Annotated in this window: 57 protein-coding genes and 1 riboswitch (2 of these 58 cut by a window edge); of the genes, 29 read left to right on the forward strand and 28 right to left on the reverse strand. The window is 72.0% G+C overall.

Annotation, left to right across the window (positions count from 1 at the left end):
- On the reverse strand, positions 1-217 hold the start of the coding sequence (locus tag AB0B66_RS22400) for a sugar ABC transporter ATP-binding protein (RefSeq protein WP_360532966.1). It extends 1,283 nt beyond the left edge of the window; the window shows 217 of its 1,500 coding nt (coding positions 1-217); the start codon lies at positions 215-217; the stop codon falls past the left edge of the window.
- A 221-nt stretch (positions 218-438) separates the two neighbouring features.
- On the opposite strand from AB0B66_RS22400, the gene AB0B66_RS22405 reads away from it, so the two are divergent.
- The 4 genes from AB0B66_RS22405 to AB0B66_RS22420 are packed head-to-tail and all read left to right on the forward strand — an operon-like array spanning position 439 to position 4,313.
- Positions 439-1,179 carry a (Fe-S)-binding protein gene (locus AB0B66_RS22405; RefSeq protein WP_360532969.1) on the forward strand — a complete coding sequence of 247 codons (741 nt, stop codon included), beginning with the start codon at positions 439-441 and terminating at the stop codon, positions 1,177-1,179.
- Positions 1,176-2,645: a LutB/LldF family L-lactate oxidation iron-sulfur protein gene (locus tag AB0B66_RS22410; protein ID WP_360532972.1), complete on the forward strand. Its 1,470-nt coding sequence runs from the start codon at positions 1,176-1,178 to the stop codon at positions 2,643-2,645. The genes AB0B66_RS22405 and AB0B66_RS22410 overlap by 4 nt, the downstream gene beginning before the upstream one ends.
- A complete protein-coding gene (locus AB0B66_RS22415; protein WP_360532975.1) occupies positions 2,642-3,283 on the forward strand; it encodes an LUD domain-containing protein in 642 nt (213 codons plus the stop codon). The genes AB0B66_RS22410 and AB0B66_RS22415 overlap by 4 nt, the downstream gene beginning before the upstream one ends.
- 13 nt (positions 3,284-3,296) lie before the next feature.
- On the forward strand, positions 3,297-4,313 hold the full coding sequence (locus AB0B66_RS22420; RefSeq protein WP_360532978.1) for a LacI family DNA-binding transcriptional regulator: 1,017 nt from the start codon (positions 3,297-3,299) through the stop codon (positions 4,311-4,313).
- A gap of 5 nt (positions 4,314-4,318) precedes the next feature.
- On the opposite strand, the gene AB0B66_RS22425 is transcribed toward AB0B66_RS22420, so the two are convergent.
- The 9 genes from AB0B66_RS22425 to AB0B66_RS22465 all read right to left on the reverse strand — a co-directional run bounded on the left by AB0B66_RS22425 (position 4,319) and on the right by AB0B66_RS22465 (position 12,808).
- Positions 4,319-5,233 carry a hypothetical protein gene (locus tag AB0B66_RS22425; protein ID WP_360532981.1) on the reverse strand — a complete coding sequence of 305 codons (915 nt, stop codon included), beginning with the start codon at positions 5,231-5,233 and terminating at the stop codon, positions 4,319-4,321.
- Positions 5,234-5,327: 94 nt separating this feature from the next.
- Entirely contained in the window at positions 5,328-6,506 is a 1,179-nt protein-coding gene (locus tag AB0B66_RS22430; protein ID WP_360532984.1) for a serpin family protein, read from the reverse strand.
- Between the two features lie 9 nt (positions 6,507-6,515).
- On the reverse strand, positions 6,516-6,968 hold the full coding sequence (locus AB0B66_RS22435) for a DUF1707 domain-containing protein (protein WP_360532987.1): 453 nt from the start codon (positions 6,966-6,968) through the stop codon (positions 6,516-6,518).
- Between the two features lie 79 nt (positions 6,969-7,047).
- Positions 7,048-8,310 (reverse strand): hypothetical protein, encoded by a 1,263-nt coding sequence (locus AB0B66_RS22440; protein WP_360532990.1) that lies wholly within the window; start codon positions 8,308-8,310, stop codon positions 7,048-7,050.
- Between the two features lie 124 nt (positions 8,311-8,434).
- Positions 8,435-9,625, reverse strand: a complete 1,191-nt coding sequence (locus tag AB0B66_RS22445) for an ABC transporter permease (protein WP_360532993.1) — start codon at positions 9,623-9,625, stop codon at positions 8,435-8,437.
- Positions 9,594-10,277 (reverse strand): ABC transporter ATP-binding protein, encoded by a 684-nt coding sequence (locus AB0B66_RS22450; protein WP_360532996.1) that lies wholly within the window; start codon positions 10,275-10,277, stop codon positions 9,594-9,596. The genes AB0B66_RS22445 and AB0B66_RS22450 overlap by 32 nt, the downstream gene beginning before the upstream one ends.
- A complete protein-coding gene (locus AB0B66_RS22455) occupies positions 10,270-11,412 on the reverse strand; it encodes a hypothetical protein (protein WP_360532999.1) in 1,143 nt (380 codons plus the stop codon). Before AB0B66_RS22455 ends, AB0B66_RS22450 begins: the two co-directional genes overlap by 8 nt.
- A complete protein-coding gene (locus AB0B66_RS22460) occupies positions 11,409-12,311 on the reverse strand; it encodes a hypothetical protein (protein WP_360533002.1) in 903 nt (300 codons plus the stop codon). Before AB0B66_RS22460 ends, AB0B66_RS22455 begins: the two co-directional genes overlap by 4 nt.
- Before the next feature lie 119 nt (positions 12,312-12,430).
- Positions 12,431-12,808: a hypothetical protein gene (locus AB0B66_RS22465; protein ID WP_360533005.1), complete on the reverse strand. Its 378-nt coding sequence runs from the start codon at positions 12,806-12,808 to the stop codon at positions 12,431-12,433.
- Between the two features lie 626 nt (positions 12,809-13,434).
- Between AB0B66_RS22465 and AB0B66_RS22470 the strand changes: the two genes are divergently transcribed.
- From AB0B66_RS22470 to AB0B66_RS22490, 5 genes are all read left to right on the forward strand, one after another.
- Positions 13,435-13,920 (forward strand): hypothetical protein, encoded by a 486-nt coding sequence (locus AB0B66_RS22470; protein ID WP_360533008.1) that lies wholly within the window; start codon positions 13,435-13,437, stop codon positions 13,918-13,920.
- Positions 13,921-13,987: 67 nt separating this feature from the next.
- On the forward strand, positions 13,988-14,716 hold the full coding sequence (locus tag AB0B66_RS22475; RefSeq protein WP_360533011.1) for an ATP-binding cassette domain-containing protein: 729 nt from the start codon (positions 13,988-13,990) through the stop codon (positions 14,714-14,716).
- Positions 14,713-15,993: a hypothetical protein gene (locus AB0B66_RS22480; protein WP_360533014.1), complete on the forward strand. Its 1,281-nt coding sequence runs from the start codon at positions 14,713-14,715 to the stop codon at positions 15,991-15,993. The genes AB0B66_RS22475 and AB0B66_RS22480 overlap by 4 nt, the downstream gene beginning before the upstream one ends.
- Positions 15,990-16,619 (forward strand): hypothetical protein, encoded by a 630-nt coding sequence (locus tag AB0B66_RS22485; protein ID WP_360533017.1) that lies wholly within the window; start codon positions 15,990-15,992, stop codon positions 16,617-16,619. Before AB0B66_RS22480 ends, AB0B66_RS22485 begins: the two co-directional genes overlap by 4 nt.
- A 138-nt stretch (positions 16,620-16,757) precedes the next feature.
- On the forward strand, positions 16,758-17,399 hold the full coding sequence (locus AB0B66_RS22490) for an N-acetylmuramoyl-L-alanine amidase (protein WP_360533020.1): 642 nt from the start codon (positions 16,758-16,760) through the stop codon (positions 17,397-17,399).
- Positions 17,400-17,509: 110 nt separating this feature from the next.
- Here AB0B66_RS22490 and AB0B66_RS22495 read toward each other — a convergent pair whose 3' ends face one another.
- Positions 17,510-18,244, reverse strand: a complete 735-nt coding sequence (locus AB0B66_RS22495) for a methyltransferase domain-containing protein (RefSeq protein ID WP_360533023.1) — start codon at positions 18,242-18,244, stop codon at positions 17,510-17,512.
- A gap of 79 nt (positions 18,245-18,323) precedes the next feature.
- Between AB0B66_RS22495 and AB0B66_RS22500 the strand changes: the two genes are divergently transcribed.
- A complete protein-coding gene (locus tag AB0B66_RS22500) occupies positions 18,324-18,749 on the forward strand; it encodes a hypothetical protein (RefSeq protein ID WP_360533026.1) in 426 nt (141 codons plus the stop codon).
- 37 nt (positions 18,750-18,786) lie between these two features.
- Here AB0B66_RS22500 and AB0B66_RS22505 read toward each other — a convergent pair whose 3' ends face one another.
- Entirely contained in the window at positions 18,787-19,464 is a 678-nt protein-coding gene (locus AB0B66_RS22505) for a response regulator transcription factor (protein WP_360533029.1), read from the reverse strand.
- Positions 19,461-20,756: a histidine kinase gene (locus tag AB0B66_RS22510; protein ID WP_360533032.1), complete on the reverse strand. Its 1,296-nt coding sequence runs from the start codon at positions 20,754-20,756 to the stop codon at positions 19,461-19,463. Before AB0B66_RS22510 ends, AB0B66_RS22505 begins: the two co-directional genes overlap by 4 nt.
- Positions 20,757-20,929: 173 nt before the next feature.
- On the opposite strand from AB0B66_RS22510, the gene AB0B66_RS22515 reads away from it, so the two are divergent.
- Both AB0B66_RS22515 and AB0B66_RS22520 read left to right on the forward strand, forming a co-directional pair.
- Positions 20,930-21,610 (forward strand): ABC transporter ATP-binding protein, encoded by a 681-nt coding sequence (locus AB0B66_RS22515; RefSeq protein WP_360533035.1) that lies wholly within the window; start codon positions 20,930-20,932, stop codon positions 21,608-21,610.
- Positions 21,607-24,018 carry an FtsX-like permease family protein gene (locus AB0B66_RS22520; protein WP_360533038.1) on the forward strand — a complete coding sequence of 804 codons (2,412 nt, stop codon included), beginning with the start codon at positions 21,607-21,609 and terminating at the stop codon, positions 24,016-24,018. The genes AB0B66_RS22515 and AB0B66_RS22520 overlap by 4 nt, the downstream gene beginning before the upstream one ends.
- A 99-nt stretch (positions 24,019-24,117) precedes the next feature.
- Here AB0B66_RS22520 and AB0B66_RS22525 read toward each other — a convergent pair whose 3' ends face one another.
- Positions 24,118-24,687: an XRE family transcriptional regulator gene (locus tag AB0B66_RS22525; protein ID WP_360533041.1), complete on the reverse strand. Its 570-nt coding sequence runs from the start codon at positions 24,685-24,687 to the stop codon at positions 24,118-24,120.
- A gap of 48 nt (positions 24,688-24,735) precedes the next feature.
- Between AB0B66_RS22525 and AB0B66_RS22530 the strand changes: the two genes are divergently transcribed.
- A complete protein-coding gene (locus tag AB0B66_RS22530) occupies positions 24,736-25,275 on the forward strand; it encodes an arsinothricin resistance N-acetyltransferase ArsN1 family B (protein WP_360533044.1) in 540 nt (179 codons plus the stop codon).
- A gap of 17 nt (positions 25,276-25,292) precedes the next feature.
- Here the strand turns inward: AB0B66_RS22530 and AB0B66_RS22535 are convergent, their stop codons facing one another.
- The 5 genes from AB0B66_RS22535 to AB0B66_RS22555 all read right to left on the reverse strand — a co-directional run bounded on the left by AB0B66_RS22535 (position 25,293) and on the right by AB0B66_RS22555 (position 30,455).
- A complete protein-coding gene (locus tag AB0B66_RS22535) occupies positions 25,293-27,500 on the reverse strand; it encodes a molybdopterin cofactor-binding domain-containing protein (protein ID WP_360533047.1) in 2,208 nt (735 codons plus the stop codon).
- On the reverse strand, positions 27,497-27,970 hold the full coding sequence (locus AB0B66_RS22540) for a 2Fe-2S iron-sulfur cluster-binding protein (protein ID WP_360533050.1): 474 nt from the start codon (positions 27,968-27,970) through the stop codon (positions 27,497-27,499). Before AB0B66_RS22540 ends, AB0B66_RS22535 begins: the two co-directional genes overlap by 4 nt.
- 74 nt (positions 27,971-28,044) lie before the next feature.
- A complete protein-coding gene (locus AB0B66_RS22545) occupies positions 28,045-29,124 on the reverse strand; it encodes a winged helix DNA-binding domain-containing protein (protein ID WP_360533053.1) in 1,080 nt (359 codons plus the stop codon).
- Between the two features lie 10 nt (positions 29,125-29,134).
- Entirely contained in the window at positions 29,135-29,998 is an 864-nt protein-coding gene (locus AB0B66_RS22550; protein WP_360533056.1) for a pyridoxamine 5'-phosphate oxidase family protein, read from the reverse strand.
- Positions 29,999-30,005: 7 nt separating this feature from the next.
- On the reverse strand, positions 30,006-30,455 hold the full coding sequence (locus AB0B66_RS22555; RefSeq protein ID WP_360533059.1) for a VOC family protein: 450 nt from the start codon (positions 30,453-30,455) through the stop codon (positions 30,006-30,008).
- Positions 30,456-30,543: 88 nt separating this feature from the next.
- Between AB0B66_RS22555 and AB0B66_RS22560 the strand changes: the two genes are divergently transcribed.
- The 4 genes from AB0B66_RS22560 to AB0B66_RS22575 all read left to right on the forward strand — a co-directional run bounded on the left by AB0B66_RS22560 (position 30,544) and on the right by AB0B66_RS22575 (position 33,002).
- Complete coding sequence (locus AB0B66_RS22560; protein WP_360533062.1) at positions 30,544-31,089, forward strand: ABATE domain-containing protein; 546 nt, start codon at positions 30,544-30,546, stop codon at positions 31,087-31,089.
- A 128-nt stretch (positions 31,090-31,217) separates the two neighbouring features.
- The gene (locus AB0B66_RS22565; RefSeq protein WP_360533065.1) at positions 31,218-31,727 is read left to right on the forward strand and encodes a flavin reductase family protein; all 510 of its coding nucleotides are present in this window, start codon (positions 31,218-31,220) and stop codon (positions 31,725-31,727) included.
- On the forward strand, positions 31,727-32,131 hold the full coding sequence (gene sodN, locus AB0B66_RS22570) for a superoxide dismutase, Ni (protein ID WP_360533068.1): 405 nt from the start codon (positions 31,727-31,729) through the stop codon (positions 32,129-32,131). Before AB0B66_RS22565 ends, sodN begins: the two co-directional genes overlap by 1 nt.
- Before the next feature lie 76 nt (positions 32,132-32,207).
- The gene (locus tag AB0B66_RS22575; RefSeq protein WP_360533071.1) at positions 32,208-33,002 is read left to right on the forward strand and encodes a class I SAM-dependent methyltransferase; all 795 of its coding nucleotides are present in this window, start codon (positions 32,208-32,210) and stop codon (positions 33,000-33,002) included.
- A 326-nt stretch (positions 33,003-33,328) separates the two neighbouring features.
- Here the strand turns inward: AB0B66_RS22575 and bluB are convergent, their stop codons facing one another.
- On the reverse strand, positions 33,329-33,958 hold the full coding sequence (gene bluB / locus AB0B66_RS22580) for a 5,6-dimethylbenzimidazole synthase (RefSeq protein WP_360533074.1): 630 nt from the start codon (positions 33,956-33,958) through the stop codon (positions 33,329-33,331).
- A 59-nt stretch (positions 33,959-34,017) separates the two neighbouring features.
- Positions 34,018-34,148: riboswitch (cobalamin riboswitch) on the reverse strand.
- Entirely contained in the window at positions 34,110-34,232 is a 123-nt protein-coding gene (locus AB0B66_RS22585) for a hypothetical protein (protein WP_360533077.1), read from the reverse strand. It overlaps the preceding riboswitch by 39 nt.
- 56 nt (positions 34,233-34,288) lie before the next feature.
- Between AB0B66_RS22585 and AB0B66_RS22590 the strand changes: the two genes are divergently transcribed.
- Positions 34,289-35,074: a phosphotransferase gene (locus AB0B66_RS22590; RefSeq protein WP_360533080.1), complete on the forward strand. Its 786-nt coding sequence runs from the start codon at positions 34,289-34,291 to the stop codon at positions 35,072-35,074.
- 129 nt (positions 35,075-35,203) lie between these two features.
- Here AB0B66_RS22590 and AB0B66_RS22595 read toward each other — a convergent pair whose 3' ends face one another.
- A complete protein-coding gene (locus AB0B66_RS22595; protein ID WP_360533083.1) occupies positions 35,204-35,836 on the reverse strand; it encodes a hypothetical protein in 633 nt (210 codons plus the stop codon).
- Positions 35,837-36,080: 244 nt separating this feature from the next.
- Between AB0B66_RS22595 and AB0B66_RS22600 the strand changes: the two genes are divergently transcribed.
- From AB0B66_RS22600 to AB0B66_RS22620, 5 genes are all read left to right on the forward strand, one after another.
- On the forward strand, positions 36,081-36,758 hold the full coding sequence (locus AB0B66_RS22600) for a hypothetical protein (protein ID WP_360533086.1): 678 nt from the start codon (positions 36,081-36,083) through the stop codon (positions 36,756-36,758).
- Positions 36,759-36,809: 51 nt separating this feature from the next.
- Positions 36,810-37,916 (forward strand): DUF5931 domain-containing protein, encoded by a 1,107-nt coding sequence (locus tag AB0B66_RS22605; RefSeq protein WP_360533089.1) that lies wholly within the window; start codon positions 36,810-36,812, stop codon positions 37,914-37,916.
- A 22-nt stretch (positions 37,917-37,938) separates the two neighbouring features.
- Positions 37,939-38,568 carry a response regulator transcription factor gene (locus AB0B66_RS22610; protein ID WP_360533245.1) on the forward strand — a complete coding sequence of 210 codons (630 nt, stop codon included), beginning with the start codon at positions 37,939-37,941 and terminating at the stop codon, positions 38,566-38,568.
- Between the two features lie 199 nt (positions 38,569-38,767).
- The gene (rox, locus tag AB0B66_RS22615; protein ID WP_360533248.1) at positions 38,768-40,195 is read left to right on the forward strand and encodes a rifampin monooxygenase; all 1,428 of its coding nucleotides are present in this window, start codon (positions 38,768-38,770) and stop codon (positions 40,193-40,195) included.
- Positions 40,196-40,277: 82 nt separating this feature from the next.
- A complete protein-coding gene (locus tag AB0B66_RS22620) occupies positions 40,278-41,036 on the forward strand; it encodes a DUF427 domain-containing protein (RefSeq protein ID WP_360533092.1) in 759 nt (252 codons plus the stop codon).
- Between the two features lie 4 nt (positions 41,037-41,040).
- Here the strand turns inward: AB0B66_RS22620 and AB0B66_RS22625 are convergent, their stop codons facing one another.
- Together AB0B66_RS22625 and AB0B66_RS22630 are read right to left on the reverse strand one after the other, a co-directional pair.
- On the reverse strand, positions 41,041-41,490 hold the full coding sequence (locus AB0B66_RS22625) for an STAS domain-containing protein (RefSeq protein ID WP_360533095.1): 450 nt from the start codon (positions 41,488-41,490) through the stop codon (positions 41,041-41,043).
- 100 nt (positions 41,491-41,590) lie between these two features.
- The gene (locus AB0B66_RS22630; RefSeq protein WP_360533098.1) at positions 41,591-42,298 is read right to left on the reverse strand and encodes a MarR family transcriptional regulator; all 708 of its coding nucleotides are present in this window, start codon (positions 42,296-42,298) and stop codon (positions 41,591-41,593) included.
- A gap of 212 nt (positions 42,299-42,510) precedes the next feature.
- On the opposite strand from AB0B66_RS22630, the gene AB0B66_RS22635 reads away from it, so the two are divergent.
- The gene (locus tag AB0B66_RS22635) at positions 42,511-43,497 is read left to right on the forward strand and encodes a hypothetical protein (protein WP_360533101.1); all 987 of its coding nucleotides are present in this window, start codon (positions 42,511-42,513) and stop codon (positions 43,495-43,497) included.
- Positions 43,498-43,551: 54 nt separating this feature from the next.
- Here AB0B66_RS22635 and AB0B66_RS22640 read toward each other — a convergent pair whose 3' ends face one another.
- Both AB0B66_RS22640 and AB0B66_RS22645 read right to left on the reverse strand, forming a co-directional pair.
- The gene (locus tag AB0B66_RS22640; protein ID WP_360533104.1) at positions 43,552-44,220 is read right to left on the reverse strand and encodes a class I SAM-dependent methyltransferase; all 669 of its coding nucleotides are present in this window, start codon (positions 44,218-44,220) and stop codon (positions 43,552-43,554) included.
- Positions 44,221-44,249: 29 nt separating this feature from the next.
- Positions 44,250-46,547 (reverse strand): glycosyl hydrolase, encoded by a 2,298-nt coding sequence (locus AB0B66_RS22645; RefSeq protein WP_360533107.1) that lies wholly within the window; start codon positions 46,545-46,547, stop codon positions 44,250-44,252.
- A 101-nt stretch (positions 46,548-46,648) separates the two neighbouring features.
- On the opposite strand from AB0B66_RS22645, the gene AB0B66_RS22650 reads away from it, so the two are divergent.
- The 4 genes from AB0B66_RS22650 to AB0B66_RS22665 are packed head-to-tail and all read left to right on the forward strand — an operon-like array spanning position 46,649 to position 50,761.
- On the forward strand, positions 46,649-47,473 hold the full coding sequence (locus AB0B66_RS22650; RefSeq protein ID WP_360533251.1) for an ABC transporter permease subunit: 825 nt from the start codon (positions 46,649-46,651) through the stop codon (positions 47,471-47,473).
- Between the two features lie 32 nt (positions 47,474-47,505).
- Positions 47,506-48,798 (forward strand): sugar ABC transporter substrate-binding protein, encoded by a 1,293-nt coding sequence (locus tag AB0B66_RS22655; RefSeq protein WP_360533254.1) that lies wholly within the window; start codon positions 47,506-47,508, stop codon positions 48,796-48,798.
- Entirely contained in the window at positions 48,795-49,841 is a 1,047-nt protein-coding gene (locus AB0B66_RS22660; RefSeq protein ID WP_360533110.1) for an ABC transporter ATP-binding protein, read from the forward strand. Before AB0B66_RS22655 ends, AB0B66_RS22660 begins: the two co-directional genes overlap by 4 nt.
- A gap of 29 nt (positions 49,842-49,870) precedes the next feature.
- Positions 49,871-50,761, forward strand: a complete 891-nt coding sequence (locus tag AB0B66_RS22665) for a sugar ABC transporter permease (protein ID WP_360533257.1) — start codon at positions 49,871-49,873, stop codon at positions 50,759-50,761.
- Between the two features lie 29 nt (positions 50,762-50,790).
- Here the strand turns inward: AB0B66_RS22665 and AB0B66_RS22670 are convergent, their stop codons facing one another.
- On the reverse strand, positions 50,791-51,663 hold the full coding sequence (locus tag AB0B66_RS22670; RefSeq protein WP_360533113.1) for an oxidoreductase: 873 nt from the start codon (positions 51,661-51,663) through the stop codon (positions 50,791-50,793).
- A 282-nt stretch (positions 51,664-51,945) separates the two neighbouring features.
- Here AB0B66_RS22670 and AB0B66_RS22675 point away from each other — a divergent pair, with 282 nt between their 5' ends.
- On the forward strand, positions 51,946-53,025 hold the full coding sequence (locus AB0B66_RS22675; protein ID WP_360533116.1) for a cytochrome P450: 1,080 nt from the start codon (positions 51,946-51,948) through the stop codon (positions 53,023-53,025).
- A gap of 12 nt (positions 53,026-53,037) precedes the next feature.
- Here the strand turns inward: AB0B66_RS22675 and AB0B66_RS22680 are convergent, their stop codons facing one another.
- Positions 53,038-55,651 carry the 3' portion of a HEAT repeat domain-containing protein gene (locus AB0B66_RS22680; protein WP_360533119.1) on the reverse strand. It continues 2,090 nt past the right edge of the window, so the window shows 2,614 of its 4,704 coding nt (coding positions 2,091-4,704); its start codon lies off the right edge, out of view — the gene reads right to left on this strand; it ends in the stop codon at positions 53,038-53,040.

Here is a 55,651-nt window from a genome sequence, read left to right on the forward strand (position 1 = left end):
CGGCCGGCAGCAGCGGCCTGCCGTCCAGGGTGATCGTGCCGGCGTCGGGGGTGTGCACCCCGGCGAGGATCTTCACCAGCGTCGACTTGCCCGCGCCGTTCTCGCCGACCAGCGCGTGCGCCTCGCCGGCATACAGCTCCAGGCGGACGTCCCGCAGTGCCGCGACGGCGCCGAAGGACTTGCTGACGCCGTCGAGCGTGAGCAGTGGTGTCGGCACGTGGACCTCTTCTCGGATCACTACCTTGTGAAACGTTTCATCCGCCCGTTAGGATGACGTTAGAAGTCAGATCCACTGCCCGTCAAGGGTTTCTCCGCAGTTACCGAGTTGTTACGTTCGATCTCCAGGGAGCGAGAGTTGATTCATTTCAACGGCGGCGCGCCCCCGCCATGGTCCGGACCGGACACTCCGATCACGACCTCCCGAGCACTGGTGCCCGCATGCGGGTAGCCCTGTTCGCGACCTGCCTCGCCGACGCGATGTTCCCGGACGCCGCCCGGGCCACCGTGACCCTGCTCGAACGGCTCGGCCACGACGTCGCCTTCCCCGCCGCACAGACCTGCTGCGGGCAGATGCACATCAACACCGGCTACCGCCGCCAGGCCCGCACCCTGGTGCGCCACCACACCGACGTGTTCGAGCCCTACGACGCGATCGTCGCCCCGTCCGGCTCGTGCGTCGGCTCCGTGCGCCACCAGCACACCGCCATCGCCCGCGACGCCGGCGACGAGCGCCTCGCCGCCCGCACCGCGCAACTGGCCACCCGCACCTGGGAGCTGTCGGAGTTCCTGATCGACGTGCTCGGCGTCGAGGACGTCGGCGCGTACTTCCCGCACCGGGTCACCTACCACCCCACCTGCCACAGCCTGCGCATGCTGCGGGTGGGCTCCAAACCGCTGCGCCTGCTGCGGGCGGTGCGCGGCATCGACCTGGTCGAGCTGCCCGCCGCCGAGCAGTGCTGCGGCTTCGGCGGCACCTTCGCGCTCAAGAACGCCGACACCTCCGCCGCGATGCTCGCCGACAAGACCGGCCACATCCTGGCCACCGGCGCCGACGTCATCACCGCCGGAGACGCGTCCTGCCTCATGCACATCGGCGGCGGCCTGTCCCGGCTGGAGTCCGAGGTCCGCCCCCTGCACCTGGCCCAGATCCTCGCCGCCACCGACGGGAGCAGGCCATGACCACCTTCCTGGGTATGCCGCACGCGCCCCGCGGCGTCGGGCAGCTGCGCGGCGACGAACCGTTCCCCGCCGCCGCCCACAAGGCGCTGGCCGACCAGCAGTTACGCCGCAACCTCGGCCACGCCACCGCCACCATCCGCGGCAAACGCGCCCGCGCCGTCGCCGAACTCGCCGACTGGGAGCAGCTGCGCGAAGCCGGGGAGGCGATCAAGGCCGCGACCATGGCCCGCCTCGACGAACACCTCGTCGCGCTGGAAGCCGCCGTCACCGCCCGCGGCGGGCACGTGCACTGGGCCCGCGACGCCGTCGAGGCCAACCGGATCGTCACCGACCTGGTCCGCGCGACCGGCGCCACCGAGGTCGTCAAGGTCAAGTCGATGGCGACGCAGGAGATCGGCCTCAACGAAGCCCTGGAGTCGGCCGGCATCGCCGCCGTCGAGACCGACCTGGCCGAGCTCATCGTCCAGCTCGGACACGACAGACCCAGCCACATCCTGGTCCCGGCCATCCACCGCAACCGCACCGAGATCCGCGACATCTTCCTGCGGCACATGCCCGGCGTCGACCCCGGCCTCACCGACGAACCGCGCCGCCTGGCCATGGCCGCCCGCGCCCACCTGCGTGCCAAGTTCCTCACTGCGAAGGTCGCGGTCTCCGGGGCCAACTTCGCCGTCGCCGAGACCGGCACCGTCACCGTCGTCGAGTCCGAGGGCAACGGCCGCATGTGCCTCACCCTGCCCGACACCCTCATCACCGTCATCGGCATCGAGAAGGTCGTGCCCACCTGGACCGACCTGGAAGTGTTCCTGCAACTGCTGCCCCGCTCCTCGACTGGCGAGCGGATGAACCCCTACACCTCGATGTGGACCGGAGTCACCCCCGGTGACGGCCCGCAGGAGTTCCACCTCGTCCTGCTCGACAACGGGCGCACCGCGGTGCTCGCCGACCCCGCCGGGCGCAGCGCGCTGCACTGCATCCGCTGCTCGGCCTGCCTGAACGTGTGCCCGGTCTACGAACGCACCGGCGGGCACGCCTACGGCAGCGTCTACCCCGGACCGATCGGCGCGATCCTGTCCCCGCAGCTGACCGGCATCGAGGACAACAGCTCCCTGCCGTACGCGTCCACGCTGTGCGGCGCCTGCTACGACGTCTGCCCTGTCCGCATCGACATCCCCTCGATCCTCGTCCACCTGCGCGGCGAACACGTCGAAGCGCGCCGGCGCGGGCTGCTGCCCTCGGCCGAGGCGCTCACCATGGCCGTGGCCGCCTGGGCCATGGGCGGCCCGCGCCGGTTCCGGTTCGCCGAGCGCCTGCTGCGGCTCGGGCGGGTGTTCGCCCGCTCCGGCCACATCCGAAGCCTGCCGCCGCCGCTGTCGGCCTGGACCGCCGCCCGTGACCTGCCCGCCCCGCCCGCGCGGACGTTCCGGCAGTGGTGGCGGACCCGCCCCGGGGACGGCCCTCGATGAGCGCGCGCGACGAGATCCTCCACAGCATCCGCACCGCGAACGGCCCCTCCCCCACGGCCGTCCCGGTCCCCCGCGACTACACCACCACCGGCGCGTACGCCCCCGGTGCCCCCAAGCTGCTGGACCTGCTCGCCGACCGCCTGCGCGACTACCGGGCGGCCGTGCGCCGGTGCGCACCGGCCGACCTCGCGGCCACCCTCGCCGAGCTGACCAAGGGCTGGCGGGTCGCCGTGCCGGAAGGGCTCACCGTGCCGGGCGCGGTCCCCGACCGGCCCACGCTCAGCCACACCGACCTCGACGCCGTCGACGCCGTCCTCACCGGCTGCGCGGCCGCCTGCGCCGACACCGGCACCATCGCCCTCGACGGTGGAGCAGGCCAGGGCAGGCGGGCGCTGACGCTCATCCCCGACCGGCACGTCTGCGTCATCCACGCCGAGCAGGTCGTGCAGACCGTCCCCGAACTGCTGCGCCGCCTCGACCCGACGCGGCCGCTGACCCTGATCAGCGGCCCGTCGGCGACCAGCGACATCGAGCTCGACCGCGTCGAAGGCGTGCACGGCCCGCGCACCCTCATCGTGGTCATCGTCGACGGGGGCGTGCCGGCCGGTCCGATAGTGTCCACCGAAAGCAGCAGATGAGGGAGCGATGGCGGTGACCGGCATCAAGGAGGTGGCGCGGCGCGCGGGGGTGTCCCTGGGCACCGTCAGCAACGTGCTCAACCGCCCCGACAGCGTCGCCCCCGCCACCCGCAAAAGGGTCCTCGACGCCATCGACGAACTCGGCTACGTCCGCAACGACTCCGCCCGCCACCTGCGCGCCGGCAGCAGCCGCACCGTGGCGATCGTGGTGCTGGACGTGTCCAACCCGTTCTTCACCGACGTCGTGCAGGGCGCCGAAGCCGTCGTCGAAGCCGCCGGCGGCATGCTCGTCGTCTGCAACAGCGGCCAGGACCCCGCCCGCGAGGGCCGCCACCTGGCCACCCTAGAAGAGCAGCGGGTCCGCGGCCTGCTCATCACCCCCGTCGAGAACGGCCGCCACGACCGCCTCGAACGCCTCGTCGACCGCGGCATCCCGGTGGTCCTCGTCGACCGCGGCTCCGGTCAGCTCAACCGCTGCTCCGTCGCGGTCGACGACGTGCTCGGCGGCCGCCTGGCGGCCACCCACCTGGCCGAACTCGGCCACCGGCACATCGCGTTCGTCGGCGGGCCGACCAGCATCGCGCAGGTCGCCGACCGGCACGCCGGGGCGGCCGCCGCCCTCGCCGAACACGGCGGCGGCGTCGAGCTGGAGATGTTCGAGACGAAAGCGCTGTCGGTGACCGCCGGACGGCAGGCCGCCGAGGACATCTGCGCCCTGCCACGGGGCAGGCGGCCCACGGCGGTCTTCTGCGCCAACGACCTGCTCGCGCTCGGGGTCCTGCAAGGACTGACCATCGGCGGACTGCGGGTCCCCGAGGACATCGCCCTGGTCGGCTACGACGACATCGACTTCGCCGCCGCGGCCGCCGTGCCGCTGACATCCGTCCGCCAGCCCCGCGAGCAGCTCGGCCGCACCGCCGCACAGCTGCTGCTGGAAGAGGCCGACACCGACAATGCGCACGGCCACCGCCACGTGGTCTTCCAGCCGCAGCTGGTAGTCCGCCAGTCGACCGCCGCACCGCGTCGCTGACCTGCTCACACCCTGTCCGACGGCTGCCAGAACACCGCGGCCAGGCGCGGCACGAGCAGGCTCGGCACCGCCAGGAACACCACGTACTGCATCGGCCAGGACACGAACACCGCCGCCGGCAGCCCGTCGGGCAGCACCGGGCCGGGGAAATGGGCATACGCCCAGTGCCAGTGCACGGCGTTGGGCACCTCGAACAGCACCGACACGACCAGCGCCGCGAGCACGATCGCCGCGAACGGCACCCAGTAGCGGCCCACCGCCGCCGACACCAGCGCCCCGCTGAGCAGCGCCACCCCGGTGAACGCCAGCACCGTGTACCCGAACGGCGGCGCGACCGGGCTCGGACCCGTCACGTCGAACATGAAGCCGCGCCGGGCATACCAGCCGGCCGACAGCACCGCGAAGACGCCGAGCGCGACCACCCCGACCGGCCACGACCGCACGGTCCGCAGCACCGGCCGCCGCCGCGCGACGGCGTCGAGCACCGCCTTGGCCGCCAGATAACTCTCCACGATGAACACCCAGTACAGCGCGAACCCCGGCAGCAGCACCAGCAGGTAGAACCATGTCGTCCACCACGGGTAGTACCAGAGCCGCCCCAGCCACTGCGACACGACTTCCAGCACGAGCCCCGCCGCCACCCCGCAGCCGAGCAACCGCAACACCATCAGCGGATCCCGCACCACCAGATCCCACAGCGACGCCCCGCCGACCGCCCCGCAGATCCCCTCACCGGCGAGGATCACCCCCACCGCGAACAGCGCCGAACTCAGCCCGAGCACAACCACCGGCGCGACCGGCAGCCCGAAGATCGCCTGCTGCGGCGGCGCGAACACCCACCCCGGCACCACCACCTGCAGACAAGACGCCGCGACGAGCACCGCCCCGATCCCGATCTTCCAGACCGCCGCCCGCCGCACCCCTCCAGTATCCCGCCCCGACCACCCCACCAACCCCGACCTGCGGAAAGGAAGGGCACCTTCACATCGCCATACGTTGTGGAAGGTGCCCTTCCTAACCGGCGAAGCCGGGGCCTGGGCCGGTCTGCTGCTCGCCCTGGGCGACCCAGCCGGCGACGAGCACCAGGCCCGACGGGCGGTGCCGGGCGACGAACGCGAACGGCCGGTCGAGCAGCACCCGCACCTGCAGCGGGCGCTGCGACGACGGCGCGCTGCCGGCCCGCAGCGCGAACGCGGTCACCACCGCCGCCTCGAAACCCTCGGCGGTGAACGACGCGGTCAGGTCCTGCGCCGCCGCGCCGACGCCCAGCGGGAAGTCGCTGACCCCGGGCAGCCGCTGCGCGCGCAGGTCCGACACGGTACGCAGCCCGAACACCTCGGCGTGGGCGAGCAGGTCGTGCGACGACGCCACCGTGAACCGGGGCAGCGCGGCCAGCAGTCGGGGCGTGTCGTCGTGCCCGGACCCGAGGCCCACCGTGACCCCCGGTGCCGTGTCGCCTTCACCGAACTGCGAGCCGCGACGCGAGGGTTCCGCCGCCGGGGCGTCGACGGCCGCGGTCAGCACCGCGGCGGCCGGGGCGTCGGGCAGCCCGATGGCCAGGTCGACGTCGATGCCGTTGTCGCCCTCGACGGTCAGCACGCTGACCGGCCCGGCCCCGGTGTCGTACACGGCGAGCCGGTCGCAGTCGGTGGTGGTCCGGCGCAGCCCGGCCAGCCGCTGCCCGGCCCACGGGCCTTCAGCGGCGCTGAGCATCCCGTCGGTGAACGGGTGCGTCCAGCGGGTCCTGGCCACGAGCGCCGACGCCAGCACGAGCAGTGTCTCCGGGTTGACCCGCACCGGCATCCGGTTCAGCAAACCGTCGGTCTGCTCGCGGACCCAGGCGTCCAGCACCGCCTGCTCGGCGGCCACACCCACCGCGCCGGGCGGCAGACTGTCGCGCCACTCGGCGTGCACCTTAAGGTCGGGGCTCACCCACGCGCCGATCGCGGCCCTGAGCCCGGGTGCCGACCGCAGCAGCTCGATCACCGCGGCCGCACCTGCGGCAGCGTCGCCCGCGGGCATACCGACCGCCGCCGTCAGCTCGTCGCGGCCGTCGCCGTCCGCCGCGGGGGCGAGGTAGGCCAGCAGGGGCCATACTCCGGCCGCGGAGACGGCCGACGAACCGCCGGACTCGATCGTGGCCACCCATCGCCGCGTCAGCGCGTTCGCGCCCGCCACCGCCGTCTCGATCACGGCGACACCCTATGCCTCGTCGGCAACCACGACGCCGGTCGCCTTGCGGGTCAGCAGGTGCTCGATGTAGAGCAGGAGCACGCTCAGGGCCACGGGCACCGTGAGACTCCACCAGGCGTCGTAGACGACGCCGAGCACGATCGTCACCGGCAGTCCCAGCGCGAGCAGGATGCCGAGGGCCCAGCCGAGGGCGGTGACGTCGTCGGCGGCGGGTGCCGCAGGCGGCTGGTGGAAGAGGTCGGGGTGAGGTTCGGGGAGGTCGACGAACAGCCGGCGCAGATCGGACTCGGTTCGCGCCGTCTGGCAGGCCGCGCGGCGCTGCGTGTACTCAGCCGGGTCGAGCCGCTCGTAGCCGAGATGCTCGTCGAGGGCCAGCAGCGCAGCCTCACGCTCGGGCGCGCCGACCCTCAGATCGGAGGGCGGTCCCTCGGACCGCTGAAAGGTCTCGTCTGCGTTGGACACAGCAGGACGGTAGGCCGGTGCGGTCAGCGATGCCACCCATTACCGTCCGGTACCGCGTACGCGAGCAGGCGCAGCGCGTTCAGAGCAGCTCCCGCGGCTCGACGTGCGACGACCGCAGCGCCCCCGCCAGCGCGGACCGCAGCACGGCGGCGTCGCCGATCCCGTCGCTTGCCGCGCTCAGGTGCAGCGCGACCGTGCCGCCCGGCGTCTCGGCGACGACCGCGTTGACCCGGTCGGGCCCGGCGACCCCGGCCGGGTGCTGCATGGCCAGGTTCATGACCACCGCGTACGCGGATCCGGGCGCGGCGACGAGCGCCTGCGGCACGACACCGACGTGCGAAGCCGAGGTCACCGGATCGCCGCCGCCCAATGCTGCCTGTGCCAGGGCGCGCACGACCTTGCGCGGCAGGTACGGCACGAGCGGCAGCAGCGCGGTGAACGAGGCGTCCTGCTCCCGCCGGGCCGCCAGCGTGCGCTTCACCTCGGCGCGGACGAACGCGACGTCGCCGACCCGGTCGGCGGGCAGGTCGGGCTGCACGGTGGTGACGGCGTTGGCGGACACGTCGTCGCCGTCGCCGCGGCTGTTCACCGGCATGCCGATCAGCACCCGCCCGTCGCCGGTGACCCGTCCGGTGGTGACCGCGACCTGCGCGGCGACCGACACGAAGAGCACGTTCGACGTGCCGCCCGCGGCGGCCGCCGCGCTGTGCCACGCCCCCGCGTCGATCAGGGCCACCGCGGTGAGCGGGCGGGCGTGGGAGGTCCTCGGCGCGGGCGACATGGTGCGCCGGTCGGCTCGTGCCGCGGTGGCGGCAGCCCTGACCGCGCTCGGCAGCCCGGCGGCGGCCTGCCCGATCGCGGTGACCAGCCCGGGGCGGCGGCCCCGGTACAGGGCGGCGGCGTCGCCGTCGGCTGCGGCGAGCACGTTCACCAGGCCGATGCCGTCGGTGAGCGCGTGCGACACCACCAGCGTCACCGCGTGCCCGCCACCGGCCAGCGGACGTACGGCCAGGTGCCAGGGGTGACGGCACGGGTCGACGGGAACCTGGCCGCGGTCGTCCAGCCACGCCGTCACGGCGCTCCGCTCGACCGGGTCCGTCACGACGGCGACCTCGGGCACGGCGTCCAGCGGCCCCCAGTGGTCCCGGCCGCCGAACGCCGCCGCGGGCACGATGACCCGCCCGAGCTGCCGGGACCGGGCCAGGCGCGCGGCGAGCGCACGGACCCGATCGACGTCGGGCGGGCCGTCCGACAGCCAGCTCATCTGGGCGAGCACGACGCTGTCCAGGGCGTTCTGGGCCCGGTATGCGGCCTGGTCGAGCAGGTTGAGGGGCAGGGGCATGCACCGGACTGTAGGCGCGGCGGGACGGGGCGGACATCGGCCGATGCGAGCGCGCCGAATGACTGTTGTGCTCACCGGGTGGTGCCCGCTCGTGTCGATCCTGCTGGAGCGCCTGCGCCAGGCTTCAGGCGCTGCGCAGCGAGACCGCGGGCGCGACTCGGCTGGCCTTCCAGGAGGGGTAGGCTCCGGCCAGCGTGCCCACGAGCAGGCCCAGCGCAGGTGCGGCCCCCAGGACGGACGGCTCCAGGACCACGACCCAGCCTTTCGCCAGCGCCACCGAGGCGGTCACGTTGACGGCGACGATCGTGCCGAGCAGTCCACCCGCGAGGCCCAGCAAACCCGACTCGACGAGGAACTGCGCTGCGACGGCGCCGCGTGATGCTCCGATCGCCCTGCGAAGTCCGATCTCCGAGCGCCGCTCGAGCACCGACACCAGAGTCGTGTTCGACACCCCCAACGCGCCGATGATCAAAGAGACGAGGGCGAGGCCCAGGAACAGCGCCCGGGTGTCCGCCTCGACTCCTTGCCGGAATGTCCGTAGGTCCGGTGGGACCAGCGCCACCAGCGATCCGGGGTCCGCAGGGCTGAGGGCCAGTCGGGCTTCCCCGGCGACCTGGTCGGCGGCCCCGAGCGCGGTACGGATCACCGCCTCCGGCTGACGGAAGGCCTCCCGAGCATCGTTGCCGCACCGCTGGTATGGCACCACGACCGCGGCGGTCAGCCGTGCCTGGCCGACGGGCGCCTGGTACACGCCGAGCACGCTCACCGGGTCGCCGTCTACGTAAATCAGCTGGCCGGGCCGGGAGACGCCCAGGTCACGCGCGGCGATGCTGTCGACCAGGGCCACCTGATCGCCCCGGGTGCCGTGGCCTTCGTCGAAGACACGGCCCTGAAGCATCGTGATCCGCTCGGTGGTCAGCGCGGAAGGCTGCGCGGCAAGGAGGCTGACCCGTACGGCCATGCCGGTCGCGTGCGGGGCGGCAACCGCAGCGGCACGGTGGACGTCGTCGGATGCCTCGCACATCAGGCCGGCCGCCTCCACCCCGTTGAGCCGGAGGACGTTGTCGATCACACCGATGTCCGGCCGCGCGGCCGCGTCCGGCCAGCGCAGCGTGATGCTGGTAGCCCTCGTCGCGTCGAACTTGTCGGAGATCGCTCCTGCTGCCGTGGCGGTGACTTCGAGCGTCGCGACGGTCGCCGCGATGCCGAGGCCTACGCCGGCGGCGGTCAAGAAGGACCGGGCGCGCCGTCCGGTCACCGCATGCCAGGCCTGGGCGAAGATGTCACGCACGCTCGTGCGAGCCGCACTGGCCATCACGCACCTCCACAAACCGGTCGGTCGCATCGCGTACCTGCTGCTCGTGGGTGACCAGGACCACCGCGCGTCCAGGCGTGACGAGCTCACGAAGCAGCGTGAGCACGCCGGCGGTGTTCTCGCTGTCGAGGTTTCCCGTCGGCTCGTCGCACAGCAGCAGCGGCGGATCGTGAACGATGGCCCTGGCGATGGCCACTCGCTGTTGCTCGCCTCCCGACAGGGTGGTGGGGCGGGCACCGAGACGATGCGACAGCCCCACGCGGCGCAGTGCGTTCTCGGCAATCGCCTGCCGCTGGCCCCTCGGGCGGCCTTGGTGCACCAGCGGCAGCATCACATTGCGAACGCAGTCGAGGTGCGGAACGAGATGGAATGCTTGGAAGACGAAACCGATGTCGGTCGCCCGCGCCTTGGTGCGCTCTCGTTCGGACAGCGTGGTGACGTCCCTGCCGTTGAGTTCGACGGTGCCGCTGGTCGGGGTGTCGAGCAGGCCGAGGATGTTGAGCAGGGTGGACTTGCCTGAACCGGACGGACCGACGACGGCAACCATCTCGCCGGCATGCACGGAGAGGTTCGCGTCGCGCAGGGCGGCGACCGCGGGTGGTCCCGGAAAGACCCGTCCCACTCCGGACACGTTCAGAACGAGTTCACCCATTGCGGCTGACCACCACGCGTTCGCCCTCCACCAGTTCGCCGGTGACCGCGGCCTCGCCGCGCACACTGAGCAGCACCTTGACCGGGACCGTACGCTGCCCGGCGCCCTGCACGACATTCACGCAGACGGTGCCGTCAGTGGCCGTCCACAGCGCGGAGACGGGGACGATCAGGCTGTCCGGCTCGCTGCGCGCCCGGGTCAGCCTGATCCGCTGGGGATCTCCCGGTCGCGCCTGGACCGAGCCTGGCATCGAGAAGACCGCCTCGCGGCTCTCCGGGGTCTGACCCTCGGCAGGCTTCGTCACGATCTCCACCAGTTTCGTGTCGTTGTCCGCCGCAGGACCGTCCTCCAGGGTGATCGCCGCCGGTTCGGTGCCACCGTTCAAGAATCGTTCGGCCTCGTCGTCCAGCGGCACGAACACCCGCCAGGCTCCTGAAGCGAGTGAAGCGACGGTCCCCTCGGCGGCCCCGCCGACACGAGCCGGCAGCGCGGAGATCTGTACCGGAAGGGACGGCACGAAGACCACCTCTCCGGCCGGCAGGATCACCTGCCGGGTCGGCGCAGGCGTCCCGGCCACCGGGGCCGGCGATGCGGCTGCCTGGACCTCCGCGAAAGCCGGTTCGTAACCCACTCGCACGTACAGGCGGCGCAGGTCCGCTTCGGTGCGCGAATCGAATCTGCCGGTGCGGGGAGTGCCGTACCGCGGGCGCAAGGCTTCCTGGAGCTGTTTGACATCCGGGCCGGTCATGCCGTGCTTCAGATCGCGATAGGCCGGGAAGCTGCCCCTGAGCACCAGCATCGGACGCCCGGACACCTCGAGCAGGACGTCGCCTGACGCCACCGAGGCGCCGACCTTCTTCGCCAACCGGGTGACCACGAGCCGTGCACCCCCGTCCACCGCCGCGGGGGCAGGGACGTTCACGGTGACCGCACGCTGCAGCCGACCCTCCACGACAGTCTCGTCCGCCAGCCGGCCACGCTTGACCGGTGCCGTCACCACGGAGGGCTCCGGCGGGGCGGCCTGGGCGGCCCGCTGCGACGGGGTGTGGGCCTGACCCGCCGCATAGACGGCCGCACCCGTGGTGACCGATAGCCCGATGGCCCCGCCCAACGTCAGCAGACGCCGCCGGTTCATGCCTTCGCCAGCATTTCCTGCGCCACCGCCAGCGCCTTCGACATGAAATCGCGCCACGCGATGATGTCCACTTCATGCCGGGTCAGCACATCGCCGAGGGCACGTGCCCGGGCCTGCTGACTGGTCGCGCGCAGGTTGGTGGAGTCGGCGCACTGCGCGTCGGCCACCGCGAGCCGGATCTCCTTCTCCTTGGCTCGGTCGAGGCCCGGGCCGTCTTCCGGGCGGAGTCCCTTGTAGAACTCACCTGCCGCGGTTCGCGCATCACCGGGGTTGGCCAGGTCACGGAATTCGCGCGAGACCATACACGTCGACCACTGCTTGAGCGCATCCGACAGGTCGGCATCATTACGCAGATATTCTGACTGGATGGCCTTGAACTGGTTGGTCACCAGCCAGTTCATGCGCATGTGTTCCTGAAGGTCGCCGTAGATGGCGATCCGGGTCTCTCCGACGCAGCCGCCACGGGGACTGCTGACCTTCCCGTCGCCGAAGTCGTAGGTGATCACGTCGTGATCCATGTCGCCGAACTTGGCCCTGGTGTACCGCCCCTTCTCATCGTCCGGCAGCTTGTCCCAGGCGGTCGGCGCGGCCTTGGAGTCCGGCACCGCACGCCGGCGGGGGTCGAGGCCGTAACCGAGGAGCTGAGCCGACTCCAGCGGCGGCGACTCGAAGCTCGGTCGCGTCGAGGGAGGCCCGTCCTCGTGGTCGTACTGCGGGAAGCCCTTGTGCGCCATGCACCGCTCCACGAGGGTGTTCTCGGCGTCGAGGACCAGGCGCTTCAACTCGACACCGGCGTCATACGCGGCCTGCGCCCGCTGTGCGGCCGCGGGGTCGTTCGCCACGGATTCACTGCACGCGGCGAGAGCACCAGCCGCCAGCAGAACGCCGGCGGTCAACATTCCGGACATGCGAGACCAACGTCGTTCCATGCTCAACTCATTCGCTGTCGGTGGGGTTGCCGACCCTCGTGAATGCCGACAACCCCACGATTCACATTGACTTCAGACTATCCCGCAGATCAGCAGGTGACGTTGACCTTGCTGCTGGCGCCGTCGTTGTTGGCCCAGTAGTAGGACGCCACCTGGTAGCCGCCGTCGACGCAGATCTCCTGCCCGAAGTACTGGAATGAGGTGTACGTCGCGGCACCGGACGATCGCAGGTTACGCCAGGAGCTGTCCGCCTCGAAGATTTCCGGCGTGCTGACCGCCCAGTCCGACGTGCCCTTCGTGAAGCGGTACATGGGGCTGCTCGTGGAGAAGTCGGCGTCCTTGTAGACGCAGAAGGTGTCCGCGTAGCAGCTGCGGTCGACCGCCGCCGCCGCCGGGCTCGCCGCGAGCACGCTGCCCGCGAGACCGAGCCCCAGCGCGATCGCCGCCGCGACGGCGCGGGGCCGCACCGGGCCGCTCCTCGCGGACGTTTCGTTGATTGACATAAATCCTCGATTCAAGACCAGTGTGAAGTGATTCGCCGCCGACATCGCCGACGAATTGCACATTGCCTTGCCCCCGGGTTCAAGTTTCGCCAACGTAAGGGAAAGCGACCCGCTTCGCAATGACCTTCGTCGTTTTCGGCGGCCCTAACGGAAGCGGGGCGTCGCGTTCAACGACGATGCCCTATAGTCGCCCCTCCAGTCGTGATAGGACTCGGCCGCCGGCCGGGTATTATCATTGCAAATGCGACGTATCGATGCGACCGACCGTCGACCGCCCGGGCGATGTGGCCTTCCTCACATCTCGATGTAGATCGATCAAAGGATCCGGCGCAGCCGTTCAGCCTGCCACGGACGGCCAAGGTTTTCCCTGGTCAAGGCTGGCGCAGTAACGGCAAGCAGAGATTCCACGTCGATCCTTCAGCGGAGGGCGGCCTGTTCGAGTCCCCGCGACCCACTACCTCTGCAGAATTCCGCAAGACCTTGACAGACATGTATCCGTACGCCAGCCTGATCTACCAAATCACGGGGGTGATTCGGCGCGCGACCGTGCCAATTCGTAGATCCCCGTGCCCATTTTCAGGGGAGGGATCATGGAGAAGAGCCTCTTCGCCCGCGCCGGCCTTGCGTTGCTTGCCGGCGGCATCCTGGCATTCGGCTCGGTGTCTGCCGCGTCGGCCGCGGGCGAGTACCGGGACTGGCCGCACGGTGGTGGCTACGTCGCCGTCGCGGCCTACGGCAGCCAGGTCAACGGCAACGGAGTGTGGCGCCTGAACGACGCCGGGCAGGGGCCGCGGTCGTACCTCGACGCCAACGTCTGGTACACCAACGCCGACGACCACAAGAAGTACGCGCACTTCTGGACGCAGTTCAACACCTACGGCGCCTGGAACTCCTACGACGACGCCGAGACCGGCCATTCAAGCACCCAGTCCGCGTCGTGGCTGTACGCCAACACCGGACTCAACCTCACCGCCAGCAATCAGTTCCGGGCGCAGGCCCGGGTATGCCTGGACGTGCCGTTCCGCACTGATCCGTGCAGCGGTTGGGCCTATTCCGCGGCCAGTTACTGGAGCTGACATCTCCGGCCAGGTCGCCCTCCAGCGCGATCGGGCGACCTGGCACTTCGACCTTGAAGAAGGAAGCATGACTGAGCACGACCGGCTCGTGTGCGAGCGATTGACGAAGAGCTACCGCAGCGGATTCTGTCTCGGCCCCCTCACCATGGCAGTCGCCACCGGCGTCACCTGCCTCGTCGGACCCAACGGGGCCGGCAAGTCGACGTTCTTCCGATTGGCGGCGGGCGTGGACCGCCCCACCTCGGGTTCGATCGGCGTCATGGCGGAGAGCGGCCGAGCCGGGCTGGGCTACCTGCCGCAGGAGCCGAAGCTGCCGAACTCGGCTACCTGCGAGGAGTTCCTCCACCACGTCGCCTGGCTGCAGCGGGTGCCCCGGCAGGACCGGGCGGCCGCGGTGTCGCGGGCACTCGACCAGGTCGGCCTATCCGACCGCCGGAACACCCGGATCGGCACCCTGTCCGGTGGTATGCGTCGTCGTCTGGGCATCGCACACGCACTCGTCCACGATCCGCTGGTGCTGCTGCTCGACGAGCCGACCGTCGGACTGGACCCGCGCCAGCGCATCGCGCTGCGCGAGGCGGTCGCCGCAGTGAGCCGCGACCGCGTCGTCATCGTGTCCACGCACCTGGTGGAAGACGTGCGTGGGCTCGCCGATCGGGTCGTCATCCTGAGCGAGGGACAGGTCGCCTACGACGGTGACGTGGCGTCGCTGGAGGCACACGCCACGGATGACGCGCCCGGCGACACCGACCTGGAGCGGGCCATCGCGGTTCTCATGACGGGAGCGGGCGAATGAAAGCGAAGCTCGGGTATGCCCTCCACACGCTGGTCGGTCCGTGGCTGCTGCTGCCGGCCATCGTGCTTGAGGTCGTCGCGTTCCTGCAGCGGGGCATGCCGTGGCGCGGCGAGGGCATGTGGACCGCGGACTGGTTCGCGGTCGTGCTGTTCATCCTCGGCCCGGTCAGCGCCGGAGTCGCGGCGGTCGACGCGGCTCGGCTCACCCGACCGGGGAACATTCATCTGGTGCTGTCGGTCCCCCGGCCCGAGCGGGTGTACCTGCGCGCCGCGCTGTGGACCGCTGTGCCCCTGGCCGCGGCACACGTGGCGACCATCGCCGTGGCCCTGCTGGTCGGTGAGGTGAGGCAGCCGAGTGCCGGCTGGTGGGCGATCATGGCTTCGGCGTCGGTGCAGGTGCTGGCCATCTTCTGGTACGTCGCCCTCGGCTCCGCCCTGGGCAGGTTCGCCTCACCGCTGGTGGCAGGGCTTCTCGGCGCCGTGAGCAGCTTCGTGCTCAACTACACGCTGAGCAACGCGTTCGACAGCGACCAGCAGTTCCGCCTGCTCAAGTTCGGCGGTGCCACCATCACGCTGCTGGGGCGCACCTACAACCTCGCCTACCTCGGTGGGCAGGCGATCCTGTTGTCGCTGACCGCGCTGCTGCTGGTCACCGTGCGGCTGCGGGCGCGCTCGGGATTGCGGATTCCCTCGGCCGCGGGATGGGCGGCGGCCTGTGCCGCGGTCGGCCTGCTCGCCTTCGGGCCGGCGCTGTTCCCGAACAACCGCCAGGTCGACGTGCCGGTCCCGCCGGACGTCTGTGTGGGCGACGCTCCGCAGATCTGCCTGTTCGACGAGCACCGTCGGCATTCCGGCCTGGTCGTGCCGCAGGTGCAGCAGCTGATGGCCAGTGCGAAGGAGAAGGGCTACCACGCCCTCGTGCCGCAGCGCGTGGTGGAGCAGAGCCGGACCTACATCCCCTCCGGGCCTGACGTCCAGCGCCTCTGGCTGCCCGCCGAGGTCTACGAGCAGGGGCAGCTTCCGGTAGAACTCCTGGTGGAAAGCCTCATCGCGCCGTGGCACTGCCATGAGTTGCGTCCAGGGGTCGATCCCATGTCAGTGGATCTCGACTGGCAGGCGTACCACTCCCGGTACTTCTCCCTGTTCATGACCTGGATGCAGATCGCCGGCCATCGGCTCGACCGTCCGGTTCCGGCCGAGTTCCGGGTGCTGAACCCCGCTGAGGCCCAAGCGATGGTCGAGGACTTCCAGCGCTGCGAGCTGGACGGCCGCGGTTGAGCGACGTGTCGACGGCTCGCGCTTGGGCGTCGGTGCACGCCACCCGGCCGGCCCTGAACATCGTGGCGTTGACGGCACTCGCGTCGTGGGCCCTGGCGCAGGCGACCATCCAGGACCTCGGTGTCGTCCGATTCTTCGCCGAAGTCTCCGTGATGCTGCTGCTGCCTGCCATCGGCGGAGTCGCGGCGGCGACGGCATGCCACAACGAAGCCGGTCTTTCGCTGCCAGACCCGGCAAAGGCCGGTGCCGCCAGGCTCCTCTGGGCGATCTGCTGGACGGCGGCGGCGACCGCCGCCGCGGAGGTAGGGCAGCTGGCCGATGCACCGACCGACCCGCTGGCGACGGTACGCAACACGCTGATCTACACCGGTATCGCACTGCTCGCCGTCAGCGGCGGGTTCCCGCACATGGCGTGGTTACCGGTACTCGGCTACACCGTCGTCTGCATGATGTTCGGTTTCCCCCCGAACGAACCTCGTTACTACTGGTGGGCCGCCGTCATGGCGGCCGATGCCACGGTGTCGCAGCTTGTCGCAGCCGGATCATGGTACGGGCTCGCACTTGTCGGATACGTGTTCCGCGGTGGCGTGGCCAGGATCGGCCGCGTCGCGGGAGTGTCCGGTTAGCAGCTTCGTTCGGCAGGGTCAGCGTGCTCGCCATGGAAGAAACCGCCGTGGCACAAACTTCTTTCGTAGAACATCTTCATAGATCGATGCGCATGTAATAGATTCACGCCGTCCCGTCCTCGCCCCCCAGAGGTGAACATGAACGGCAACTCCGTACTGCGCAGACGCACCCTGCTGGCCGCGGCCGCCGGCGTGGCCGCAGCTCCCTTCGCCGCCGCCGGGCCCGCCTTCGCGGCCGGGCCCAAGATCTACCTCGACCCCGGACACGGCGGCACCGACGCCGGCGCGGTCGCCAACGGCCTGCAGGAGAAGACCCTCACCCTCAACATCGCCCTGCAGACCCGCGACATCCTCAAGGCGAGCTACACCGTCGACGTGCGCATGTCCCGCACCACCGACATCACCCGCAGCCTCGCCTACCGCACCGACGACGCCAACGCCTGGGGCGCTGCGATCTTCGTCAGCATCCACATCAACGCCGGCGGCGGCACCGGCTTCGAGAGCTACCGCTACCCGGGCGTCGGCGCCACCACCCAGCGCCTGCACAGCCTCGTGCACTCCAACGTGCTCAGCCAGATGCGCACCATCTCCTCGATCACCGACCGCGGCCAGAAGACCGCCAACCTGCACGTGCTGCGCGAGAGCAACATGCCCGCCGTGCTCACCGAGAACCTGTTCATCGACACGGTCGCCAACGCGAACCTGCTCAAGCGCGCCGACTTCATCACCGCCACGGCCCGCGGCCACGCCCGCGGCATCGCCGCCTTCCTGGGGCTCTGACGCCGATCAGGTGACCGGGCCCGGCCTCAACCTGGGCGGCCTCGACCGCCCGCACACTTCCGGCGGGGCCCGGTCCGCGCGGACCCGGTCCCGCCCGAGGATCCCGCCATTCAGACCCGGCGCGCCCGGAACACGAACAGGCGTGAGCCGTCCCCGGCCGGGCCGCCGCGCCAGTCGCCGTCGCAGACGATATCGGCGAAACCGGCCGACTCCAGCTCCTGCCGGAACCGCTCAGAGCTGCGGAAGTGCAGGACGCTCGTGTAGACCCGGTCCTCGCCGTCGGGGAAGACGTTGTGCGCGTCGAACGTCACCCGCCCGTCCTCGACCTCGGTGACGTCCAACCACTCCCGCAGCCGACCCATCGGGGTGATGCGCTCCGCGTAGGTGGCCGCCGGGCTCCAGCGTTCCCATTCGCGGTAGGCCGGGCTGCGTGATTCGAACGCAAGAACGCCACCCGGGCGCAGCGCCCCGGCGAGCGCCGTCAGCGTCGCGGGCAGCTCGTCCGGGGCGAGATGCATGATGGCGTTGCCGGTGCAGACGGCCAGATCGGCGGTGCCGGTCGGCGAAAGCGCGGTCGCGTCACCGAACATCCAGGTAACCGTCTGCGCCCCGGGCTGCGACCGGGCGAAGTCCAGCATGGTCCGGCTCGGATCGACGCCGAGCACGGTCCGCCCCGGCCGCACCAGCGACCGCGTCAGCAGTCCGGTGCCACAGCCCAGGTCGATGACCGATCGTGCGCCCAGCTCGTCGGCGAGCGCCCGGTAATAGGCGTGGTCCTCACCATCGGGATTGTCGAGGTCGTACAGCTTGACCAGTTCGACATCACGGTAGGGATCGTCGATCACCAGTGCACCATAGCGGCCGCGCATCCCTTCCAGCTCCCGATAAATGCGCCGGCCAGCTTCTTGATGGGAAGATCCGGGAGTGACCCCGCTGCCCCCGCCGGACGATCTGACCTCACTGGTCCTGCGTACCGACTTCAGCGACGACGCAGCCTGGAACAGGCTCTCGGCCGCGCTCGACGACCTCGCCGGGTTCCGAAGCGCCACCTGTGCCAGTGATCCGGCGTATGCGGGCGTGTCCGTCGAAGCACTCGTGGATGCCGACGCTTCCGCCGACGAGGCAGATAAGATCATATATCTGTTCGTGGCCGACGCCGCCACCATGACCGATGAGGAGCACCGGCTGCTGGCCGTCGACCTGTCCTCCGAACCCGGCCGGACCTTCCGAGTGCCGCCCCGCTGGTTTGCCGACGTCTCCGCCAACCTCAGCATCGCGAACATGGACTTCGCCGAGTTCGCCGACGCCACGGACGATTCCGGCACCTACCGCGGGTTCGCCGACGATTGACAGCTCGGCCAGGAGCCCCTGGATCGCCGAGCACGGCTCAGGAACCGGGGCTGACCAGGCCGCTCTCGTACGCGAAGATGACCGCCTGCACCCGGTCGCGCAAGCCCAGCTTGGCCAGGATGCGCGCCACGTGGGTCTTCACCGTCGCCTCGCCGAGCTGCAGGTTCGCGGCCAGCTCCGCGTTGGACAGCCCACGGGCCAGCAGCACCAGCACCTCGCGCTCGCGGGCGGTCAGCGTCGGCAGCGCGCCGTGGTCCTCGCGTACGCCCGAGGTGGAGCTGAACCGGTCGACCAGCCGGCGGGTGATCGACGGGGCGAGCAGCGCGTCGCCGTCGCGGACCAGTCGCACCGCGTGCACGAGGTGGTCCGGGGTGACGTCCTTGAGCAGGAAGCCGCTGGCCCCGGCGCGCAGCGCGGCGTAGACGTACTCGTCGAGGTCGAACGTGGTCAGGATGATCACCCGGGTGGGCTCGCCCGCGGTCGTGGTCGCTCCGGTCGCCAGCAGCCGCCGGGTCGCCTCCAGGCCGTCCATGCCTGGCATGCGGATGTCCATCAGCACCACGTCGGGGCGCAGCCGCCGCACCGCCGCGAGTGCGGCCTCGCCGTCGCCCGCCTCGCCGACGACGTCGATGCCCGACGCGGCGAGGATCATCGTGAACCCGCTGCGGACCAGCGCCTGGTCGTCGGCGACGACCACTCTCAGCTGCTCGCTCATGACGCCGCCGGGAATCGGGCGGTCAGCCGGAACCCGCCGCCCGGCGCGGCCCCGGCGTGCAGGGTGCCGTCGTGCAGTTTCAGGCGCTCGCGCAGCCCCAGCAGGCCGCGCCCCGCTCCGGGGCCGCCCGGCTCCCCGGTCGGCGCCTCGTTGCTCACCTCGACCAGCAGGTCACGGCCGTCGTGGCGGATCTCGACCGCGGTACGCGCGCCGGGCGCGTGCCGCAGCGCGTTGGTCAGCCCTTCCTGCACCACCCGGTATGCGGTCAGGTCCACGCCGTCAGGCACATCGACGCCGTCGCGGCGCAGGGTCACCGGTTGTCCGGCGGCGCGTACCGCGTCGACGAGGGTGTCGAGTTCACGCAGGCCGGGCTGGGGGTGCAGGCGGTCGTCGGCGGGGGCCATCAGGCCCAGCAGGTGGCGCAGCTCGGCCATGGCGGACCGGCCGCTGTCCTCGATCGCCGACAGCGCGTTCGCCGCCAGGTCGGGGCGCTTGTCGATGACCTTCCCGGCGGCTCCGGCCTGCACGACCATGACGCTGACGTGGTGGCTGACGACGTCGTGCAGCTCGCGGGCGATGCGGGCGCGTTCCTCGGCGATCGCGGCGCGGGCCGTGGCCGCCTGCTCCTGTTCCAGGGCGGCGGCGCGGCGGGCGGCGGCATCGGCCCGGCCCCGGGCGCTGCGCAGCGCGACGGCGAACAGCCCCGCCGGCAGCAGCACCGCGAACGGGCTCAGCCAGCCCGGGATCTGCGGGATCGAGTTGGCGAACAGCGACGCCGCGATGATCGCGCCGACGATCAGCAGCGCTCCGGCCACGCGCACCGACCGGCCGTAGGCGACGGCCGAGTACGCGCAGATCAGCACCGCGACGAAGCCCGGCCACAGCAGGCCGTCCTGGATCAGGAACACCGCCCCGGCGGCGACGGCGAACGCGCTCAGCGGCCACCGGCGGCGGGCCGCGACCGCCGCCCCGGCGATCACGTTGACGGCCAGCATGCCGCCCGCCTCGTCGCCGCCGTCGAGCGGTGGGCGCGGGTCCACGGGCCTGACCGGCACCTGTCCCCACCCGGGCACGTCCACCACGGAAGGGATGTCGGGAATGTCAGGGATCTCTGGTCGGGTGGGCCGCACGCCCAGGTCGGGGAAGTCCAGGTGCACCGGCGCCGGAGCGTCGCCGCCTCCGCCGCTCGCGATCGCCCAGACGATGCCGGCCAGCACCAACACCGCCGCGAGGGCGATGTCGGTCCGGGGCACCCCGAGGCGGTCGGGCAGGCGGCGCAGGTCTGTCGGCACGCCGCCCATTGTGCCCAGGTCAGCCGTGGGCTGCGTCCGCCGTGATGACTACCCGCCTCATCATCGTGGCGGAGGACACCGCGCCAGGTTCGCTCCCGCGCCGGACGCGCCCGTGCACCGCCGCTTCCTACGGTCACCGGGTCCGATGTCCGACCCGGAAGGGGCCATTGACCATGACCGAACTGATCCGCCTGCGCGACGTAGCGAAGGCGTACGAGGCGGCCGGGCCGCCCGCCCTGGCGGGCGTCGACCTGACCGTGCACGCCGGGGAGGCTGTCGCGGTCATGGGCCCGTCCGGCAGCGGCAAGTCGACCCTGCTCAACGTCATCGCCGGGCTGGACCGGCCCACCGGCGGCACCGTCGAGGTGGCGGGGGTGCGCGTCGACAAGCTGTCGGAGACGGCGCTGGCCCGGTTCCGCAGCGCCCACGTCGGCATCATCTTCCAGTTCTTCCACCTGCTCGACGAGATGACCGTACGCGACAACGTGGTGCTGCCCGCCCGGCTGGCCGGGGCGCGTCCCGCCCAGGCCCGCTCCCGCGCCGACGAGCTGCTCGAACGGCTCGGCATCGCGGGCAAGTCCAACGACTACCCGGCGCGGCTGTCCGGCGGGCAGCGCCAGCGCGTCGCGATCGCGCGGGCGCTGATGAACCGGCCCCAGCTGCTGCTGGCCGACGAGCCCACGGGCGCGGTCGACCAGGAGGCCGCGGCGGGCGTACGCGACCTGTTGCACGAGCTGTCCGCCGACGGGCTGACCCTGCTGCTGGTCACGCACGACCCGCAGCTGGCCTCGGCCGCGGGCCGCCGGCTGATCACCATGCGCGACGGCCACGCCGCCGAGGCGGTGCCCGCGTGAGCGCCGCACCGACGACCACGCGCGTCGGGGCCGCGGCCACCGCACCCGGCGTGCCACGGCGCGGCCGGGGCACGGGCGCGGTGCTGGCGGCGGCCCGTGCGGCGGTCACGCGGCGCAGGCTGCAGACCGTGATCGTCGGCGTGGTCATGCTGCTGTCGGCGGCGACGGCGGTGCTCGGCGTCGGCCTGCTCGTCTCTTCGCACGGGCCGTTCGACGACGCGTTCGCCACCACGCGGGGCTCCCACGCCACCGCCACGATCCGGGCCGACGTGCCCGCCGACCAGGTCGCCGCCACGGCGACCGCGTCCGGCGTCGCCGCGGCCGCGGGGCCGTTCGACCTGGTCACGGCACCCATGGACGGGATGTTCGGGCCGCGTGACATGGAGTTCGTCATCGTCGGGCGCGAGCAGCAGCAGGGGCCCGTGGACCGGCTCACCCTCAGCACCGGCTCCTGGCTGAGCGGGCCGGGGCAGATCGTGCTCACCCGGCGCACCTCCGGGCCGCGCACGGCCGTGGGCAGCGAGGTGACTGTCAGCGGGGTGAAACTGCGGGTGGTCGGGATCGCCGCGTCGGTCACCGGCACCGCCGACGCATGGGTGTGGCCGACGCAGAGCGACGTGCTCGGCGGGGACACCGCCGCGCGGCAGATGCTCTACCGCTTCGCCGCTCCGGGCGTCGACGACGCCGCGGTGCGCGCCGACCTGGCCAAGGTCACCGCCGCGCTGCCGGCGGGCGCGGTGACCGGCGCGACGACGTACCTGACGATCCGGCAGTCGCTCAACCGGTCCATCTCGGCGATCGCGCCGTTCGTGGTCGCGTTCGCGCTGCTCGGCATCGTGCTGTCCGTGCTGATCACGGTGAACGTCGTCAACGGCGCGGTCGTCTCGGGTTTCCGCACCATCGGCATCCTCAAGACGCTCGGCTTCACCCCCGGGCAGGTCGTCGCCGTGTACGTCGCGCAGGTGCTCGTCCCGGCGCTGGTCGCGGCGGTGCTCGGCGTGGCACTGGGCGCGGGGCTGGCGGTGCCGCTGCTCGCCGAGACCGACGACGCGTACGGGCTGCCCGGTGACGGTGCGGGCGTGCCGCTGTGGGTGCTCGGGCTGGTGCTGGTCGCCGCGCCGCTGCTGGTCGTGCTGTCGGCGATCGGGCCGGCGTCGCGGGCGGGGCGGCTGGCCGCCAACCAGGCGATCAGCGTGGGCCGCGCGCCGCGTACCGGCCGGGGTTTCCGGGCCCGCCGGGCGCTGACCGCCTCGCCGCTGCCCCGTCCGGTGGCGCTGGGCCTGGGCATGCCGCTGGCCCGGCCGTCGCGAGCGGTGGCGACCCTGGTCGCGCTGCTGCTCGGGGCGGTCACGCTGGTCTTCTCCAGCGGACTGTCGGCCTCGATGACCGAGGTCAACGTCGCGTTCACCCGCCTGGACGCGGTGCCGGTGACGGTGCAGGTCTTCGTGCCGGACGCGTTCGGGCCGGTGATGGCCCGGCCGGGCGGTGAGCCGATCACCCCACCGGACGCCGCCGACGTCGCCGCGACCGTGGCGGCGATGCCGGGTACCGCCCGCTCGACGCTGCTGAAGGAGGCCGAGATCCGGGTCGCGGGCCTGTCGCAGGAGGTCAGGCTGAACGGCTACACCGGCGACGCGAGCTGGGTCGGCTACCGGATCGTGTCCGGGCGCTGGTACAGCAATGCCGACGAGGTGGTGGTCTCGTCGTACTTCCTGCGCCAGACCGGGTACGCGGTCGGCGACCGGATCACGATGCCCGGCGGCCGGGTGGTCACCATCACCGCGGAGGTCATCAACGGCAGCGACAGCTTCACGATGATCGGGGACGTGTCGCTGGTGGCCAAACCGATGATGGCCCGGGTCGAGATCGGGCTCACGCCCGGCACGGAGGCCGCCGCGTACACGACGGCGCTGCAGGCCAAGTATCCGGAGGAGACGTCCGGGGTGTTCGTCGAGGACCAGACGGCCGGCGACGACGGCGAGACGTTCCTGATCATCCAGGCGCTGATCGGCACCCTGACGCTGCTGCTCAGTGTCGTGGCGGCGCTCGGCGTGCTGAACACGGTCGTGCTCACCACCCGCGAGCGCATACACGAGATCGGCGTGCTCAAGGCGCTGGGCATGACGCCCCGGCAGACCCGGATCATGGTCGTCACCTCGATGGTCGGGCTGGGCCTGCTGGCCGGGGTGATCGCCGTGCCGCTGGGCGTCGCGCTGCACCACGCCGTCATCCCGGTGATGGGCGAGGCCGCCAGCACCGCGCTGCCGCAGTCGGCGATGGAGGTCTACGCGCTCGGCGACCTGCTGCTGCTCGGCGGTGCGGGCATCCTGCTGGCGGTGCTGGGGGCGCTGCTGCCCGCCGGGTGGGCGGCCCGCACCCGGGTCGCCACGGCCCTGCGGGCCGAGTAGCGGGCTCGGCTGGCGGTCGTCACGTGACGGTGGCGGAGGGGGACCACGTGAGGCGGTTCGCGGGCGACGTCCGCGAACCGCTCCACGTGTTTCGATCAGCTATCTGGGGCGGCCATGCTTGTCGAGTACGACCAGGTAGCGGCATGGGGCTGCGGTCGCGTTGACGTACACGCAGTCGGCCGGCGGGCCGAGTTGCAGGCAGTCGCCGACGTCGAGTTCATGGACCTGCTCGCCTTCGACGAAGCGCAGGTGTCCAGAGAGCACCCAGATCTGGTGGCTGATGAAGCGGTAGGCCTGCGCGGGGTAGGCGACCTCGGCACCGGGCGGCAGCTCCACCTCGACCAGTTCCAGGGCGGTGCTCCCCGGTGGCGAGACCGCGCGGCGCGTGTAGCCCGTCTCGGGGTCGGTCCACACCTGCTGCTCGTCGCGTCGCGCGACCTGCCCCGCGGTGCCCTCGGCCCGCGCGATCAGTTCCGACAGCGTGAGTCCGAGCGCGACGGACAGCTTGGCGAGCAGGGCCGCGGTCGGCTGCGCCTCGCCGTGCTCGACCTTCGAGATCATCGCGCGGGACACGCCGGAGACGTCGGCCAGGGCGGCGACCGTGAGACCACGCACCTCGCGGGCGGCGCGAACGGTCGACGCGAGCGCTTTGCCGAGATCGTCGGTCACAGCCGGGCCGTTGACACTATAGTGAACATGATGCCTACTATAGTCGCCATGAGTGGGGATGGGAACATCAGGCGCGCGACAGCGGACGACGCCGCCGCCTGCGCCGCGATCTACGCGCCGTACGTCACCGACACGACGATCACGTTCGAGACCGAGCCGCCCACGACAGCGGAGATGGCCCGGCGCATCGAAGCCGCCAACCAGCGCCATGCCTGGCTGGTGCTGGAGATCGACGGCGAGGTCGCCGGTTACACCTACGGCACCGAGCACCGGACCCGGGCCGCGTACCGCTGGGCCTGCGACGCCAGCATCTACCTGCAGCAGGGCCGCCGCCGCACCGGTGCGGGGCGGGCGTTGTACGCCGCGCTGCTGCCCATCCTCGCCGCCCGCGGCTACCGCCGGGTGATGGGCGGCGTGACCCAGCCCAACGAGGCCAGCATGGGACTGCACCACTCGTTCGGGTTCACCGACGTCGGCACCTACCGCAAAGTCGGCTGGAAGCTCGGCGGCTGGCACGACGTCACGTGGCTGCAGCTCGACCTCACGCCCGACGAGGACCCCACCGCCCCGCCCGCCGAACTACGGTGACCCGCGAAAACGCACGGTCACAGGCGTAGCGGCAGGCTCCGCAGCCGTGGGCCGCCGGCCGCGCGGACCGCGTTCGCCACCGCGGCGGGCACCGGGCCGACGACCGGCTCACCCATCCCGTACGGCACCTCGCCGCCGCCGACGAACGTCACCCGCACCGGTGGCGTGTCGGCCATCGCGAGGATCGGGTAGCTGTCGAAGTTGTCGGACACGACCTGCCCGTCCTGGATACGCAGCTCCTCCCGCAGCGCCGAGCTCAGTCCCATCACCACCGAGCCCTGGGCCTGCAGCTTCGCCCCGGCCGGGTTGACCACCAGGCCGCAGTCGACGGCCACGTCCACGCCGGTGACCCGCAGCCGTCCGCCCGACAGGTCGACCTCGGCGACGACCGCGACGACCGTGCGGGCGTCGCCGGAGCAGGCGATGCCCCGGCCGAGCCCGGCGGGCAGCGACTCGTGCCAGCCGGCCATCTGCGCCGCCGTACGCAGCACCGTCCGCAGCCGCTCCCCCTGCTCACCGGATTTGCGCAGGTGCGCCAGCCGGTAGGTCAGCGGGTCGGTCCCGGCGGCCTCGGCCAGCTCGTCGAAGAAGCTCTCCAGCGCGAACGTGTTCGGCATCAGGCCCAGCCCGCGCCACGGCCCGGTCGGCACCGGCAGCTGCTCACGCCGGTTGACCAGCCGGTACGCGGGCAGGTCGTACGGCAGGAACAGGCCCAGCAGGCCGCCCGGGTCGAACCCGATCAGGCTGCGCACCGGCTCGGGCAGGCCCGCGACGGCCCAGATGATGTCCCCGGCCGCACTGACCTGCTCCACGCCCCGGATCATGCCGTCCGGCCCGACCGAGCCGCGCATTTTCGTATGCGTGGGCGGCCGGTAGAAGGCCTGCCGCAGGTCGGTATCGCGGGTCCAGCCGACGTGCACCGGCCGACCGGTGGCCGCGGACAGCCGCGCGGCCTCGACGGCCAGGTGCTGGCCGCCCTTGCGCCCGAAGGAACCGCCGAGCTGCGTGACATGGACGACGACCTCGCGTTCCTCGCCGAGCGCGGCGCGCACGTCCTCCAGCACACTCTCCGGGCTCTGGGTCGGCACCCAGAGTTCGACCTTGCCGGCCGGTCCGGGCTCCACCGCGGCCAGTGCCGCCAGCGGCTCCAGATGGGCGTGGGCGGCCATCGGCGTACGGTATTCGGCCTGCACGATCCGGCCCCGCGACAACGCATTGCGGATCGAGCCGTCGCGGCGCAACACCACGCCGTCCCCGGCGGTGACCTGCCGTTCGAGCGCGCCGGTGTCGACCCGGGTGCCCTCGCTCCAGGTGGTGCGCAGGGCGCGGGCCGCCGCCCAGGCGCGGGTCCTGGTGTCGGCGACCACGCCGGCGAATCCGGCTTCGACGTCGATGACGACCTGCAGCACGCCGGGCATCCCGGCGGCGTCGCCCGGCTCGGCGCTCTCCAGCCGCGCGCCGAAGCGCGGCGGCACCGCGAACGCGCCGTAGTCCATACCCGGCAGCCGGGCGTCATAGCCGTAGGTCGCCTCGCCGAGCACCTTGGCCCGGAAGTCCACCCGGGGCGCGGACCGGCCGATGCTGGTGAACTCACCGGCCGGGCGCAGCACGGGGCGCTCCCCCGGTTCCTGCCACGGCCCCTGATGCGCGGCGATGACATCGACGTAGGCGAGCACGCGCCCGGTCCCCGCGACCTGTAACGCGCCCTCCGCAACGGTCAGTTCCGCCGGTTCGACGTTCAGCTGCCGGGCCGCCTCGATCGCCAGCATCTCCCGGACGGCCGCGGCCGCTTCGCGGATCGGGGTGTACAGCGACGCGACCGAAGTGGACCCGAACGTGAACAACGTCGCCGCCGGGAACCCGCGAGCGGTGTCGGCCTGGACCACGGCCAGCTGCTCGGGCCGCACCCGCAGTTCCTCGGCCGCGATCTGCGCCAGGGCGGTGTGGATGCCCTGCCCCATCTCGATCTTCGGCACGTGCACGGTGATGCCGTCACCGGTCAGCTCGAACCAGACCAGCGACGACTCGGGGATCTCGGCCGGACCGGTGCCGCGTTCCAGCATCCACCGGGCGAGGCTCGGGCGGCCGTACTCCAGCGCGATCGGCACACCCACCAGCAGCGACCCGACCGTCGCCCCGGCCCCGATCAGCAGCCTGCGCCGGGCGACCCGCCAACGCTTGGGACGCACGTCCGGTTCGGACGGCGCGGTGTCGTCGCCGGTCATGCGTCGCGCGCCAGTTCGGCCGCGCGGGCCACCGCGGCCTTGATGGTGTTGTACCCGCCGCACCGGCACAGATTCGGGCTCGCGGCCTCGGCGATCGTGGCCTCGTCCGGGTCGGGGTCGCGGGCCAGCAGCGCGACCGCGGTCAGCACGTGGCCGGGCAGGCACCAGCCGCACTGCAGCGGGGTCTCCACGAACGCCTGCTGCACCGGGTGCAGGGCGACGACCTGGCCGTCGGGCCCGCGTTCGGCCAGACCCTCCAACGTCACCACGGGGCGGTCGCCGACCTCCGCAGCGGTGATCTGGCAGCTTCGCGTCGGCCGGCCCGCCAGCAGCACCGTGCAGCAGCCGCAGATCCCGACACCGCAGCCGTACCGGGTGCCGGTCAGGCCGAGCTCGTCGCGCAGCACCCACAGCAGCGGCTCGTCACCGTGCTCGATCTCGTGGTGCCGGCCGTTTATCAGCAGCCGCATCGCATCCGCTCTCCGATGACCATGCGACGTAGTGTAGGCAGCCACGTCCGGTACTTCCACTGCCGTCGATCAGCTCAGCCGGCCGGACGCAGAAATCCCGTGACGGCGGCCGCCTCTCGATCGACCTCGGCCTGGACCTGTTCGGACAGTGGCTCGAACAGGTCCACGGTGACCGCACGCCCGCCGGAGCCGCGCGACCAGGTGCCCGCGACCCGCCCGTCGACCAGCACGGTCGCCCGGATCACCCCGCCGCCGGGCCACACGCGCGCCTCGTGGGCGGCGTCGACCGACTCCCGGCGGGTGCGGTAACCGGTCAGGTAGTTGTCGTAGGCCGGGAGCAGGCGCACGTCCGGCGTCGCGGACTCGTCCGCGGGCTCCTGCCGCGCCAGGAGCGCCGAGTCGCCGTCGACGACGATCGCCCCCGATCGGGCCAGGCCCTGCCACGCCCGGCGAGCCACGGTGACCGCGACGCCCGACCAGCACACGAAGTCGTCCAGGGTCGCCGGGGCGTACGCGGCCAGGTACCGGCGGGCCAGTTCCGCGACGGCCGCGTCGTCCGTCGGCATGGGCTCGTCGGACCGCGGCACCCAGTCGTCCAGCAGCACATACGTCTGCTCGCCGGCGCGCACCGGCCCGTGGCACACCCGCCCGACCAGCGCCGCGTGCCGGATCAGGTGGAACGGCGCCTGGCCGGTGGGGTCGACGCCGAGGGCGGTGAGGCGCTCGGCCAGCTCGTGCCGCGTGAGCGGCCCTTGCGCGCCGAGCACCTCCTCGACGAGGTTGTCGGCCCGGTCGATCAGCTCGTCGGTGAGGCCGAGGTCGCGGTAGCGGTGCCGGGTTGCGCCGATCACCCGCGGGGCGAGCAGCCGGGTGACCCAGCGCACATCCTCGGCCGGGATCGTGTGCAGCGTGCCGCGCATGAACCAGTTGCGCACGATCGACCTGTCCCCCTCGTACGCGGCGCGGATCGCCTGCGCGCCGAGGTCGCGTCCGCGTGCCCGGACGCCGAGGGCGGCGGCGGTCGCGTCCTGGGCCTGGATCGCGAAGACCCGCCGCACGACGTCGGCGGCCGTGTCGGCGCGCCGGCCACCGGCCAGCAGCTGCGCTCGGGCACGCGTACGGTGCAAAGGCTCGTGCTCGGCAGGTCGGGTCACGGCGTTGAAGCTAGCTGACCCTGTCCCATACCAGTGCGGGTCCCGGGGTCTCGACGACCCGGTCGACGACGAAGTCGATCATCCGTTCCGCACCGGGATGTTCGGCGACCCGGCCCGGGTCCCAGTCGATGCTCGCCCGGCCGGTCAGGCGCAGCGCGGGCCGGGCACCGGTCCAGTCGACGAACAGCAGGCCGCTTCTCGGCTGCAGGTGCAGGTTGCCGAGCGTCATGTACATGGCGTTGCCGCGATACTCCGGCCACGACAGCGTGGTGGCGTCGCGGGCGAGGACGAACCCCGGGTCGCCGCCGCGGTGCGACACGTCCACCCCGTGGCCGTCGGCACTGCTGGCGATGAAGAACGTGTCCGCACCGGCGATGAAACGCCGCTGCTCGGCGGAGAGCCGGTCGCCGACCGCCGCGGCCGGGCCGGCGTGGACCTCGCCGCGGACCTCCCGCGGGGTGATGTGCTTCGGGCAGTTCGCGAAGATCTGGTCGGCGGTGATGACGAGTCGGCCGCCCTGGTCGTGGCCGGTGCCGTTGACGCGCATGCGCCGGCGGGTGGCCGGTTCGAGCACGAGCGCGCCGATGGGGCTCGGGGCGGCGAACGCCCCGCGCAGCGGGTCGCCGGCGGCGGGCACGGTCTCGGCGATCACCTCGCGTTCGCCGTCGGCGTGCACGAACCCCGGCGGGCCGTACAGCGGACTCGCCCAGAGGGCTCCCGCCGCGTCGGCTGCGCCGATCACCAGCAGGCGCTGGTGGGTGAGGAACCGGCGGGCGACCTCCGGCAGCCGCACGCCCATGCCCGCCGAGCCGAGCCCCTCCCGGTCGAAGCCGGACCTGCGCTGGACGTACACCTCTCCTGGATGATTGGCCATGGCGCGCTCAGAAGAATCCGCAGGCGGGGCCGTCGGTCGCGGCGGGTGCCGGCCGGGGCGGACGCTGGAGGGCGTAGAACTCCAGGCGGATGCCGTCGGGGTCGTAGCAGAACAGCTGCCCGGCGGCGGCCGGCTCACCGGCCACCCCACTGTCGTCGCGGATGGTCGCGCCGAGCGCGCGCAGCCGATGCTCGACCTCGGCCAGGGCCGTGCCGTCGGCGACCTGGAAGGCCAGGTGGTGCAGTCCGGCGCGGTCGGCCGCGAACGGCGCGGCGCTCTGCTGCCAGAGGGTGATCATCGGCGTGCCCCCGCGGCCCAGGAAGGCGTAGCGCCGGCCGTCGGCGTCCGAGCGGCCGACGACCTCGACGCCGAGCGCCTGGCGGTAGAAGCCGACGGAGCGGTCGAGGTCGGTGACGTTCAGCCCGACATGGCCCGTGGTGATGCCGTGGTCGCTCATGTCCCACCCTTCTAATGGCAAATCTCTTGGTGCCCATTAAACGGTAGCACGGTGAGCTAATGGCTTCAACGAGAGATAGCATTAGGCCATGCGACTTGCGATCGAGCTGGCCAACACCGTCCACGCTCGCCAGGGCGAGATCCGCGACGAGCTCCAGGCCCCGGCGGACCTCGCCGCCTGGCTCGACGCCGCCGCGCCGCTGCTCGCCGTACCCGTCGGCTCGCCGCGCATCAGCCGCACCGACCTGGCCGCCGCCCGCGACCTGCGGGATGCCGTGCGCGCCATCGCGGTCGCCGTCTCGGCCGGCCAGGCAGCAGACCGCGCGCACATCGAACGGTTGAACGCCGCCGTCCGGACGGCGCCCCGCTGGCAGGAACTCGCCTCCGACGCAAAAGCGGTGACCGCCCGGCACGACGGCAAGCCCGTGCCGGGTGCGCTCGCGGAGGTCGCCGCCGACGCGGTCGATCTGCTCGCCACCGGCCGCCTCGGCGTCTGCGCCGCGCCCGGCTGCGTGCTGCTGTTCCTGCGCGACCGGCCCAACCGCGAATGGTGCGGCAACGCCTGCGGGAACCGGGCACGGGTGGCCCGCCACCACGACCGCCACAAGCAGCCCACATCACCGCGCGGCAAGTGACACCGCGTACCGCGCCTACATCTATTTTGATGTGCCCACATCAAAATAGATGTAGGCGCACGGAGACGTATGCCTCGCCGACCGGCGAGTTTGACATCAAGTGCGGTTGAGGTTTTAGCGTCGCGGCTGTGGATCACACAGCTGCCCCGCACCTGGTGGGCATCCGGTTCCGGGAGGCGTTCGGCCGTTACCCGAGCGGGGTCGCGATCATCTGCGCGGCGGGGCCGCAGGGCCCGGTCGGGTTGACCGCCTCCAGCGTCGCGTCGGTGTCGCTCACACCCCCGGCGCTGTCCTTCTCCGTCATGGGCACCCGGTCGGCGCGGCACCTGCTGCAGGCCGAAAGCCTGGTCGTCCACCTGCTGGGGCCTGCGCACGTGGCGGTGGCCCGGGACTTCTCCCGCGCGGGCGGGCCCCGTTTCACCGCCGAGCAGGGCTGGAGCACGCTGCCGACCGGGGAGCCGTTCCTGCCCGGCGCGCTGGCCGCGCTTCGGGTCAGGCCGCTGCGGCAGGTCCCGATCGGCGACGCGACCGTCGTCGTCGCCGGTGTCCTGGACGTCTTCCACGGACCCGACGACGGGCAGCTGATCTACCACGCCAGGAGGTTCCACACCTCACCACTGTCACCGGAGGCAACCTGATGAGACTGTCCCACCTGCTGCGCCCGCGCCTGGTCGCCGGCGCCCACTGCGACCTGCCCTGCGGCGTGTACGACCCGGCCCAGGCCCGGATCGAGGCTGAGTCGATCAAGGCCATCTGCGAGAAGTACCAGGCCAACACGGACCCGGAGTTCCGCACCCGGGCTCTGATCATCAAGGAGCAGCGGTCCGAGCTGGTCAAGCACCACCTGTGGGTGCTGTGGACCGACTACTTCAAGGCCCCGCACTTCGAGAAGTACCCGAACCTGAACCAGCTGTTCAACGAGGCCACCAAGCTGTCCGGCGCCGCCGGCACCAAGGGTCAGGCCGACCCGGCCGTGGCCGAGCAGCTGCTGGGCAGGATCGAGGAGATCTCCAAGATCTTCTGGGAGACCAAGCGGGCCTGAGCCATGATGGGGCACCCCGCGACGACCGCGAGCGAGGTGCCCCATCGCGCAACGCGACTCGATCTACGATGCGACGATGACCTCGACGCCGTCCGCGCATGCCGTCAGCCAGTACGCGACGACGACCGAAAACCTCACCGCTCGCATCGCACTGCATGCCTACGGCACGAACCCGCAGAGTTGGTTCTCCTGGCTCGGCGAGCGGCTCCCGCTGGCCGGCGACGTACTCGAAGTCGGCGCCGGCACCGGAAAACTGTGGACCCACGTGGATCACGTCACCAGAGGGATCCGCCTCACCCTGACGGACTTCTCCGGCGCGATGTGCGAGCAGCTGCGCACCGTCCCCGAAGCGCGTGTGCGGCAGTGCGACGCGACGGACCTGCCGTTCGGCGATGCCGTGTTCGACACCGTGATCGCCAACCACATGCTGTACCACGTCGACGACCCGGCTGCCGCGCTGCGCGAGTTCGCCCGGGTGCTGCGTCCGGGCGGGCGGCTCGCGGTCGCCGTGAACGGCCGCGACCACCTCGAAGAACTCAACGCCATCGGACCGGCAGTCGGTCGCCCCGACCTGGCGCTGCACGCCACCCAGAACGACTTCACCGCCGAGACCGGTCCCGGCTACCTGGCGCGCCTCTTCGCCGACGTCTCGGTCGAGCGCTACCACGGCGACCTCGAAGTCCCCAGCCCCGACCCGGTCCTCACCTATCTCGCCAGCCTGTCGTCCGAACCGCTCACGCCGAAGCAGTTCGCCGCGGCCCGTAACCACCTCCAGGCCCGGATCGATGCCGACGGCAGCTTCCGCGTACGCAAGCACACCGTGCTCATCACAGCCTCAGCAGGGACGACGCAATCCGCCGACCATGTCTAGGCTGTGGCGGTGACTGGTGCCGCGGAAGAGACTCCGGTTCCGGGCGACGCCTCGGCGCACCGGAACTCCGCCCTTCAGGTGATGTCGGAGGTCGATCCGTTGTGGCCGCGGCCGGGCGACCCTCTCGGCCACGACGTCACACCCGTGCCCCGACGGGACCCAGGGTGGGCAACCGTGCTGCGGATCGGAGCCGTCGTGCTGGTGCTCTGGTCGTCGAGCTTCGCTTCTCCGTGCTGGGCGTCTCCCGGCTGCAGCTGTCGAGTCACGACGTGAGCTTTCGGACGCCCGGTCCCGGGTGCGTTGACCTGATCCTGTGATCGCCCCGTTCAGCGAGGTGTCCACCGGTCCGTGTGGATGGCTTCGGCCAGCGGCCGGCGGCGGCGCCAGCCGTGCCGTTCGAGGTCGGGCACGGCTTCGAGGTGGGTGACCGGGCCGAGGCAGAGCCAGGCGACCGGACGGATCCCGGCCGGAATGGCTAGCAGCTCCCGCAGGAACTCCTCGCGGTAGAACGACACCCACCCGACGCCCAACTGCTCCGCCGTGGCCGCCAGCCACAGGTTCTGGATGGCCAGGCACACCGAGTACAGCCCGGCGTCGGCGATCGCGTGCCGGCCCAGCACCGCGGGAGATCCTCGGTCGGGGTCGTAGGTCACCACGACCGACAGCGTCGACTCCAGCACCCCGTCGATCTTGATCCGGGCGAACCGCTCGGCGGCCTCGGCGTCCAGCGTGGCGGCGAACACCTCACGTTCCCGGTGTACGTGCTGATGGAACGCCTCCCGCAGCGGCCGGTCGCGGACCACGACGAAATCCCACGGCTGCGTCAGGCCGACGCTGGGCGCGGCGTGCGCCGCCTCCAGGACCCGGTCCAGCACGTCGACCGAGATCGCGGCCCCCGTGAACTGTCCACGCACGTCCCGGCGGCGGTGGATGACGTCGTAGAACTCGCTGACCATGGGCAGGCTCCCGCTGCTGTCGGGCTCCGGGCAGGCCGGGGCCGTGGACGCGAGGCCGGTCTTCGGACTCCCAGATCGACGCCCTCCGCCCGCCTTCCCAGCCGGTCAGGCCAGTGGCTGCGCGTACTGCGCGTGGGCGGCAGCTCCCTGGTCACCGCGGCGGGCCCGTGCCGGACACGTTACCGCCGACGCCGAGCAGCACCGCCATCGGCGCGGCCACGACCGGATACGCGACCAACCGCAGACCCACCGGCTCGGGTGGCCCGTTCGTCACGAATGCACGGTCGCCTCACGTCCCGCGAGCAAGCGACTGCCGTGGATACTGGACCGATGGACGGGGAGGAACCGCTGGTGGGCGGCCGGATGACGGCCGGCATCGTGCGCCGCGGCGGCCACGTGCACCGGCCGATGGGCTCGTGGTCGCCGGCGGTGCACGAGTTTCTCGGCCACCTGGAGTCGGTCGGATTCGCCGGTTCGCCGCGGTTCGTGGGTGTCGAGGGCGGTCACGAGGTTTTGACATACCTGTCCGGGGACGTGGCGGTGGATCCGCAGTGGCAGCCCGGCCGTGGTGCCCGCCTGCCGGGGTACGCCCGCACGGACCGAGCCCTGACCGAGGCGGCGAAGCTGATCAGGCGGCTGCACCACGCGGCAGCCGGGTTCAGCCCGACGATCACCGCTTACCGCTTCCATCCGTGTGCGCCCCGCCCGGGACAGATCGTCTCCCACGGTGACCTCGGACCGTGGAACACCGTCTACCGGGCGGGGATCCCGGTGGCGTTCATCGACTGGGACGCCACGCAGCCGGTGGACCCGCTCGACGACCTGGCGGCGGCCGCGTGGAGTTTCGTGCCGCTGTGCCCACCCGGGCAACTACGCGAAGCCGACTTCGACCCCCTGCCGGACCTGCCGAGGCGGCTTCGCCTGTTCGTCGACGCGTACGGGCTCGCCGACAGGCAGGCGATGCTGCCCGCTCTGCAACGGGCCAAACTGCACGAGGTCGAGCGCGTCAAGTACGCGCCGCTCGCACCAGCCGAGGCGGCCGCCTCCCTGGAGTACTACGCCGGTCAGCTGCGGTGGCTTCATGACGTCTCCGCCGACCTGGGATCCTGCCTGTAGAGCGGTGCCGTGCGGCTCCACGGTCAGCTCGGATCGGCCGGATAAACCTTCCCACGGGCGCGCAGCAGGGCCGAGATGTCGATGATCTGGTCGGGCCGGCACGCGGTCGATCGAATCGCGGCGGAGACCTCAGCGCCCCGCCTGGGTGCCGCGCACCGACGCGGCCACCGCGATGACCACCACCGCGAACAGCCCGACGACGACAGACGGCACCGTCGCCAGGCAGGCCAGCCGCCAGCTCAGCGACCTCGTGGCGAACCAGCCGAGCAGCGCGCCGAACGCGAGCGCGAACAACAGGGCGAAGCCGAGGGCCAGCCGCGCCTGTGCCCGCCGCTCGCCTGCCCGGCCAGTCGAGGCGGCACCGGCGCCGAGCGCCGCGCCCTGACCTAGTCCGGCCGGCAGCACGGCGATCGTCAGTATCGCCGCCGAAGGCGAGAACGCGACGATCACTGCACCGAGCAGCATCAGCACGAGCGCCGATCCGGTCACCGCCGCAGGCGCCCGCCGCCCGAGCAGGTAACCGGCCGCGAATCCCGACACGATGGCGGCCAACTGCGCGACAACGACGGTCGTCAGCCCGGTCGCCGTCAGGCCGAGGGCCTGCCGGGCCGCGCCGAGCAGCGGACCGATCAGGACGGCGAGCTGGCACGCGGCGACCATCGCGCCCAGCCCGGCACCGACGAGCAGCCACGACGACCGGCCGGGAGGCGGCACAGGTGGCGGTACCACGGACGGCGTCGGCTGGCGGATCTGTTCACTCATCGCGCCATATTAGGACTCGCCAAAAGTTATGATCACATGTCGTCCGATATGGAGGGAAAGTCGATGGCGCGGCGCAAAAACCCTTCCGGGTGCGGGTGTCTGATGCTCATCCTGCTGGGGCCGTTCCTCGCGAGTCTGGCGATCTCCATTCCCGGAACGATCCTCGCCTCGCCCGCGATCGTGGCGTTCCTGCTGGCCGAGGACCCCGGCCAGATCGGGGCGTACCCGTCGTGGGTGGGTCGGTGTGGCGCTCGCGCCGGTCGTGGCCTACCTCGTGGTCCGGTTCGCCGGACGCGGCAGGGTGCACCCCCGGCACCAGGTCCATCTCGTCCGCGCCGGCGTCCTGACGGCGCTTGCCGCAGGCACCGCGCTGCTGGCGCTGGTGCTGCACCAGCGCTATCTCGGCGGCACGGTGCCCCCGGTCACGGCCGGCAAGCAGCCGCTGACGCTGGAGACGTCACTGCCGCTGGTCGGTCCGGTCGCCGCCGGCACGACGGCCCTGGTGTTCTACTTCGTGCTGCGGCTGCTCGACCGCAAGCTGCCGCGCCGGACGCAGGCCGCGCCACAGCGCCCGACCGCGTGGGCCGACCCGCGACCCCAGGAGATCTGGTGGGGTGAGATCGAGTTCCGCGACGGCGACGGGTCCAAGGACCGGCCGTTCGTCGTGCTGCGTGTGCATCCCGACCACCTGGAGGTCCTGCAGATCACGTCGAAGGACAAGTCGCACCGCGGCGACCATGTTCCGTTCTGGACAGGCAGCGCCGACCCGTACGCCGTCGAGGACGGCTTCCTCGAACTCGTGGTCCGGCGGGTGAGCCGGTTCGACCTGCGACGCCGGGATGTAGCGTACTGCCCGGACGAGATCTGGCACCGGGTGCGCTCGACCCGGGCGGCCGACGCGCCGCGATCCCGGACGGCGTGATCCCGGACGGCCGCTCGGCGCGAATCGACGGCTGCGGAAAGGAGACCGCCGGTGGGACTGCAGGCGCCACTGTGGCGGGCCGTCACCGTGTTCCGGGTGGCCGCGCTGGTGTACGCCACGATCCTCATGCTGGCCGGGTTCCGCGACTTCACCCGGCCCTGGCTGGGCTGGGCGGTGCTCGCGGCGATGACCGCCTGGACCGCCGTCACCGGCGTGCGCTACCACGATCCCGCCGGCCGCAACCGGGCCTGGCTGGCGGCCGACCTGGCCGTCACCCTTGCCTGCCTGCTCGCGTCCAACCTGGTCGTGTCGCCCGAACGCCTGGCCTCGGGCGGGCCGACGCTGCCGATGGCCTGGGTCGCCGGCGCGGTGCTGGTGTGGGCGCTGCGCGGCGGCCGCCGGGCGGGCGGGATCGCCGCGCTGATCCTCGGCGCGGCCGACCTGTTCCTGCGCGGCGAGATCACCTCGGCGACCGCGAACGGCACGGTGCTGCTGCTGCTCGCGGGCGGGGTCATGGGGTACGTGTCCCGGCTGACCGACGACGCCGAGACCCGGATGCAGCGGGCCGTGGAACTGGACGCCGCGACCCGCGAGCGCGAGCGGCTGGCCCGCGGCATCCACGACTCCGTGCTGCAGGTGCTCGCCCTGGTGCAGCGCCGCGGCACGGAGCTGGGCGGCGAGGCCGCGGAGCTGGGGCGGCTGGCCGGGGAGCAGGAGGCGGTGCTGCGCTCGCTGGTGGGCGTGCAGGACGAGGCGGCGGCCGCGGGCAGCGCGGACCTGCGCCTGCTGCTGGGACGGTACGGCTCCCCGCGGGTCACCGTCGCCATGCCCGCGACGCCGGTGCTGCTGCCCGCGGCGATCGCGGCAGAGGTCGCCGCGGCGGCCGGCAGCGCGCTGGACAACGTGGCCGTCCACTGCGGTCCCGAGACGCGGGCCTGGGTGCTGGTCGAGCAGGAGCCCGACGCGGTCACGGTGTCGATCCGCGACGACGGGCCGGGCATCACGCCGGGCCGGCTCGCCGAGGCCGCGGCGTCGGGACGGCTCGGGGTGGCGCAGTCGATCCAGGGCCGCATCCGCGACCTGGGCGGCGCGGTCGCCATCACCGGCGGCCCCGGCGAGGGCACCGAGGTGGAACTGCGGGTGCCGCTGCCCCGCTAGGCTGACGTGCGTGGTGGACGTGATGGTGGTCGACGACCATCCGATGTGGCGCGACGGGGTGGCCCGCGACCTGACCGACGCCGGGTACACGGTGGTGGCCGCGGTCGGCGAGGGCGGGCAGGCGGTGCGCATCGGCCCGTCGGTGCGCCCCGACGTCGTCGTGCTCGACCTGCAACTGCCGGACCTGTCCGGGGTGGAGGTCATCCGCGGCCTGGTCGCGGCCCTGCCGCAGATGCGGGTGCTGGTGCTGTCGGCCAGTGGCGAGCAGCAGGACGTGCTCGACGCCGTCAAGGCCGGCGCGGCGGGCTACCTGGTGAAGTCGGCGGCGCGGGAGGAGTTCCTGGACGCCGTGCGGCGCACCGCCGAGGGCGACGCGGTGTTCACGGCCGGGCTCGCGGGCCTGGTGCTGGGCGAGTACCGCAGGCTCGCCGCCGCCCCCGGGGACGGCCCGGACACGCCGCGGCTCAGCGAGCGGGAGACCGAGGTGCTGCGCCTGGTCGCCAAGGGTCTGAGCTACCGGCAGATCGCCGAGCGGCTCACCCTGTCGCATCGCACGGTGCAGAACCACGTGCAGAACACGCTGGGCAAGCTGCAGCTGCACAACCGGGTGGAGCTGGTCCGCTACGCCATCGAGCAGGGCCTCGACGACTGAGCGTCGCACCTGCGGCAACAGAAAAGGCAAGGAGAGCACTCTCCCTGCCACTATTAACTTATACCGCACCCCCGGTCTTGCGGCAAGACCCCGGTCATGCTGCAGAATCTCCAGCCGAAGCCAGAACCTGCGGAAATCAGGTATTCGCGATGTACGCGCGCTTTCGTCACGAGATGCGCGCATGCGGTTGGGGGAATTCATGATCGACGTGATCGTCGCCGGGGCGGGGCCTACCGGCCTGATGCTGGCCTGCGAGCTGCGGCTGCACGGCGTGCAGGTGCTCGTGCTGGAGAAGGAGACCGAACCGGCCGCCTACGTGCGCGCGCTGGGCCTGCACGTGCGCAGCATCGAGGTCATGGACCAGCGCGGGCTGCTGGACCGGTTCCTCGAACAGGGCAAGAAGTATCCGCTCGGCAGCTTTTTCGCCGGGATCGACAAGCCCTCCCCGGAGCGGCTGGACACCGCGCACGGCTACGTCCTGGGCATCCCGCAGCCCACCACGGATCGTCTGCTGGCCGAACGCGCCGCCGAACTCGGCGCGCAGATCCGGCGCGGCAGCGAGCTGACCGGGCTGAGCCAGGACGACCGTGGGGTGACCGTCGAGCTGGCCGACGGCACGCGGCTGCGCTCGCGCTACCTCGTCGGCTGCGACGGCGGCCGCAGCACGGTGCGCAGGCTGCTCGGCGTCGGCTTCCCCGGCGAGCCCGCCACGGCCGAGACGCTGCTGGGCGAGATGGCGGCGACCATGCCTGCGGACGAGGTGGCCGCCGTGGTCGCCGAGGTCCGCCAGACCCAGAAGCGGTTCGGGCTCGGACCGATCGGCGACGGGGTCTACCGGGTCGTGGTGCCCGCCGAGGGGGTGGCCGAGGACCGCACGACGGCCCCGACGCTGGACGAGTTCCGCCGGCAGCTGCGGGCGATCGCTGGCACCGACTTCGGCGTGCACTCGCCGCGCTGGCTGTCCCGGTTCGGCGACGCGACCCGGCAGGCCGAGCGCTACCAGGTCGGCCGGGTGCTGCTGGCCGGCGACGCGGCGCACATCCACCCGCCGACCGGCGGGCAGGGCCTCAACCTGGGCGTCCAGGACGCGTTCAACCTCGGCTGGAAGCTGGCAGCCGAGGTGAACGGCTGGGCCCCGGACGGGCTGCTGGACAGCTACCACACCGAACGGCACCCGGTCGCGGCCGACGTGCTGAACAACACCCGGGCGCAGATGACGCTCATGTCCACCGAGCCGGGCCCGCAGGCGGTGCGCCGGCTGATGTCGGAGCTGATGGACTTCGAGCAGGTGAACCGGCACCTGATCGAGAAGATCACCGCGATCGGGATCCGCTACGACTTCGGCGGCGGCCACGAGCTGCTCGGCCGGCGGCTGCGCGACGTCGAACTGAAGCGCGGGCGGCTGTACGGGCTGATGCACGCCGGTCGCGGGCTGCTGCTCGACCAGACCGGCCGGCTGTCGGTCGACGGCTGGGCGGATCTGGTCGACCACGTCGTCGACGTCAGCGAAGAACTCGACGTGCCCGCCGTGCTCCTGCGGCCGGACGGCCACGTCGCCTGGGTCGGCGACGACCAGCAGGAGCTGCTGGAGCAGTTGCCGCGCTGGTTCGGCGCGGCCATCGGCTGAACAGCGGCGGGGTGCCCGGGACCGGGCACCCCGCCGATATCTGTGCGGAATGTGACCCGGGGACCGCATCGTTGATCGGTGTATGAGCATTTCGACCGGCACGGGCACCCGCACCCGGATCGAGCACGGCGCCAAGCGCGTACGCGCGTACTTCAACGGCCAGGTCGTGGCCGACACGAGCAGACCGGTGCTCGTCTGGGAGGTCCCGTACTACCCGGCCTACTACCTGCCCGTCGAGGACGTGCACAGCGAGCTGCTCAAACCGACCGGCCGGACGGCGACGACGGGCATGGGCGAGGGCGACCTGTACACGGTGCAGGTCGGCGACCGCACGGCCGAGGACGCGGCGGTGCGCTACGAGAACTCGCCGATCACGGGGCTACGGGGGCTGGTGCGGTTCGAGTGGGGGGCCATGGACGCCTGGTTCGAGGAGGACGAGGAGGTTTACACCCATCCCCGCGACCCGCACACCCGGGTCGACATCCTGGCCAGCTCGCGCCACGTACGGGTCGAGGTCGACGGGGTGACGGTGGCCGAGTCGCACCGCCCGACGATCCTGTTCGAGACCGGCCTGCCGGCGCGCTTCTACCTGCCGAAGACCGACGTACGGCTCGATCTGCTCGAGCCCACCGACACGGTCAGCCACTGCCCGTACAAGGGCCAGGCCGAGTACTGGTCGGTGCGGACGGGCGACACGGTGCGCGACGACCTCGTGTGGTCGTACCGCACGCCGCTGCACGAGAGCCGGAAGATCGAAGGGCTGGTCGCCTTCTACAACGAGAAGGTCGACCTCTACGTGGACGGCGTGCTGCAGAAACGGCCCACGACGAAGTTCAGCTGACCGTTCATCGCGGGCGACGTGGACGCCGTGCCGCCGTGGACGGGTGCAGGCAGTGGTACCGCAGCGCCCTGGAGCGGCCGCGCTCGGGCTGATGCCACGGGCTCACCCCGTCCGGGTCGCGCGGGGTGGTCGCGAGCAGCTGTTCGGCGCGCAGCGCCTCGATGGCGGCACGGATGTGCGGCGGCGGGTCGGCCACCGTCAGGTGCACGCCCAGCCGCAGCGCACTGGTCCGGAAGAGCATCAGCACGCTGATCCCCGCGGCGTCGATCGCGTCGAGGCCGGCGCAGTCCACGGTGAGCTGGTCGGTGGGAAAACGATCGAGCACGACACCGATCGCCTTTCCCAGCTGGTGTGCCGTGGTCGAGTCGAGCCGCCCGTGGGCGGTCAGGTACACGCCCACCGGTGAGGTGTACAGGCGCAGCTCCAGCATCTCGGTCATGGTCCGCTCGCTCACGTCGCTGTGATGGTCGGGATTGCCTGACGCTTCCCCGAACGGCGGGCCGTCAATCCTCGAATCAGGTCACGATTGGACAACAAGGCAGCGCGAACCCCGGTCAGGAGTCACGGCGCCACTGCTCCGCGGCGTCCAGCATCGCCTGGCCCAGGTACTGGAGGAAGTCGCTCGTGCCGCGCAGGCGCGCGCCCGCCGGGGTGTCGGGTCCCAGGATCCGCGCTCCCTGGCCGGTGATCTGCGCCAGGGTCGTGTTCATCCGGGAGCTGGCGAGCCACGCCTTGTACCAGACGTCGCCGTCGATGTGATAGCGGTCGTGGCGTGACCGCGGGTCGCGTTCGCGGCGGATCAGCTGCTGCTGCTCCAGATCCCCCACCGCCTTGGACACCGACGCCGCGCTGACCTGGAGATGGGCGACGAGTTCGGCGGCGGTGAGGCTGCCGCTGTCGGTGGTGTAGAGGTGCGCGAGGATCCTGGCCGCCATCCGGGTGAGACCGGTGCGCGCGGTCAGCTCGGTGAGCTGCTCCTCGAAGGCCCGCACGGCCTCGGGGTCGCGCCCGTGGGCGGCGGCCTGCGCCACCGGAGCCTTCTTCGCCGCTCCCCCGGCCGGCGTGCGCCGCGCCCGGCTCTCCCCGGCTCGGTGGGCACGGTCGGCGCGGTAGGCCAGCGGCCCGCCGTTGCGGTGCACCTCTCGGGTGATCGTCGAGGTCGGGCGGTCCAGCGTGCGGGCGATCTCGGCGTACCCGAGGCGCTCGGCGAGCCCGGCCGCGATGCGCTGGCGATCCTGCAACGTCAGCCGTCCACCAGGCATTCTTCGCCCCTCTCGATCAGTCGCCCCGCCAGTATGCGGCCGCGCGCGACATCATTGCAATCGCCAGTTGCATTAGGTGACACCATCATTGCAACGATTGACACCTCCTCATCTGCTATTACATGTCCAGCAACGCGATCCATGATTGCCGAAACCATGAACGCAACGTAGCGTTTCGAACTGTCGAAAACCTCACGACGGGGAGAAACCTGATGAACCTGCTCCACCCCTGGCGCACCTGGCACCGCCCGCTCATGGCGAACGTGACCCTCATGCTCGGCCTCGTCCTGGTCTCCGTCGCCGGGCTGCTGCTCGACGACCAGCTGCTGCTGGGTGAGTCGGTGTGGGTCAAGCCGCTGAAGTTCGGCATCGCCTTCACCCTCTACAACGGCACGCTCGCCTGGCTGCTGACGAAACTGCGCAAGGCCCGGCGGACCGGCTGGTGGGCCGGGACGGTGTTCGCCGTCGCGGCCACGGTCGAGGTCGCGGGCATCACCGTACAGGCTGCCCGCGGCACCTTCAGCCACTTCAACGCCAACGTCGACGACCCGGTGACCGTCGCGATGACGCAGCTGTTCACCTACGGCGTGGCCGGCCTGCTCATCACGCAGCTGGTCATCGCCGGCGTGCTGCTGGCCCAGCGTGCCCTGGACCAGCCGTTCACCCGGGCCGTGCGCTGGGGCATCCTGCTGTCGACCGTGGGCATGCTGGTGCCGATCTGGTGGATGGCCACCAGCATCCACGAGCGCACGGTCGTCGACGCCAACGGCACCGACGTGACGATGTACCAGGGCCACGGCATCGGCGACCCCGACGGCAACGGCATGTTCCTCACCAACTGGAGCACCACCGGCGGCGACTTCCGCGTGCCGCACTTCTTCGGGCTGCACGCCGTCCACGCCCTGCTGCTCACCGCGCTCCTGCTCCAGGTGCTCGCCCGGCACAGCCGGGTCCTGCGCGACGAAGCGGTCCGCGCCCGGCTCATGACCGTCGCCGGGGCGGCCTGCACCGGCCTGCTCGCCCTGCTCGCGTGGCAGACGGGCCGCGGGCAGTCACTGATCCACCCGGACGCCGCCACGCTGCTCGCCCTCGCCGCGCTCGTCGTGGTCACCACCGGTGCGGCCACCGCGGTCCTGAAGTCGGGCGCCGGACGCCCCGCGCACCCACAGCCGCTGGAGCACGCGGTTCACTCCCGGTGAGACGTGGGCGGGTCACCGGGCGTCACGGCCCGGTGATCCGCCCACTCTCGGACCTCATCGGCCGGCCCGCTGCCAGATGCCCTCCCACTGCGACCACCGGCCCTCGGCGGGCGGGGTGCGACGGGTGCTGTGCAGCCGCAGAGGCATGACGGCGGTGAACCGGTCCCCCAGGAGGGCCTGCAACTCGTGTGCGGTGAAGAAGCGGATGTCCAGCCCGGTCTTCGGCCCCCTGCGGTAGCGGATGGTGAATCCGTCGTCGGGCGCGGCCTCGACCACGTCGTGGTCGTACTCGATGTCGGTGGCCGTGGCGTTCACCCGGACGCAGAGCAGGCCGCCCGGCGCGACCCGGGCGGCGGCTGCGCCGAGGTGGCGATGGGCCTGGGCGCGGGTGCCGTGCTGGAAGACCTGGATCCCGACGACCAGTTCGTAGCGATCCTGTTCCGGCAGCGCGCGCAGATCCCCGACGATCAGCTCGCCGGCGCGGTCCGGGCGGCGCTCGCGCAGTTGGACGATCGCCTCGGTGGAGATGTCCAGGCCGATCAGGTCCAGGCCCGCGTCGAGCAGGGGCAGCAGATTCCGGCCGTTGCCGCATCCGATGTAGACGCCTCGGCGCAGCCTGCATCGGCCGGCCGCCGCCACGATGTCGTCGACGAAGCCGACGGGCGGGTCGTCGAGGTATCGACCGGCAAGGTACTCGGCGTTCCACAGCTCGGCAGCGTCCACCCCCAGCAGGGTAGGCGAGCTGAGTCCGCTCACAGCGCGGGCGCTCCGACGTCGAGCCGGTAGACGCCCAGGCCGTAGGTGCCTGCCGTGATCAGGGTGCGGCCGCCGGAGACGGCAGTGGCCAGGTCCATGACCGACACCACGGGCAGGCCGGTGCCCGCCGCCGACCAGGTCGCTCCGGCGTCGATGGAGGTGAACACGCCGACGTCGGTGCCGACGTACAGCGCGTTGCGGTTCTGCGGGTCGAGGACCAGGTCGTTGACGGGCGCGTTGGGCAGGTTGCCGGAGATCTGCTGCCAGCTGGTGCCGCCGTTGGTGGTGCGGTAGACGTGCGCGGCCGAGTCGCCCGTGGTGTACCCGGAGAACGTGGCGTAGACGAGGTTGGCGTCGGTCGGGTCGACGGTGAGCCGGGTGACCCAGCGCTGGGGCAGCGAAGTGCCGATCTCGGTCCAGGTGCTGCCGGTGTTGCGGGTGACCCAGATGCGGCCGTCGTCGGTGCCGACGTAGATGGTCGCGGCGCTGGTCTTGGCGACGGCGATGGTCGAGATGGTGTTGTAGCTGGTGCTGCCGCTGCTGCCGCGGCTCAGGTCACCGCTGATCGCGGTCCAGCTCTGCGCCGAGTTGGTGGAGCGGTTGAGGCGGTTGCCGCCGTAGTACATGATCGCCGGGTTGGACGGGTCGAACACCACCGGTGTCAGCCAGGCGCGGCGGTCGGAGGTCGTCGAGCCGAATCCGCTCATCGAGTTGCCGCCGTTGGTGGAGCGGCCGCAGGAGCCGTTCTGCGAGCAGGCGTACACCTTCTGGTGGTTGGTGGGGTCGATGAGGTTCTGCAGGCCGTCGCCGCCGTAGTAGGAACCCCACGCCGACCAGGACCGGACTGAGCCGTTGTCCTGCAGGCCGCCGCTGATGCGCGAGACGTCCTGCTGGGACACCGCGACGGTGTAGAACTGCATGTTGCCCAGCCGGGTGGTCTTGGTCCAGCTGCCGCTCAGCGACCCGTTCGCGGTGGAGCGGTAGATGCCGCCGTCGTTGCCGAAGAACACGCGGTTGGCGACCCGCGGGTCGAACGCCACGGCGTGCTGGTCGACGTGGAAGGAGCTGGAGTTGCTGGTCCAGCTGCCGCCGGCGTTGCTCGATTCGAGCATCGGCACGCCGGGCACGAAGATGTGCTGGGGTGCCACCGGGTCGACGAAGATCCGGGAGAACCACCAGCCGAAGGTGGACTGCGACGAGTTCAGCGCCGACGTGTTGGTGATCTGCGTCCAGGTGTCGCCGCGGTTGGTGGAGGTCCAGAAACCGAGGAAGTTGCCGGTGGCGTTGGCCGCGATGGCGTACACCCGGTTGGTGTCGCTCTTGGCGACGGCGACGCCCATCCGGCCGACGTTGGTGCCGGACGCGGGCAGCGTGCCGGCGAGCCGGGTGAAGCTGGCGCCGCCGTCGGTGGACCGGAACAGGCCGGAGCCGACGCCACCGTAGCGGCGGCTGCCGGGCATCCGCTGGTGGTCCCACATCGTGACGTAGATCCGGTTCGGGTCGGCCGGGTCGAGGGCGACGTCGGAGGCCCCGGTGGTGGAGTTGGCTCCGGCGAGGACGCGGGTCCAGTTCGCGCCGCCGTCGGTGGTGCGGTAGAGGCCGCGGTCACCGCCTGGCACGTACAGGTTGCCGGTGGCCGCGACGAGGATGCGGTTCTCGTTGGTGGGGTCGATGACGATGCGGCCGATCCGGTTGGTGCCGGTCAGGCCGACCGACTGCCAGGTCACGCCACGGTCGGTCGAGCGGTAGACGCCCGTGCCGGGGAAGGAGGCGCTGCCGCCGCCGGGGTTGGCCTCGCCGGTCCCGGCGTAGAGGACGCCCGCGCTGGTGATCGCGATCGCGCCGATGGCCTGGGTGATGGCCGCGTCCCACGCGTAGTTGAACGTGCTGCCCGAGTCGGTGCTCTTCCAGACCCCGCCCGAGGCGGTGGCGGCGTAGACGGTGTTGGCGACGGACGGGTCGACGACCAGGTCGGTGACGCGTCCGCCGAGGTTCGTCGGGCCCATCGACTGCCAGGCGGGCAGCGCCGCGAAGGTGGCCGCGCCGCCGATCCGTTCGGCCTGGGCACGGGCGCGCCCTGACAGCGCGACGAGGTCGCCGGTCTGGCGCGGGCCGAGTCGCTGGGCCATGAACCATTCGTCGGCGCCGGACGGGCCGGCTGCGCCCTCCAGGGCTTCCAGCGCGGCGACGTCAGGTCCGATCACGACATCTGCAGGCAGGCCGTGCGCGGCTGCGGATGCGGCCAGCGACAGGCTCAACAGGACGGTCACACCGAAACCCAGTGATGATCTCATATTCCCCACCCCGGCTAGACATGCAATGCTACGCATCTATACATCTAAAGCTCTAGAGGTGATCGGTGATTTGGCACGCCTTCGCCGCGAGACGTCGCGGCATCGTGCGCGACGCGTCCCACCGCCGCCGAACCTATGGGGCCCTCGCCGTGACGGCGCTCTTCACCGCACCGCTGGTGCTGCTGGTGACCGGCTCGCTGCGCGAACCGGGCCTGCCGCCCGTCGTCGCGCCGCCGCTGTTGCCCGACGACCCCGGCATAGCGGCCTACCAGCAGGCGATCACCCACGGCGACCTGGTGCGCGCGGCCGTCAACTCGATGGTCGTCGCCGCGGTCGGCGTACCGCTGAGCCTGCTCGTGGCCTCGCTTGCCGGATTCGCGCTGACCCAGCTCCCCCGCCGCGTCACCAGCACGGTGATCGCGCTGTCCGTACTGGCGATGATGGTGCCCGCCACCGCGCTGCTGCTGCCGCGCTTCGTGCTGTTCCGCACGCTCCAGCTGACCGACACCCTCGTGCCCCTGGTCGCGCCCGCGCTGATCGCCACCTCGCCGCTCTACCCGCTGATCTACTTCCTCGCCTTCCGGGCGATCCCCGCCGACAGCTACGACCTGTGCCGGCTCGCCGACCTCACGCCAATGCAGACGTGGCGGCGCATGGCACTGCCCCAGGTCCAGCCGGTCACCGCCGGGCTGGCCGCACTCACCTTCGTGCTGACCTGGTCGAACCTGCTCGACCCGATGGTCTACCTCTACGACCGGGCCGCCTTCACCCTGCCGCTGGCACTGCGCGCCCTGGCCGCGATGGACCCGCACAACCAGCCCGTCTTCCTCGCCGGTGCCGTGCTCACCACCCTGCCGACCCTGCTCGTGCTCGGGGTCGCCCAGCGCCGGTTCCTGCACTCCTACGGCCCCGAAGGAGCCTCGTGAAGCGAACAGTCGCCCTGCTGAGCCTGCTCACCATGTTCACCGCCGCCGGGGTCACCGCCGGTTGCGGCGCCGACGCAGATCCTGCCGCCGACACCGTGTCCCTGCTGGTCGCGGGCACCCCCGACGAGCTTGCCGCGTACCGGTCGCTGGCCGCCGAGTACCAGAAGGCCACGCCGGGCGCCACCGTGGACCTGATCGAGGCGAGCAGCGCGAAGGACCTGATGACCAGGGTGTCCACTTCGGTCGCCGGGAACGCCGCACCCGACCTGTTCCTGATCAACTACCGCAACTACGGCCAGTTCGCCGTCAAGGGTGCGCTCGCTCCGCTGACCGCCCGGCTGGCCGCCTCGGGCAGCCTGCACGAGCAGGACTTCTACCCGCAGGCCATGGGCGCCTTCCGCTGGGGCGGCGAGCAGATGTGCCTGCCGCAGAACATCTCCAGCCTCGCCCTCTACTACAACCGCAGCCTGTTCAAGAAGTACGAGGTGGCCGAGCCGGTGGCGGGCTGGCACTGGAACGACCTGGTCGCCACCGCGCAGGCGCTGACCCGCGACGCGGGCGGCCGGACCGTGAAGGCCGGGGACCCGGAGACCGCCGGAGTGCCGGCGGCCGTGCACGGGCTGGGCATCACGCCCGAACTGATCCGGCTCGCGCCGCTGATCTGGTCGAACGGCGGCGACATCGTCGACGACCCGGCCGCGCCGACCCGGCTCACCCTGGACACGCCCGAGGCGCGGACGGTGATCCAGGACTTCCTGGAACTGCCGAAGATCGGCGTCGTCCCGTCGGACGTCGAAGTGGAGACCCAGGACCACGAGGCAAGGTTCGCGGCCGGCAAGCTGGCCATGTTCGTCTCGTCCCGGCGGGTCACCACCGCCTTCCGGGCGATCACCGGGTTCGACTGGGACGTCGCCCCGCTGCCGCAGTACCGCTCCCCGGCCAACATCCTGCACAGCGACGCGTACTGCATGACCAAGGCGTCGAGCCGGCAGGACGCGGCGTGGCGCTTCCTCGAATACGCCCTGAGCGACCCCGGGGCCGCGCTCATGGCCCGGACCGGGCGCACCGTGCCGTCACGGATCTCCGTGGCGACCTCGCCCGCGTTCCTGTCCCCCGGCACGTCGCCGGCCCGCTCGCAGATCTTCCTGGACACGATCCCGGTGCTGCGGCCGGTGCCGACGATCTCGACCTGGCCGGAGATCGAGGACGCGACCGGCAAGGTCCTGGAGAACGCCTTCTTCCACGGCGACCCCCTGGACAAGGTGATCGCCGACCTGGACGCGGCGACCCGGCCGGTCTTCCAGCGGGGCACGGCGGCGCGGTGAAAGCCGGGCTGAGCCTGCGCGGGGTGTCCCTGTCGCGCGGGGCGATCACCGCCCTGCGCGGCATCGACCTGGCCGTGCCCCGGGGCGAGCTGCTCGTCGTGCTCGGCCCGTCCGGCGCGGGCAAGTCCTCACTGCTGCGGGCCGTCGCCGGGCTCGACCCGGTGAGCACCGGCACCGTCGCCATCGGCGGACGTGACGTCACCGCGCTGCGGCCCGGGCAGCGCAACGTGTCCATGGTGTTCCAGAACCACTCGCTGCTGCCGCACCTGACGGTGGCCGACAACATCGCGTTCGGCCACCGGATCCGCGGCGCGGACCGGCGGTCCGCCGCGACCCGCGCGGCACGGGCCGCGGCGACCGTCGGCTGCCAGGATCTGCTGGGTCGCCGCCCGCACCAGCTGTCGGGCGGCGAGCGGCAGCGGGTGGCGCTGGCCCGCGCGCTGGTACGCGAACCCGACGTGTTCCTGCTCGACGAGCCCCTGGCCAACCTGGACGCCGAACTGCGCATCCGGATGCGCACCGAGATCCGGGCCGTGCACGACCGGCTCGGCGCGACGACGGTCTACGTCACCCACGACCAGTCCGAGGCGATGGCGCTCGGCGACCGGATCGCCGTGCTCCGCGCCGGCCGCTTCGAGCAGGTCGGCACCCCCGACGAGGTATGGCGGCGGCCGCGCACCCGCCACGTCGCCGCCTTCGTCGGCGCGCCCGGCATGAACCTGCTTCCCGGCGACGGGCCGCTGAGCCTGCCCGGCGTGCCGGCAACCGGCGTCGAGCTGGGCGTGCGGCCGGAGCACGTGTCGCTCGGCGGCACGCCGGCCGGCCCGCTGGGCAACGTCGAACGGGTCGAGGTGCTCGGCGAGGACGCGCTGGTCCACCTGAACGTCGGCGGGCACCCCCTGATCGCCCGGGTGCCCGCCGCCGCCCGGCCCGCGCCCGGTGACCGGGTCGGCATCGGGGTCGCCGAGGAGCACCTGCACGCCTTCGACGCCGCCACCGGCGAAAGGGTCCCGCAGCCCACCGGAGCCGGGCAGGCCGGGTGATGGACCGCGACCGCCGTCAACTGCTGCTGATGCTCATGCCTTACCTGGTCGGCCTGGTGGTGCTGGTGCTGCTGCCCGCCGCGGCGACGCTGGCGATGGCGTTCACCGAAAGCGACCTGATCGCGACCTCGCGGTTCGTCGGCCTGGCCAACTTCGCCGAGCTGACCAGGGATCCGGCGGTGCGGGCCGCAGTCGGCAACTCGCTGTCCTACCTGGCCTTCTCGGTGCCGCTGCGGCTCGTCCTCGCGGTCGGGCTGGCCCTGCTGCTGCACCGGCGCGCCCGTGCCGCCGGAACGGCACGCGTGGCGGTGCTGCTGCCCGGCGCGGTCCCGGAGCTGGCGTACGGGCTGATGTGGCTGTGGCTGCTCAACCCGATCCAGGGGCCGGTCAACCAGCTGCTCCTGCTCGGCGGCGAGGGCGGGCGGACCATGTTCGGCACCCTGCCTCCGCAGTGGCTGACCGACCCCGAGGACGCCCGCGCCGGGATCGTCCTGATGAGCCTGTTCACGATCGGCGAGACGTTCGTCATCGTGCTCACGGCCCGGCTGGCGCTGCCGCCCGAGGCGTACGAACTCGCCGAACTGGAGGGCGCCGGTGCCGGGCAGGTGCTGCGCCGGGTGACACTGCCGCTGCTCGCGCCGGTGCTCGCCGTGCTGGTCCTGCGGGACACGCTGATGAGCATGCAGGCGTCGTTCGTGCCGACGCTGGTCGTGACGGGCGGCGGCCCTCCGCCGTACGCGACGACCTACCTGTCGCTGGTGCTCTACCAGGACGCGTTCGAGTATCTGCGATACGGCTACGCCGCCGCGGTCGCGGCGCTGATGCTGGGCCTGACCGCGGCGGCGGTGCTGATCCAGTGGCGTCTGCTGCGCCGCTGGGCGTCGACCGGCGTCGTCGGGGTGGTCACGACGGTCGAATAGCGACCGGGGCAGGCCTCCCCGCCGCGGGATCAGCTGCCGGTCGTCGGCGAGACCGCCGGTCGCGCGCGGCGGGCGGCGATCGTGCCCAGGGCGGCGAACAGCGCGACCACGAGCCGGTCGAAGACGCGGTCCGGCAGCAGCCAGCGGGCGAACACTGCGGCCCGCGCGCCCCGCCCGACCGCGTAACGCGAGCGCGGCCGCCGCACCGTCGCGGCCCGCCCGATCGCCTTCGCGACGACCGAGGGCGGCGAGATGTGGTCCGGCTCCGACAGCAACGCCATGGCGTACCGGCGGGCCTGCTCGCCGTAGGCTCCGCCGCCGGACGTGGCCAGCAGGCGATCCCCCGCCACCTGCGGGAACTCGGTCGCGATGCCACCGGGCTGGATCACGACGACGTCGATGCCCAGCGGCCTCAGCTCGACCCGCAGGCAGTCGCTCAGGCCCTCCAGCGCGTATTTGGTCGCGTGGTACCAGCTGCCCAGGGGCTGGTACAGCCGCGCCCCGACCGAGGACACGTTGATGATGCGGCCCGCGCCCCGCGCCCGAAGGTGAGGCAGGACCAGCTGGCACAGCCGGGCCGCGCCGAAGACGTTGACCTCGAACTGACGCCGCGCCTCATCGAGCGGCACGTCCTCCAGCGCGCCGAACGAGCCGTATCCCGCGTTGTTGACCAGGACGTCGATCCGGCCCGACTCCGCGACGACCTGGTCCACCAGGGCCACGAGGGCGGCGTCGTCGGTGACGTCGACACCGGCGGTGTGGATGCCCAGCGCGGCCAGCGGCGCCATCCGGTCCACCCGGCGGGCGACCGCGTACACGGTGAAGCCCAGCTCGTGCAGGCGCTGCGCGGTGGCCGCCCCGATGCCCGCCGAGGCTCCGGTGACGATGGCGACCTTGGTCATCTGCTCCCCCGCGGTGTCCGAATCGACAAGAGGCGATCACGGTACAGCCGCCGCACCGGCTGCGGCATGGGCCGACCCGTCCGAGTCGATGGCTGCCCGGCCGTCACCACCGGTAGGGTGACCGTCGCTGTCGGGCATCTGTCGCTGCGCTGTCCACTTCCCGCGGGAAGCGTCTGTAATCGATGGATGATCCCGGCCGCGGAAAGCGCCTTCGCGCAAAGATCCAGCTCACCGGCAGCGCTGGGGCGCACGCTCGCGGCGCTCGGGCGGCAGGAGCCGATCGTGTACGACGAACTCATGCACGCGCCGCTGGTGCTGCGGCACCGGGACGTCAGCGCTGCCCTGCGCGACACCGACACCTTCAGCACCCGCTTCTACGGCATGGGCCCGATGAGCGAGGCCATGATCGCGCTCGACGGGCCGGCGCACCACGGGCTGCGGCGCATCCACAACCGCTTCTTCAGCGCCGGTGCGAGCGCCAAGTACGCCCAGGCCGTGCTGCCGATCGCGCGGCGCAGCTTCGGGCCGCTCGCCGCGAAGGCCGAGGCGGAGCTCGTCGAGGAGAGCATCGCCCGGTATCCGATGGAGGTGTTCCTCGCCCTGCTCGGCATCCCCGACGAACTCGGCGACCAGGGCCTGGCCTGGGTGCGCGCGATCATCACCTGGCTGGGCTCGCCGATGGACGAGTCGGTGGCCGAGGCCGGCCGGCAGGCGTACGACCGGCTCAGCGAGTACACGACCACACTGGTGCGGCACGAGTTGCGCGAACGTGGCGACAACATGCTCGGCGAGATCGTCCGGGCGTTCAAGGCCGACGACGCGTACTCCCTCGAAGCGGTGACGACCGCGGTGGTGAGCCTGCTGCTGGGCGGGTTCGAGACCACCATCCAGATGATGTCGGCGACGGTGTCCTCGCTGCTGCTCAACCCGGACGCGCTGGCGCAGGTGCGGGCCGAGCCCGGCCTCGCCGAGGCGGCGATCGACGAGTCCTTCCGCTGGGCCAACCCGACCGCCGGGCTCTACCGCCTGGTCATGCGCGACACCGAGCTCGCCGGGACGCCCCTGGCCGCGGGCAGCATGGTGTACCTGTGCATCGCCGCCGCGCACTTCGACGAGCAGGTGTACCCCGACGCGGAGACGTTTCGGCTGGACCGGCGCGGTGGGGCCCACCTGGGCTTCGGCATCGGCCCGCACTACTGCGTCGGGGCTCCGCTGGCCCGCATCGAGGTCACCGCGGCCCTCACGGCGCTGCTCGACGCCTGCCCGGGTCTGCGCCTCGACCCTGATACGCCGCTGAGCTTCCACTACGGCGCACGGGGTTTCGTCCAGCACGGCACGGAGGCCCTGCCGGTCCTGACCTGACCTCGCCCACTGTCAGACTGCCGTGATCTGGTCCGCCGTACGCTCGGTGATCTGGTCGAGGACCGCGGTGTAGTGGTGCTGCCGGTCGGGCCGGGCACGGCCTGCCGCGTGCCTGAGGGCCGGGATCGCCGACGGTCCGATCTGGACGAGACCGCCGATCGCGGCCCTGCGGACACCGGTGTGGGAGTGCACGAGCAGGCCCACGATCGCGGGGATGGCCGGCTGGTAGACCGCGTGGCTGAGGGTGTTGACCGCGGCACGGACCACATCGGGTTCGGGATCGTCGAGCAGGACCGCGCTGTGGCGCAGGTAGGTCGGGCGGTCCAGGAGCTTGCGGGCGATGCGGTGCGCGTGCAGGCGGATTCTCGGCTCGGGGTGGTGGAGCAGGTCGGCCAGCAGATTCTCCAGTTCGGAGTCCTGGTCGGCGGCGAGCCGGTCGTCCGGCGGGCGGTCGTCCTCGTGCAGCTCCGCGAGGCGCGTGAGCGCACGGCGGACCTGGTCGGTGGGACCGGTGCGGATCATGCCGAGCAGGTCACCGCGTGATGGCGCGGGGGTGGCGGGGTCCGTGGGCGGTCGCTCACGGAGGGCCGTGAGCCGGGCGGGATCGCCGTCGGCGGCGTCGGGCCCCCGTAGCGGGCCGTCGACGAGGGTGATCTTGTCGGCGAGGTCCTCGCGGCCTTCGGCACGCAGCCGCCGCTGGACTTCGGACAGTGCCGGGGTGCGCAGTAGGGGCAGGCCGGCGATCAAGTCCAGGTAACCCCAGGCTCCGGCGTCCAGGCGGCTGCGGAGACTGTCCGCGAGGGTGTCGGCGTACTCGTCGTCCTTGCGCAGCGCGCGTGCGACCGAGGCGCGGGTGGCGGATCCGCCGCGCTCCCACCATTCCAGCAGCAGCGGGAGCAGGCGGTGCAGGTCGGACGGGCCGAGGTCATACGCCACGCGGGCCAGGCGTTCGTGAACGGCCTCGCCACCGGCGGCGATCGTTCGCAGTTCGGTTTCGTCGATGCCGTTCAACGCCCGCGCGAGGCTCGCGTCGACCGCGACGTCGACGCGCCCGTCCAGGAACGCGCGCAGCAGCTCGCGTACGGTTTGCGGTTCGGGCCAGTCCCCGAGCGCGGCGGCGGCCGCGTTGCGCCGACCCGCGTCGGGAGCGTCGAGCATGGCGAGCAGGCGCTCGCGCAACGCGGCCGAGCGCGGCTGGTCGAGGTCGCCGTCGTGCGGGGTCCGTGGCCGGTCGGCGGGCCCGTGGAACCGCTCGGCCAGAGTCCAGGACGGTGCGCCGATCGGCTGGAGTGCCTCCAGCCAGTCCAGCATCGCGCCACGGGCCTCCGGATGCGCTGAAGGAAAGGCCTCGATCAGGGCGTCGAGGCGGTCGTGAGACGGAAGCGGGAGGTCGTCTCGTGACCGGAAGTCGCGCAGGCCGTCCGGTGTGCGTACGGCGGCTTCGAGGCGGAGCCGCCATGCGGTGGCCTTCTCGGACGTCCGGGTGGCGGTGACGGCGAAAGCGTCGCGCAGCACGGCGGTCTCGGCTCGCCACGGGTCCGGGCCGAGCCGGGCCGCGGCAAGGGCGTGCTCGACGTCGGCGCGGGTCAGCACCGCGCCGCAGCCGCGCAGCAGCCCCAGCGTCGACCTCCGCCCGGCCGCGGTGGGGGCGAGCGTCCGCAGCCGCGCGGCGACACCGAGGGCCTGTGCGGCGGGCAGGGTCGGCGCGACCGCTTCCAGCACCGTGAGCAGACCGTCCCGGTCCTCACCGGCGGCTTCACCCAGACCGCCGACCAGGGTCCCGACTGCCTGGGTGAAGGTCCCGACCTCGCCGTCCGACCAGGGAGCGGGGCAGAGCCGCAGAGTGAGCCGAAGCGTCGCCGGTGCAGGGGCCACGTCGGTGGAGGCCAGCTGAAGCCAGTCGGCCAGCAGCGGCCGCAGGCGGGCGAGCTGACCGGCACTCGGATTCCCGGGCGTCAGGTCGTGTCCGGCCACGATCCGCAGGGCGGTCTCGGCGTTCCAGCCATCGTGTACCAGCGAGTCGACGTCCTCATCCCACGGGCCGGGCGCGGCCACGACCGAACGGGCCGGTGCGGCGATGCCGTGTGCCGTGAACAGCGCCGCCAAATCCTCGACGGTTCCTTCGCCGAGCCTGACCTCGCTTGCGGCGACCAGCGCGAGCAGTGTCGGCGCGACCGGTGATCCCTGCCGGGCCAGCGCGTCGACCGCCCGCGCCGACAGCATCCGGTCCAGCCCGCCGAGCAGCAGCCCGCGGGTTCGCTCGTCGTCGGCCTGCTCGGCTGCCGCGAGGACCGTGGCGGCGTGAGCGCGGCCGAGGATCGCCTGGAGCGCCGCGACGAGAGTCTCCCGCAGACCCGGGTTGTCGTGGCGGCCGAGCCAGAGCAGCAGCTTCGGCACCGCGGCCGGCGCACCGGCTTGGACCAGGACCTCGGCGGCGGTCTTCTTGATGTTCATGGCGGGGTGGTCCAGGCACGCCGCGATCGCGGGGGCGGCCCAGCGGGCCCGGATCCGCCCGAGCGCGAGCAGCGCCTGCCGGACGGTCTGCACGTCGCGGGCCGCGGTCAGCGCGAGCAGGCTCGCCGACAGCGCCTCGGCGGCGTCGCCGGTCGAGTCGGCGGCCAGCGCC

The sequence above is a fragment of the Catellatospora sp. NPDC049111 genome, from assembly GCF_040648615.1.
In the GTDB taxonomy this organism is placed as follows: Bacteria; Actinomycetota; Actinomycetes; order Mycobacteriales; family Micromonosporaceae; genus Catellatospora; species Catellatospora aurea.

What these genes read in the sequence shown, in the direction of transcription:
- AB0B66_RS22405 (WP_360532969.1), top strand. Translation starts at nt 439, where the DNA reads ATGCGGGTAGCCCTGTTCGCGACCTGCCTCGCCGACGCGATGTTCCCG.
- AB0B66_RS22410 (WP_360532972.1), top strand. Translation starts at nt 1,176, where the DNA reads ATGACCACCTTCCTGGGTATGCCGCACGCGCCCCGCGGCGTCGGGCAG.
- AB0B66_RS22415 (WP_360532975.1), top strand. Translation starts at nt 2,642, where the DNA reads ATGAGCGCGCGCGACGAGATCCTCCACAGCATCCGCACCGCGAACGGC.
- AB0B66_RS22440 (WP_360532990.1), bottom strand. Translation starts at nt 8,310, where the DNA reads ATGCCCCTGCCCCTCAACCTGCTCGACCAGGCCGCATACCGGGCCCAG.
- AB0B66_RS22445 (WP_360532993.1), bottom strand. Translation starts at nt 9,625, where the DNA reads ATGGCCAGTGCGGCTCGCACGAGCGTGCGTGACATCTTCGCCCAGGCC.
- AB0B66_RS22450 (WP_360532996.1), bottom strand. Translation starts at nt 10,277, where the DNA reads ATGGGTGAACTCGTTCTGAACGTGTCCGGAGTGGGACGGGTCTTTCCG.
- AB0B66_RS22455 (WP_360532999.1), bottom strand. Translation starts at nt 11,412, where the DNA reads ATGAACCGGCGGCGTCTGCTGACGTTGGGCGGGGCCATCGGGCTATCG.
- AB0B66_RS22460 (WP_360533002.1), bottom strand. Translation starts at nt 12,311, where the DNA reads ATGTTGACCGCCGGCGTTCTGCTGGCGGCTGGTGCTCTCGCCGCGTGC.
- AB0B66_RS22470 (WP_360533008.1), top strand. Translation starts at nt 13,435, where the DNA reads ATGGAGAAGAGCCTCTTCGCCCGCGCCGGCCTTGCGTTGCTTGCCGGC.
- AB0B66_RS22475 (WP_360533011.1), top strand. Translation starts at nt 13,988, where the DNA reads ATGACTGAGCACGACCGGCTCGTGTGCGAGCGATTGACGAAGAGCTAC.
- AB0B66_RS22480 (WP_360533014.1), top strand. Translation starts at nt 14,713, where the DNA reads ATGAAAGCGAAGCTCGGGTATGCCCTCCACACGCTGGTCGGTCCGTGG.
- AB0B66_RS22490 (WP_360533020.1), top strand. Translation starts at nt 16,758, where the DNA reads ATGAACGGCAACTCCGTACTGCGCAGACGCACCCTGCTGGCCGCGGCC.
- AB0B66_RS22505 (WP_360533029.1), bottom strand. Translation starts at nt 19,464, where the DNA reads ATGAGCGAGCAGCTGAGAGTGGTCGTCGCCGACGACCAGGCGCTGGTC.
- AB0B66_RS22515 (WP_360533035.1), top strand. Translation starts at nt 20,930, where the DNA reads ATGACCGAACTGATCCGCCTGCGCGACGTAGCGAAGGCGTACGAGGCG.
- AB0B66_RS22530 (WP_360533044.1), top strand. Translation starts at nt 24,736, where the DNA reads ATGAGTGGGGATGGGAACATCAGGCGCGCGACAGCGGACGACGCCGCC.
- AB0B66_RS22535 (WP_360533047.1), bottom strand. Translation starts at nt 27,500, where the DNA reads ATGACCGGCGACGACACCGCGCCGTCCGAACCGGACGTGCGTCCCAAG.
- AB0B66_RS22540 (WP_360533050.1), bottom strand. Translation starts at nt 27,970, where the DNA reads ATGCGGCTGCTGATAAACGGCCGGCACCACGAGATCGAGCACGGTGAC.
- AB0B66_RS22550 (WP_360533056.1), bottom strand. Translation starts at nt 29,998, where the DNA reads ATGGCCAATCATCCAGGAGAGGTGTACGTCCAGCGCAGGTCCGGCTTC.
- AB0B66_RS22555 (WP_360533059.1), bottom strand. Translation starts at nt 30,455, where the DNA reads ATGAGCGACCACGGCATCACCACGGGCCATGTCGGGCTGAACGTCACC.
- AB0B66_RS22560 (WP_360533062.1), top strand. Translation starts at nt 30,544, where the DNA reads ATGCGACTTGCGATCGAGCTGGCCAACACCGTCCACGCTCGCCAGGGC.
- sodN (WP_360533068.1), top strand. Translation starts at nt 31,727, where the DNA reads ATGAGACTGTCCCACCTGCTGCGCCCGCGCCTGGTCGCCGGCGCCCAC.
- AB0B66_RS22575 (WP_360533071.1), top strand. Translation starts at nt 32,208, where the DNA reads ATGACCTCGACGCCGTCCGCGCATGCCGTCAGCCAGTACGCGACGACG.
- bluB (WP_360533074.1), bottom strand. Translation starts at nt 33,958, where the DNA reads ATGGTCAGCGAGTTCTACGACGTCATCCACCGCCGCCGGGACGTGCGT.
- AB0B66_RS22590 (WP_360533080.1), top strand. Translation starts at nt 34,289, where the DNA reads ATGGACGGGGAGGAACCGCTGGTGGGCGGCCGGATGACGGCCGGCATC.
- AB0B66_RS22595 (WP_360533083.1), bottom strand. Translation starts at nt 35,836, where the DNA reads ATGAGTGAACAGATCCGCCAGCCGACGCCGTCCGTGGTACCGCCACCT.
- AB0B66_RS22610 (WP_360533245.1), top strand. Translation starts at nt 37,939, where the DNA reads ATGGTGGTCGACGACCATCCGATGTGGCGCGACGGGGTGGCCCGCGAC.
- rox (WP_360533248.1), top strand. Translation starts at nt 38,768, where the DNA reads ATGATCGACGTGATCGTCGCCGGGGCGGGGCCTACCGGCCTGATGCTG.
- AB0B66_RS22620 (WP_360533092.1), top strand. Translation starts at nt 40,278, where the DNA reads ATGAGCATTTCGACCGGCACGGGCACCCGCACCCGGATCGAGCACGGC.
- AB0B66_RS22630 (WP_360533098.1), bottom strand. Translation starts at nt 42,298, where the DNA reads ATGCCTGGTGGACGGCTGACGTTGCAGGATCGCCAGCGCATCGCGGCC.
- AB0B66_RS22635 (WP_360533101.1), top strand. Translation starts at nt 42,511, where the DNA reads ATGAACCTGCTCCACCCCTGGCGCACCTGGCACCGCCCGCTCATGGCG.
- AB0B66_RS22645 (WP_360533107.1), bottom strand. Translation starts at nt 46,547, where the DNA reads ATGAGATCATCACTGGGTTTCGGTGTGACCGTCCTGTTGAGCCTGTCG.
- AB0B66_RS22655 (WP_360533254.1), top strand. Translation starts at nt 47,506, where the DNA reads ATGTTCACCGCCGCCGGGGTCACCGCCGGTTGCGGCGCCGACGCAGAT.
- AB0B66_RS22665 (WP_360533257.1), top strand. Translation starts at nt 49,871, where the DNA reads ATGCTCATGCCTTACCTGGTCGGCCTGGTGGTGCTGGTGCTGCTGCCC.
- AB0B66_RS22670 (WP_360533113.1), bottom strand. Translation starts at nt 51,663, where the DNA reads ATGACCAAGGTCGCCATCGTCACCGGAGCCTCGGCGGGCATCGGGGCG.